The organism is Olsenella phocaeensis (assembly GCF_048189965.1).
Lineage (GTDB): Bacteria > Actinomycetota > Coriobacteriia > Coriobacteriales > Atopobiaceae > Olsenella_I > Olsenella_I phocaeensis.
Genome location: NZ_DBEZHV010000018.1, coordinates 1 through 56,774, shown reverse-complemented (window position 1 = coordinate 56,774; position 56,774 = coordinate 1). Strand labels below are relative to the sequence as shown.

The window sequence follows — 56,774 nt, the reverse complement described above, 5'->3', positions numbered from 1 at the left end:
CGGAGATGCCCGCCCCCTCCCCCAGCCCGATGGCCCTGAGGTCGGAGCCCGGATGCGCCGCGAGCGCCGACCGGGCCAGGTCGTCCGGAACGAAGCAGGCACCGACCCCCCGCGCCGCAAGCTCGACGAGGGTCTCGGAGTTCTTGGACTCCACCCGCGGCCTGGGCGGCACGCCCGAGCGCCCCAAGATCCTGCGGGAGAGGTCGCCCGGCTCGTCTCCCCTGCCCAGGAGCATGAAGGGGCAGTCCGCGAGCGCAGCCAGGCTCCCCGTGCGCTCCACCTCCCGGGCGACGGCCTCCCAGCCCCCGCCCAACAGCTGCCGGAGCAGCCCCTCCGAAACCAGCAGGACCACGCGCTCGCGCCTGAGCTCGCGCACCACGAGGCCCGGCTCGTCCGCGTCCACCGTGGCCACGACCAGGTCCACGGCCCCCTGCCGGAGCAGCTCGACGAGCTCCTGGTTCTCGGCCTCGACGAGCCTCACGTCGATGCCGGGCCTGAGCTCCTGGAAGCGCGAGACCGCCTCGGGCATGAGCATGTGGCCGCGGGTGCTCGCGATGCCCACGCCCAAAAGGCCGCGCTGGTCTCCCGCGATGTCCATGAACTCGCGCCCCATGGTGCGCCGCTCGCCCTGGAAGCGGCGGGCATACCCCAGGAACACCTCGCCGGCGTGGGTGAGCGAGAGGGGCACCCTGCGCTCCAGCAGCCTCACGCCAAGCTCCCGCTCGACGCCCGCGATGTGGGCCGAGAGCGTCTGCTGCGTGACCGAGAGGCGAGCTGCGGCGCGGGTGAAGCTCCTCTCCTCCGCCACCGCGATGAAGTAGTCCATGGTCTGGAAGTTCATGTCCCCGTCCCGTTCTGCGACCGCGCTCACGGGGCCTGCGAGCCGGTCACAACTCACAAGAAAGTTTTGTTACAGGTATCAAATATAACAGTTTGAAATACAGGTGAGAGACCCATAGGATGCGAGGGGCAGGCATCGGTGGAGGGAGCGGACGAGGATGGCAGAGGCGTTGGTCCTGGCGGCGTTCGCGCTGTCGCTTGCCGTGGGAATAGCCCTCGGCCTCTCCCTCCTCGTGCCCCTGGCCTGCGGCCTCGCGCTCTTCGTGGGCTACGGCCTCCACAGGGGGCATCGCCTGGGAGAGCTCCTGCGCGTCGCCGCGCGCGGGCCCCTCTCCATAGGAAGGGTGCTTGTGCTCTTCGTGGTCATAGGCATGCTCACCGCCTCCTGGCGCGCGGCCGGGACCATCCCCGCCGTCACCTGCCTCTCGGTCCGCCTCGTGAGCCCCTCCACCCTCCCGCTGGCGTCCTTCGTGCTCTGCGGCCTCATGTCCACCCTGACCGGCAGCTCCTTCGCCGCCTCGGCCACCGTGGGCGTGGTGTGCATGACCATCGCGACGGCCATGCGCGCGGACGTCCTCCTCGTGGGCGGGGCCATCATCAGCGGGTCCTTCCTGGGGGACCGCTGCTCGCCCATGTCGAGCACGGCCATGCTCGTCTCCACCATCACCCGCAGCAGCCTGCACGAGAACCTCGGGCGCATGCTGAGAATCTCCGTCGTGCCCGTCGTCGCCTGCGCCCTGATCTACGCCGCGCTGGGTCCCGCCGCCGGAGGCACGGGCATGGCCCCCTCGTTCAGGGGCTCCTTCGCGACGTCCTTCGACCTCTCGTGGTACGTCCTCGCGCCCATCGCGCTCGTGCTGGTCCTCTCGCTGGCAAAGCTCAGCGTCCTGCGCACCATGCTCGCGAGCCTCGCGAGCGCGCTTCTGCTCTGCGTCTTCGCCCAGCACGTCCCCCTGGGGGAGCTCCCGGGCATCCTCCTCTTCGGCTTCAGGACCTCCAACCTGGCCATCGGGCGCATGGTGAACGGAGGTGGGGTCCTCTCCATGACCGAGATCGCGTTGATCGTCGCGGTGGCCTCCAGCTACTCCGGCCTCTTCGAGGAGACGGGCCTCCTCCGGGGCATCCGCGCCTTCGTGCGCCGACTCGCGGGGCGCACCACGCCCTTCGCGGGAGTCCTCGTAACCAGCATGGTCACCGCCTGCATCGCCTGCGACCAGGTGGTCTCGCTCATGCTCACCGCCCAGCTCTGCGACGAGATAGAGGGCGACGGCAGCGCGCTGGCGCTCGACCTCTCGAGCAGCGCGGTCATCATCCCCGCGGTCATTCCCTGGACGACCTCCTGCGTGGGGCTCTGCGCCTTCGTAGGCATGCCCGTCGGCAGCGCCGCGTACGCCTTCCTCTGCATGCTCATCCCGCTCTGGACCCTCGTCGTGTCGCTCTGGCAGAAGCGGCACCCGGGCTTCGCACTCCAGCGCGGGGGCAGGGCCCTGGGCCTGGACGCGCGCGACGACGCGAGGCTGATGGGGAACGAGGCCCCCGCCAAGATGGCAGGGGCCTCGTAGAAAATGGCGATGCGAGGGCTTCGCCCACGCCTGGCGCAGGAATCTTGGACCTAGGCGATCCTGCTGGCCACCTGGGGGGCGAGCTCGGGCAGGGGCACCTGGACCTGCTCGTGGGACTCCATGTCGCGCAGCGTTGCGAAGCCACGCGCGAGCTCCTCCTCGCCCAGCACCACACAGAGGCGGGCGTGGCACTTGTCCGCCTGCTTGAACTGCGACTTGAGGGAGCGGCCCTGGTAGTCCGCCTCGCTGCGGATGCCCGCCTGGCGCAGGGCCAGCGTCGCCTCGAACACCGCGCCGCGCTGCTCGGGAGAGGCGCAGGCCACGTAGACGCAGCCCTCCTCCGGGGTCTCGAGGCTGCCGCCCTGGGCGGCGAGGGCCAGGGCGATGCGCTCGAAACCCACGGCGAAGCCGATGCCGGGCGTGGGCTTGCCGCCCTCGAGCTCGACGAGGCCGTCGTAGCGGCCGCCGCCGCCGATGGCGCCGACGCCCGCGTCGAGCGCCTCCACCTCGAAGACCGTGCGGGTGTAGTAGTCGAGGCCGCGCACCAGCGTGGGGTCCTCGACGTACGCGACGCCCGCGGCGTCGAGATAGCGCTTGACCTGCTCGTAGTGGGTGCGGCAGTCGTCGCAGAGGTTGTCCTTGGCAAGCGGAGCCGCGGCCATGACCTCGCGGCAGTGGTCGTTCTTGCAGTCGAAGCTGCGCAGGGGGTTGATCTCGGCGCGCTCCAGGCAGTCCTCGCACATCTCGTCGGCGTGGGCAAGGATGAAGTCGCGAACCATCTGGCGGTAGGCGGGACGACAGGCGGCGTCGCCCATCGAGTTGATCGAGAGGCGCAGGCGTGCGGGGTCGAAGCCCAGGCGCTTGTAGAACTCCATGAGCATGATGATGCACTCCGCGTCTGCCGCCGGGTCGGGCGCACCCAACCACTCCACGCCCACCTGGTGGAACTGGCGCAGGCGGCCCTTCTGCGGACGCTCGCCGCGAAACATCGCCTCGGCATACCAGAGCTTGGCGGGAGCCGCCCCCTGCGGGACGAGGTTGTTCTCGACCACCGAGCGCACGACGCCGGCGGTTCCCTCGGGACGCATGGCCATGCGCTGCTTGGCCTTGAGGCCCCTCTCGCTTCCGGCGGCGAGCAGGTTCTCCATGAGCGCGCCGGAGACCACGCGGAACATCTCCTTGCGCACGACGTCGGTCGACTCGCCGATGCCGTGGACGAAGGTGTCCACCTGCTCGATGGCCGGGGTCTCGATCATGTCGAAGCCATAGGCGCCAAAGAGCTCGCGCGCGACGTCCTGCATGTGCTGCCAGGCGCGCATGTAGCCGCCAAACAGGTCCTCGGTCCCCTGGATCTTCTGTGCCATGGGTCTTCCCTTCCGCTCGTGTGCAACGGCCAGTATATCCCCAAGACGGCGGCCTCCCCATGCGGTCATGCGAGAAGGATGCGCGCAATGCGGCGCCAGCGTGCGCCGAATCCGACGAAGGCGCAGGTCAGACGAGAATGCCGCGCACTCCAGAGATGGAATGCGCGGCAACGTATGGGCCAGGGCCGTAGGCGAGCCTGAATCGCAGGCAAGCCTAGGCTGCGGCCGAATCTGGAGCTGCGGGCAACGCCTGTCTGCCCGCCTACAGCCTGCCCACCAGGTCGAGGCCCGGGGTGAGGGTGGCGCTGCCGGGATGCCACTTGGCGGGGCAGACCTGGTCGCCGTGGGCGGCGACGAACTTCGCTGCCTGCAGCAGGCGCAGGAGCTCCACGGCGTTGCGGCCGATGCCGCCCGCCGTCACCTCGTACACCTGGATGCGACCCTCGGGGTCGACGATGAAGGCACCGCGCTCCGCCTGCCCGGCGTCCTCGATGAGCACGTCGAAGCTGCGCGCGAGCACGTGCGCGGGATCGGCGAGCATGGGGTAGTCCACCTTCCCGATGCGCTCGGACTCCTCGTGCCAGGCCTTGTGCACGTACTCGCTGTCGCAGGAGACGGAGTAGACCTCGCAGCCCTCCTGCTGGAAGGCGGCGTAGTTCTCCGCCAGCTCCTCGAGTTCGGTGGGGCAGACGAAGGTGAAGTCCGCGGGATAGAAGAAGAACAGCGACCACTTGCCCAGGACGTCCGCCTTGGTGATGGTCTTGACCTGGTCCTCGTGGAACGCCTTGACGCTGAAGTCGTCGATCTCCTTGCCGATGAGAGACATGGTTTCCTCCTTGTGCGCTTGCGGGACGAGGCCCTGCCTGCGCCCCTCTCTGCAGTCCCCTCGAAAGGGGTTAGCCTAGTCTAACAAAATATATGTTGTTAGGTCTATAGCAATTTTGCGAACGCCATGCGCGCATGGGGCACGCATGAGGAGAGGGGCTTCCCGTGACGCGCAGGTCATGCCTGGTTTGCGCGTGAAGGGCACAAAGTCCCAGTTAGACGGGAAATGCCGCGCAGGCCATTTGCGACCTGCGCGGCATGCTTTTGCGCCCTACTTCCCCGCTGCGCAGTCGGCCTGCCCGCCGCGCAGCATGCGCAGGCCGTGTGCGATCGGCCCGATCACCGCCGAGAGGTTCTCGCATGCGGCCTTGGGGCTCCCCGGCAGGTTGACCACCAGGCTGCCACCGCAGATCCCGCAGGCCTCGCGCGAGAGGCAGCCGTGCGGCGTGATCTCCATCGACGCGGCACGCATCGCCTCCGGGATGCCGGGGGCCATGCGCTCGCAGACAGCGACGGTCGCCTCGGGCGTGACGTCACGTGGCGAGAAGCCCGTGCCCCCCGTGGTCACGACCAGCGCGACGTCCCGGGCGACCAGGGAGCGCAGGACGTGCTCGATCTGCGCCTGCTCGTCGGGCACGACCTCGCTCGCCACGACGTCGTAGCCCGCACCCTCCAGCAGCCCCACCAGCGCCGGGCCGCTCGCGTCCTCGCGCTCCCCGCGCGAGCAGCGATCGCTCACGGTGACGACCGCCGCCTCGAAGCCCTGCCCCGGCCCCTCCGCCATCAGAGCATGCCTCCCTCGCCCAGGACCACGAAGTCGCGCTTGCCCAGCTCTATGCCGGCGGCGATGCGCGGGAGCACCAGGTCGAAGATGGTGGTCTTGCTGTACATGACGCAGCCGGGAAGGCCCATGACGGGACGTCCCGCGGCACCCGTCTGGCCTGCCACGCCGAACTCTCCGTCGTAGTAGCCCAGGAGCATCATGGCGCCCGGTAGCACGGGCGCGCCGTAGGTCACGATGCGCGCGCCGGAGCCCTTGATGGCACCGGGCGTGTTGTCGTCCGGGTCGACGCTCATGCCGCCGGTGCAGACGATGAGGTCCACGTCCGTCTCGCGCATGCGGGCGAGGGCGACAAGGAGGTTGTCCATGCCGTCGTCCACGACCTCGCGCTGCGTGGTTACGATGCCGACGCCCTTGAGCTTCTCCTCGACCACGGGGGTGAAGCGGTCCTTGATGATGCCGGCCGCCACCTCGGAGCCCGTGGTCAGGATGCCCGCCGTCTTCAGACGGTACGGCGCGACGCGCATGAGGGGCCTGCCGCCGGCCGCGGCCTCGGCCGCCTCGAGCCGCGCCTTGTCCACCACGAGGGGGATGGCGCGCGTGCCCGCGAGCACCTGCCCCGCCTGGACGGCAATGTTGCCCGGCTTGGTGGCGACCATGACCTCCTCCACCGAGTTCACGGCGACGAGCCGCTCGGAGTCCACGATGAAGGCTCCGTCGCAGGTCGCGCGCAGGTTGATCTTGCCCTCGCGGGGCTCGCCGACGGGCTCCAGGCCCTCGCCGAGGCAGAGCGCCGCCAGGCGCTGGGCCGCCTCGTCCTCGTGCAGCTTCGTCTCGTCCATCTCCCAGACGAAGATGTTGCGCTTGCCCATGGAGAGGAGCACGGGGATGTCCTCCTCCTCGACCACATGCCCCTTGCGGAAGCGGGCGCCCTTGTAGCGCTTGCGGTCCCCGTCGTCCTCCGGGATGATCTGCGTCATGTCGTGGCACAGCACGTGCCCGACGGCGTCCTCTGTCCTGATCTGCCTCATGCCAACCTCCTTGAGCCTCGTGCGCGCACCACGCTCACAGCTGCTTGGCCGCTTCCTCATCGAGCACGCGGATCGCGTCGCCCGGTCGTACCGTGCCGCCACGCACCACCACGCAGAAGATGCCGTCGGTGGGCATGACGCAGATGCCCACCAGACGACGGATCTCGCAGTCGTTGTGGCAGGTCTTGCCGATCTGGGTCACCACGAGGAGGCAGGGGCCCACCTCGAGCGCCGTCCCCACGGGGAGCTCCCTCAGGGCGAGGCCGCGCGTCAGGATGTTCTCGGCGAAGTCCCCCGCCTTGAGCTCCACCCCCCTGTCCCGCATCGTGTCCACCGACTCGTCTCCGAGCAGGCTCACCTGGCGATGCCAGTTGCCGGCGTGGGCGTCGCCCTCGATGCCCACGCCCACCCTGAGCTCGATGGCGTCGACCGTGTGCTTGCGAGTCCCCTTGCGTTCGCTGACGCAGCAGGAGACGACCTCGCCCTCCCGCGTGCCACCGGCATTACTCCCCATGCTCCCTCTCCTCTTCGGTCCGAACGAAGCGCCCGCTCTTTCCGCCGTCCTTCTCGAGGAGGCGGACGTCCGTCACCACCATGTCGCGCTGGACCGCCTTGCACATGTCATAGATCGTCAGCGCGGCCACGGAGGCGGCGGTCATGGCCTCCATCTCGACGCCGGTCTCGCCGCAGCAGCGGCAGCTCGCCTCGAGCGCGATGCCGTCCTCCTCGAGGGAGAAGGACACGTCAACCCCCGTGAGCTGGATGGGATGGCACATGGGAACCAGCTCCCAGCAGCGCTTGGCCGCCATGATGCCCGCGACCTGGGCCACGGCCAGGACGTCTCCCTTCCTGATCCCGCCCGTGCGCACGAGCTCGAGCGTCGCCGGGTTCATGAGCACCCTGCCGCCCGCCCGGGCGACGCGCTGGGTCCTCTCCTTTGCCGAGACGTCTACCATCCGCGCCCGGCCCTGCTCGTTGAAGTGGGTGAGCTCTTCCATCCTCATCCTCCGATCTCGTTCATCGCGCGCAGGCTCTCGCTCGCCTGGCCCAGCGCCGCGCTCAGGTGGTGCTCCGCGGGCTTGGCGGCGATGGCCCCGCGCAGCGCGTGCGCGAGATCCTCCCCGTGCAGCCCGCGCACGGAAATCTCCTGCCCCGAGTGCAGGCAGGGCTTTACCATGCCGTCCGCCGTGAGCCTGAGGCGCGTGCATCCGCTGCAGAACTTGTGGCTCAGCGGCCGGATGAGGCCGACCGTCCCCTTCCAGCCCGGCGCCGAGAAGACCTGCGAGACTCCGTCCTGGCCCACGGGCTCGAGCTCTCCCACGCGGTCGAGCACCACGTCCGCCGGCACGAAGCGGCCGCGCGGCCATGCGGCGCACTCCCCCATGGGCATGAGCTCGATGAAGCGCACGCTCGAGATGCCGTACGCTCCGTCGCGCGCGAGCTCCGCGAGGGGACGCACGTCCACGTCGTTGACGCCACCCATGAGGACGGCGTTGAGCTTGGTGCGCGAGAAGCCCGCGTCATGCGCGGCATCGAGGCCCGCGAGCACGTCGCGCAGCCTGCCCCCGCGCGTGATGAGCTCGTAGCGCACGGGGTCGAGGGTGTCGAGGCTCACGTTGAGGCGGCCGAGCCCCGCCTCGCGCAGGGATGCCGCCAGGGGTGCCAGGAGCGTGGCGTTGGTGGTCAGCGCCAGCTCGTCGATGCCCGGCACGGCCGCGAGCATGCGCACGAGGTCGACGACGCCGCGACGCACGAGCGGCTCCCCGCCCGTGAGCCGGACCTTGTGCACGCCGAGCTCGGCGCAGGCTGTGACGACCTCGACGATCTCTTCGAACGAGATGATCTGGTCGTGCGCGAGCATGGGCACGCCGCCTGCGGGCATGCAGTACTGGCAGCGGCAGTTGCAGAGGTCGGTGACCGAGACGCGCAGGTACTCGATGCTGCGTCCCTGGCCGTCCCTCACCGAGCCTCGCCCTCCCCGAGCGGGAGCACGTCCCTCCTGGCGACGTGGACCACGCAGCCCTCCCCCTCCTCGGGGCCCTTCCATGCGTCCTTCTCGCACTCGTAGCGCAGGAGGGCGCCGGCTGGCGTCCTCAGCATCACGATGGTCGAGAAGCTGCTGTCTATGACGCGGTCCACGATACAGGGAATGCGGTTCTCTCCCTCGCCCATGTGCAGGTTGTGGGCGCGGATCCCCACGTGCGTGACGTCGAGCCCGGAGGGGACCTCGCAGGAGAGCGTCACGCCCCAGGCCTCGCAGCGCAGGCTCCCGTCCGGCAGCACGCTGACGGGCGAGACGTTCTTGCATCCCGAGATGAGTGCCGCGGCGAGGCTGCGCGGTGCCTCGAAGAGCTCTCGCATGCCCATCTTGGGGCCCGAGCGGCCGTCGCTCACCACGCAGACGCTGTCGCACATGCGATACACCTCGTCGCGGTTGTGCGAGACGTAGACCACCCCGCCCTGGAAGCGCCTCAGCGTGTCCGCGAGCTCGAGCTCGAGCTGCCAGCGCAGGTATCCGTCGAGGGCGGAGAAGGGCTCGTCCAGGAGCAGGAGCTCAGGGTCGCTCGCGAAGATGCGGGCCATCGCGCAGCGCTGCTGCTGCCCGCCCGAGAGCTCCCGGGGACGTCGCGCGGCCAGCTCGCCCACGTGCAGGGCCTCGAGCTCGCGGCGCGCCCGCTCGCGGCGCTCCTGCCTGCTGCCCTCGCGGATCGCCGCCATGACGTTCTGCTCCACGGTCATGTTGGGGAAGAGGGCGTAGCTCTGGAAGAGGTAGCCCACGCGGCGCTGCTGGGCGGGGAGGTCGATGCCCGCCTCGGAGTCGAAGAGCACGCGGTCGTCGAGCACGATGCGTCCCTCGTCGGGCCGCATTATTCCCGCGATGCACTTGAGGGTGAGGGACTTGCCGCAGCCCGAGGCGCCCAGGAGGGCGACGACCTCGTGGGGGCGCTCGAGCTCGAAGGCCACGTCCAGCGAGAAGCCCCCCAGGCGCTTCCTGACGTCCACGACGAGGGACACTACGACCACCTCCCCACGGCTGCGGACTCGCGCTCGCGTCGCTCCATGAGGTTGACCGCCAGGAGCACCACGGCGGAGATGGCGAGGTTCACGAGCACCCAGGCGAGCGCCCCCGCGTCGTCGCCCGTGCGCCAGAGCTGGTACACGGTGGTCGACACCGTCGCCGTGGAGCCGGGCGTGTAGCCGCAGACCATCGAGGTGGCACCGTACTCCCCCAGCGCACGCGCGAAGGCGAGGACCACGCCGGCAATGATGCCCTGGCGACAGCAGGGCAGCTTGACGCGCCAGAACACCCAGGCGTCGGAGCGTCCCAGGGTGTGCGCGGCGTCGGCGAGGGTCTGGTCGAAGGACTCGAAGGCGCCGCGGGCCGTGCGGTACATGAGCGGGAAGCTCACGACGACCGAGGCGAAGATCGCCGCGTACCAGACCATGGTGAGCCTGAGCGAGAGGTTGTCCAGGAGCCAGGCACCGATGGGCCGGCGCGGCCCGAGCAGGATGAGCAGCAGATAGCCCACGACCGTCGGCGGCAGGACCAGGGGAAGGGTCAGGACGACGTCCAGCACGCCCTTGACGACCCTCGGCAGGCGGGCGACGACGTCGGCGAACCAGATTCCCAGGAAGAACACGAGGGTGGCCGAGACGGCGGCCACCCTCAGAGAGTTTATGAGCGGGTACCAGTCCATGGACCGTTACTTCTTGAGTGGCGTGAATCCCACGGCCTCGAAGGCGGCGGAGGCGTCGGGACCCTGGAGGAACTCGAGGTAGGACTTGGCGGCATCGGCGTTCTTGGAGGCCTTGAGCACGGCCGCGGGATAGATCACCCTGCCGCACATCTCCTCGGTGGCCTCGTCCACCACGGTGAGTTTCGCGGAGGTGGCGTCGGTCTTGTAGATGATGCCGCAGTCGGCGGACGCCTCCTTGACCTGGGCCGTGACCTCCTTCACGTTGCTGCCGTACGAGAGGACGCCGGCGGAGGAGAGGCTCGCCTCGTCCAGGCCGAAGTAGGTGAAGATCTTCTGGGTGTACTGGCCCACGGGCACGTCGGAGTTGCCCATGGCGAGAAGCACCCCGCCGGACGTGAGCAGGGACTTGAGGTCCTCGAAGCTCTTGATGTTCTTGGGGTTGCCCTCGGGGACGACGAGCGTGACCTTGTTCTCGAGCAGGTCGATGCGGGTCGAGTGGTCGACGAAGTCGAGCTTGTCGTCGTTGCCCTTCTCGGCGTCGATGTCCAGGGCGTTCATCTGCTTGGGTGCGGCGGAGATGAACACGTCGCAGTCCGCTCCCTCCTGGATCTGGGTCTTGAGGGTGCCCGAGGAGTCGAAGTTGTAGGTGGGCTCGGCGTTGCCCTCCTTGGCGAAGGCCTTGCCGGCCTCGGTGAGGGACTCGGTGAGTGACGCCGCCGCGAAGACGGTCAGCGCCTTGGCGGTGTCGGTCGTGGCCTGGCCGGACGTCGTGGACGTGGAGTCCGTGCTTTCCGCCGGCTTGGAGCAGGCGGTGACGCCAAGGGTTCCTGCGGCTGCTGCCGCAGCCACGAAGCCGCGCCTGGTAACGTTTGCGTTCATGTGTGCTTCCTCTCTTTCGTTAATCTCCCCTGGCGGGGCCTATAGACCTGGGTGGTCATCAGGGCCGAGCCCAAGACCTCAGTGCTCGTGCGGGCGGTGCGGCCGCAGCTCGGCGCGGCGGCGGATCATCTCTCCCGCGATGGATATGGCGATCTCCCCCGGCGTCACCGCCAGGATGTCGTCGCCGATGGGCATGCAGATCGAGTCGATCCAGGACTGCGCGATGCCATGCTTTGCCAGGACCCCCTTGGCGAAGGCGGACTTGCGCGCGCTGCCCAGGCATCCGGTGTAGGCGGGCTCCGCCGGGGCGACGCGCTCCAGGACGTCGATGTCGGCCGCGTGGCCGTGGGTCGCCACCACCACGTAGTCGCGACGGCTCACCTCGACCTGGTCGCCCAGGGAACGGAAGTCGCCGCAGAGGACGCGGTCCGCCGTGGGGAAGCGCTCGGCCACAGCGAGCTCGGGACGGTCGTCGTACACCACTGCCCTGAACCCCACGCTCGTGAGCACCGGCACCAGGGCGTGCGCGACGTGGCCCGCACCGAAGACGTAGACGATGGGGTCGGAGCCCAGCGGCTCGGCATAGCTCCTGCCCGCCTCGTCCCACGTCGGCGCCTCGAGTGACGCGCGCGGGTCGTCCGACGCGAGCTCGTCGAGCGTGAGGGCCTCGACGCGATGGCCGCCCTCCGGCCAGCTCTCGCAGTACACGCCGGGCCGTCCCTGGCCGTTGAGCTCCAGGGTGCGCCGCAGAGCATCGAGATCCCCCTGGTCCAACAGGTCGCAGGCGATGAGGGCGTCGCCGCCGCAGGCCATGCCCGTGGACTGCATGGTGAACCACTCGAGGAAGGGCTCGCCCCTGCCGGTGGCCAGCGCGAGGGCGCGGTCCAGGGCCATCTGCTCGACCCTGCCTCCGCCCACGGTACCCATGAACCCACCGTCGGCGAAGGCGGCCATGCGGGCGCCCGCGCCACGCGGCATGGACCCGCGCGTGGCGAGCACGGTGCAGAGCGCGACGGGACGCCCCGCCTCGAGCTCCTCGATGAGCCTGCAGACGAAGTCATGGTCGCGCATGGAGTCGCGGGAGTCGTTCATGGGCACTCTCCTTTCTGCGTGATGCCGGGGTCACATCTGGCGGCAGCTGCCCCCAGGAGGCCAGCGGGCGGGGTCATCCCCCCCTCGCCCTTGCTAGGCGAGGAGCTGGGGACTGAGGTGCAGGATGGCCTCCAGGACGCCACCCCCGATGGCCCGCGCCTTGTCGGACACGGTCAGGCAGTGCGCGGGGTTGCCGCGCGGGTCGATGTCGCCGGACTTCATGCCACGCGTGACGGGCACCCCCTCCTGCAGGAGGCCGCGCAGCACGCCGTCGATGGTGCAGGGCAGGGGCTCGCCCGCCACGTAGGCCGCAACGTCGCCCGCCTTGACCACGTCGCCGATCTTGAGCACGGGCTCGAAGCTGCCGTCCGCAGGAGCGCGCAGCACGCGGTCGGCCCCATGGCCCGCGATGAAGCCGGGGACGCCGGTGTTGGCGATGGGGGTGCCCTCGTAGTAGACGCGCCCGAGCTCGTGGCCGCGCTTGGTCTCGACCGCGGCATGGCAGTCGACGGGGGCCGTGAAGCCGGGACCCACGCCTATGACCACGGGTGCCATGCCCTTGTTCGTGCCCAGGTTGCGCTTGGCCAGGATGGCGTCCACCACCACGTCGGGACGGAGCTCCTCGATGACCCTGCCCTCGGGGTCGACCAGAACCGCCACCTCGCCAGCGCGCGCGATGCGCAGGGCCTCCGCGGCGTCCGCGGCCCGCCGAGCGGGCTGGTCCTCGACCCTTGCCTGCCCCAGGCGGATGGCCTCAGAGAAGGCGACGGTGCGCCGCACGGCCGTGGGGACGGCGATGTCGCACATGACGACCTCCATGCCCGCGCGACGCAGGCGCAGGGCGATGCCCGAGGCGAGGTCCCCGGCGCCCCTCATCACGACCAGCATGCGACCACTCCCCACTCGCCCTGCGGCAGGCCCCCTCGCCCGGCATCACAGGAGCTGTTCCGTCGTCCCGCCGCAGCGGCCCCTCCGCCAGGCGTCGCTGTTTCTGGGCGCCTATAACGACGCGCAGAAAAAAGGCCCCCGAGGGCGAGAAGACCGGCTGCTACGATGTTGCCAGCAGGCCACGGAAGGCCCGCCGGTCCGTGTTCGCCCCAGTATATTACTAAGGATTAGGTAGTCTAATGCTTATTGGCGATTTTCTGCGAGTGGCACCCGGAATCACCTGCGTGGTGGGCAGCGGTGGCAAGACGACCCTGCTCAGGACCCTCTCGGAGGAACTTTCGGGCGGCATGGAAGGCCTTGCGACCGCGGCCCCTGGTAGCGCGTCGGCAGGTGACTCTTGGGACAAGTGCTTAGGGTCTGCGGTGATCCTGACGACCACCACGCACTTCCTCCCCTTCGAGGGGATCGAGACCCTCGTGGACCCCAGCCACGAGGACCTGGCGCGGGCAGCTGTCACGAAAGGGGTGGTGTGCGTGGGCGGCCTGGGCAAGGGCGGCAAGCTCGGCACATCCGCGACCCTCTCGCCCGCGGAGCTCGCGCTGGCCTCGCCCTACGTGCTGGTCGAGGCGGACGGCTCCCGGCAGCTGCCGCTCAAGGCGCACGAGACCTGGGAGCCCGTGATTCCCGAGGGAAGCGCCAGGACCATATTGGTGATGGGGGCGTCAGGCTTCGGACGTCCCGTCCACGAGGTGGTGCACCGCCCCGAGCTCTACTGCGAGCGCACGGGGGCCCAGCCGGACGACCCCGCACGGCCCGAGGACCTGGCGCGCCTCCTGGACGTGGAGCGCGAGCTGGGGCTGGTCGACTTCGACGTCGTCCTCGTCAACCAGGCGGAGGACGAGGCGACGCTCGAGGACGCGCGCAGGCTCGCCTCCCACCTGAGGCTGGAGGCCCCCGTACTTGCCGGGAGCCTCCAGAAGAAGGAGCTCGTTCAGCTGCGCTAGCGGCGTGCCGGTACCGGAAGCCCTGGTCCGAGCGGGACCCCTACTCCTCCGCCTCGGAGTCGTCCTCGGGAACGATGACGTTCAGCAGGAACGAGACGACGAAGCCGGTGATGATGGGCGAGCCGGTGATGACGCTGGCGACCTCGGCGGGCAGGAAGCCCAGGATGGCAGGCACGTTGGTGAGGCCCACGGCCACTGCCAGCGAGACGCCCACGATCATGCGGTTGCGGTAGTTGAGGGGCTGCTCGGTGATGAGCTGGATGCCCGACATGGTGATCGCCGCGAAGACCGAGAGCGTGGCGCCACCCAGCACGGGGTTGGGGATGGAGGTCATGAGGCCTCCAAACTTCGGGATGAGGCCGGCCACAATGAGCGTGGTGCCCACGATGACGAAGACGCGCTTGGCGACGACCTTCGTGGTGACGATGATGCCCACGTTCTGGCTGAAGGGATCGGAGGGGAAGCCTCCGAGCAGCGCGCCCAGCATGCCACAGACGCCCGTGCCCTTGACGGCACCACCCAGCTCCTTGTCGGTCGCCTGGCGGTTGAAGCCGCCGGCCGTGGTGGACGAGACGTCGCCGATGGTCTGGACGGCCTGTACCACGTACATGAGAATCATGGCGACGATCGCGCTGGGCTCGAAGGTCAGGCCGAAGTGCAGGGGCTGCGGAAGCGCGACCCAGGCGGCGCTGGCGATGCCCGAGGTGTCGACGCCGATGAAGATGGCCCAGACCACGTAGCCCACGAGCAGCCCGAAGAGAATGCCCAGGGTCTTGAGGATGCCCCTGCCGAAGAAGTTGAACGCCAGGGTGACCACCAGGACGAGGGCCGCGACGCCCACGTAGGCCGGTGCCCCGAAGTTGGGGTTGGACGCGCCACCGCCGATGTAGTTCATGGCCGTGCCATAGAGCGAGAGGCCGATGCAGAGCACCACGGTGCCGCTGACGACGGGCGGAAAGAGCGGGCGGATCTTCTCCATGGCCATGCCGATGAAGATGGAGAGGAACGCCGCGACCAGCTGGGCGCCAAGGATGCCCGAGACGCCATAGGCCTTGCCGATGGTAAGCAGGATGGGCAGGTACGCGAAGGCGACGCCCATGGCGTTGGGAAGGCCCATGCCCACGCCGAAGGGAGAGAGCAGCTGCACGAGCGTGGTGATGCCCGCGATGAGCATGCATGCCTGGATCAGGATGACCTTGTCCGAGTCGGGAAGCCCCAGGGTCGAGGCGATGATGATGGGCGGCGTGATGTTGCCCACGATCATGGCCAGCACGTGCTGCAGCGCGTGCGGGACACTGGCCCCCCAGCTGGGCTTTCCGTCGAACTTCCTCAACTCTTTCAGATCGTCTGCTGCCATGAGTACGTCCCCCCTAAAGACTTTTTGTATGACAACAAGACGAAAAGTCTAATGGCCAATCCCTCACAAAAGCTTCAAAAGTGAGAGATTGGCCATTGCGTGCCGCTTAGGTTAGAAAACGTACCGCTCACAACGTGAAGAGTATCTGGCGGGGACGTCAGATCCTTCCGAGCTCCCTCAGGACCTTCTCCGGCGTCATGGGCCAGCTGCGCATCCAGACGCCGCAGGCGTCGTGGATGGCGTTGCCGATGGCAGGGGCCGCGCCGTTGCAGGCGATCTCGGAGATGGACTTCGCACCGAAGGGGCCGTCGGCGTCGTTGACATCCACCATGACCGCCTTGAAGTCGTCTGGCTGCTCGAAGATCATGGGCACGCCGTAGTCCGTGAGCGTGGTGCGCAGGGGACGGCCCTTCTCGTCGATGGTCATGTCCTCGTAGAGGGTGTGGCCGATGGACTTGAGCGCGGCGCCGTACATCTGGCACTGTGCGAGCTCGGGATTGATGGGCGTGCCGGCGTCCTGGAGCGCGTAGTACTTCTGCACCTTGACCTGACCCGTACGGACGTTGACCGCCACCTGCGCGAAGTGGGCGCCATAGGGGATGGCGTTGGCCGTGGTGATGAAGCTGCCGTGCGCCACCACCTGGCCGCGGCCGTCGCCGGCGCAGCAGGCGTGTGAGAGGTCCCCGTAGCTCAGGGTCGCGTCGGTCCTGGTGGAGTGCACCTCTCCCGGATACCGAAGCTCCAGGTCCGCCTCGTCCTCCCCCATCTGCAGGGCGGCCTCGGCAATGATGCCGCGGGCGAGCTTGCGGGCGGCGTCCACGGAGGCGTTGCCGCTGAAGAAGGTACCCGACGAGGCGTAGGAACCCGTGTCGAAGGCGGCGGAGTCGGTGTCGCCAGAGATGACGCTGACCAGCTCGAGGGGAAGGTGGAGTATCTCCGCCGCCACCTTGGTCGAGATGGTGTCAAGGCCGGTGCCGATGTCCGCCCCGCCGCTGTTCAGGATCACGGTGCCGTCGGTCTCGAGCTTGCAGATCGCCTCCGCGTGGTCCAGGCCGGGCAGGCCGCTGCCCTGCATGATCATCGCGAAGCCCTTGCCGATCTTCCAGTCGGGGTCGTCGGACTCCTCGCGCTTGCCCCACTCGATCATCTCGCAGCCGCGCCTGATGCACTCGTCCAGGCCGCAGGAGCCGACGGGAACCACGTTGCCCTCGCGGCCCTCGCCGAGGCCCTTCAGAATCTCGAGGCGGTAGCCCGTCTCGACGTGGTTCTTGACCGCCATGTCCTTGAAGTCGATGCCGAGCTTCTCGGCCAGCTGGGCCATGGCCATCATGATGCCGTAGCTGCCCTTGGGCGTGCCGTAGCCCTGGTAGGCACCGGGCTGGAGCTTGTTCGAGTAGTAGGTGATGAGGTCGTAGGCCATGTTGTCGACCTTGAAGAGCGGGAGCACCTTGGAGCAGGAGTTCATGGGAACCGTGAGGCAGTGGTTGCCGTAGGCGCCGGTGTTGGCGCGCACCTCCATGAAGATCGCCGTGATGCTGCCATCCTTCTTGGCGCCCATCTTCACGCGCACGCGCATGGGGTGGCGCGCGGAGGCGGCCACGAGCTCCTCGGCGCGGGTGTGGCGGTAGTAGACCGGACGATGCGTGGCGTAGGCCGCGTAGGCGCAGACGTCCTCGACGAGGATGTCCTGCTTGGAGCCATAGCCGCCGCCGACCCTGGTCTTGACCACGTGGATCTTGTTCTGGGGGAGCCCGCAGACCCACGAGACGATGCGGCGCACGTGGTAGGGAACCTGCGTGGAGGCATAGACCTGGAGGCGCCCGCCCTCCATCTTGGCGTAGCAGAGGTGCGGCTCGAGGGGGGCCTGCTGCACGTTGGTGGTGCGGTAGGTCTCGTCCACGATGGCGTCCGCCTCGGCGAAGCCACGCTCGACGTCGCCGATGCCGCCCTTGTTGGAGGCGGCGATGTTCCTGTGGATGTCGGCCCTCAGCGGGAAGGGATAGAAAACCTTGCCCTCGCGTTCGTCGCCGGCGTCCTTGTTGTACTCGTCCAGGTCCTCGGGGGCGCCGACGCCGTACTCCACGATGCCGTCGTGCACGCGCGGCGCACCCTCGGCCATGGCCTCCTCGACGGAGAAGACCGGGTCCAGGACCTGGTAGTCGACGCTGATGAGACCGCAGGCCTCCCGGGCGATCTCCTTCGTCTCGGCTATGACGGCGGCGACACGGTCGCCCACGAAGCGCACCTTGTGGTTGAAGAGCCTGGTGTCGTGCGGGGAGGGCTCGGGGTTGCCCTGCCCGGCCTGCATGTAGGTGATGTCGGGACAGTTGAAGCAGGTGATGACCGCCACGACTCCCGGCAGCGCCTCGGCGGCGCTCGCATCGATGGAGTTGATGTAGGCGGAGGCGTAGGGCGAGCGGAGCATGACCAGGTGGCAGGCGTCGGGATCGACGAAGTCCTCCACGAAGGCGCGCTCGCCCCTCACGAGCTGGGGGCCGTCCACCTTGGAGCCGGGCTTGCCCACGTAGCTGAGCTCGGGACGGTAGTCGGGGGCGATCTTCGACTCGTAGCCGCCCTTGTCGCGGAGCTCGCAGGCGAGCTTGACCGCCAGGTAGTAGTTCTCGTAGCTTGCGTCACGGATGTAGATGCCGGACAGCGCGTCCTTCACCTGCTCGCGCGTGGGGTTGGGTTCGTTCTCGAGGAGCCAGGTCAAGAGGAGGGCGGTTGCGGGAGAGTTGTAGGCGCTCTGCACCACGCCGGCATCGATGAGGGCCTGCTGGACGTAGCTCAGCTTGCCCGGTTCGCCCAGGCCGGCGGGGGTGCGCACCTCTCGCCCGTCGACCTCGCCCGCGAGCATGAGGTTTGCGTACACGGGGGTGCCGTCCACGAGCACGGTGTCAGAGCCGCAGAAGCCCTCGCCGTCGTCGCTGTCTCGCACGCAGAGGTTTCCGTTCCTTACCAGCAGCTCGCGCAGGGACAGCGTCGGATCAAGCTCGAAGCCGCGCTCGCGCCCGTCTATCTTGCACTCGATCCTCATCGCGCATCATCCCTTCCGGCGTCCTCGAGCATGCGAGCGAGGGTGACGCCCGCGAGGTAGCGCTTGTATCTCTCGCTTCCGTACATGTCGCTGGGAATCGTCGCGTCCAGCCCGTAGGCGAGCTCGACCAGCTCGTCCTCGCCGGCACCGCGCGACGCGGCGTCAGAGAGCTCGGGCGAGACGAACGCGCCCACGCCCTTGACCGTGAGCGCCACCCGTGCCGCCCCATCGTGCAGGCAGAGCGAGACGACGAGGTAGGAGAGGCTCTCCATGGTGTTGGCGTAGCGCTTCGAGGTGACCCAGCCGGGGTCGGCGGGAACGATGACGCGGCGGACGAGCCTGTGCTCCGGCTGCGTCTGCGCCCACTCGGCGACGCTCAGCCTCCTCGTCGCGCCGGACTCGTTCATGAGCTCGATGCTCGCACCCACGGCGAGCAGCGTCGCGGCGAGATACGAGTCGTCGCGCCAGGCGGCGACGTTGCCTCCCACGGTGGCCATGTTGCGCTTGGTGCGCGAGCCCATGAAGAGCAGGGCCTCCTTGAGGTAGGCGGGGACCAGCTCGCTTTGCAGGGCCTCCTGGAAGCTCGTGGTAGCGCCGATCAGGACCTCTCCGTCCCCAGCCTCGACCCCCCTCAGCTCGGCGACGCGGCTGATGGATACCAGCCTCTGGTAGTGCAGGGGCGAGCCGAGCCTGTTGAGCTCGGTCCCTCCGGCGAGGTAGCCCGCCCCGGAAGCAGCCAGCTTGGCCGCCTCCTGCGCAGAGGCCGCAATGACAAGTCTCTCGTCCATGTGATGCTCCGATGAACAGGCGCGTGCGAACGTCGCGGCACGCGCTACCTCCCAGCAAACATCGGTTCGGCACGGTCAGGGAGGACTATTCCATGCACCCTCATCGTGCGCCTAAAGCAAGGCAAAAGATAGTCGAAACCAGGCGAACGACCCAAAGAACTAGGCCTGTGACCTGCGGATACGTAATATTTTTAGAAACATAACGCCTGCCTGCGAAACCGGCGGCACGTACGTCGGTCGGCGTCTGCCTGGCCACCGCGCTCGTCTCGTCCCTCGACACGAGGGAGCCCTGGGCGACTCTCCGCCCAGGGCTCCCAAGGCTGCCACACGAGGCGACTGCGCGCCTCTCCGCTAGACCCTGGCTACGGCCTTGATCTCGACCTTGGCGCCCTTGGGCAGGGCCACGACCTGGAAGGCGGCGCGCGCGGGGTACGGTGCCTCGAAGAACTCGGCGTAGACCTCGTTCATAGGGCCAAACTCGGCGATGTCGGTGAGGAGAACCGTAGTCTCGACGACGTCGGCCATGCTGGCGCCGGCGGCCTCGAGGATGTTCTTGATGTTGGTCAGGCTCTGGCGGGTCTGGCTCTGGATGTCGTCGCCGGCGAACTCCCCGGTGGCAGGGTCGACGGGCAGCTGGCCCGAGACGTTAATCGAGACGCCCTCGGCCTGGATCGCGGCAGAGTAGGGTCCGACTGCTGCGGGAGCCTTGTCGGTGACGATGGCCTTCTTGTTCATTCCAAACTTCCTTTCTTCTCTCGTCGCGCGCACCCGAGCGCACGGCGCTGGAACCGATCTTCCGGGCGAGAGGGACACGTCATCCCCCGCCCTGGCAGGCGCTACCTGCTGACGTAGCTGCCGGGCTTCTCGCCCGTGGGCTCCCCGTCGCGCGCGACGAGGACGCCGTTGACGAAGACGTACTTTGCGCGTCCCTGGGCCTCGAAGCCCTCGTAGGGCGTGTAGTCGACGTTCTGGTACTGCGTCGCCGCCTGGATGGTCCAGCGGCAGCTGGGGTCCCAGACGCAGACGTCCGCGTCGGAGCCCTCGGCGAGCACGCCCTTGCGGGGATACATCCCAAAGACCCTGGCGGGGTTCTCGCTCATGAGGCGGCAGAAGTCCTGAGGGCCGAGGTCGTCGGCAAAGCTGGTCATGATCAGCGCGGGACGATGCTCCACGCCGGGACCGCCGTTGGGAATCCTGGTGAAGTCGCCGACGCCGCGGTCCTTCTGGCCCTTGAGGTTGAAGGCGCAGTGGTCGGTGGCGAGGGTGTCGATCTCTCCGTCGCAGACCGCCTGCCGCAGCACGGCCACGTCGTGGGGCTTGCGCAGCGGGGGGCTCATGACGTACTTGGCGCCCTCGAAGCCAGGCTCGAGGTAGCGGGTGTCGTCGAGCAGGAGGTACTGGGGGCAGCTCTCGACGGCGACGTCGACGCCGCGCGCCTTCGCGTCGCGGATGGCCTCGAGTCCCAGCGCGGTGGAGAGGTGCACGACGTTGATGCGGGTGCCCGAGAGCTCGGCGAGGTAGCACAGGCGCGAGATGGCCTCCGCCTCGCAGACGTCCGGGCGGCTCATGGGATGTCCCTCGGGACCCGTGATGCCGCGGGCGAGCATGCGGCGCTGGAGCTCGTTCACGAGGGTCCCGTTCTCGCAGTGGACGCAGAGGATGCCGTCGCGGTCCTTGATCGACTCCAGGACCTCGAGGGTCTGCGCGTCGTCCAGGCGCAGGTGGTCGTAGGCGAAGTAGGTCTTGAACGACACGATGCCCGCGTCGAACATGTCGTCGACCTCTGCCCTGGTACGCTCGTTCCAGTCCGCCATGGCCATGTGGAAGGCGTAGTTGGAGGTGCAGGTGCCGTCCGCGCGGGAGTGCCACTCCTTGAGGGCCTCCGCCAGCGTCATACCCTTGTCCTGGGTGGCGTAGTCCACGATGGTCGTGGTGCCACCGCAGGCGGCGGCGCGGGTGCCCGTCTCGAAGCTGTCCGCCGTCCAGTCCATGCCCGTCCAGCACTGCATGTGCGTGTGGGCGTCGATGAAGCCCGGGAAGACCCAGCAGCCGCTGGCGTCCACGACCTCGTCGGCGTCCGTGGCCTCGATGCTGGCAGCTATGCGCGCGACCTTGGCGCCGTCCAGCACCACGTCACCACGCACCAGACCGTCGGGCAGTACGAGCATGCCACCCTTGATCAGCTTCATGCGAACCATCTCCTTACTCGCTGCGGGCGCCCGCAGGCGTCCGCGCCAATCCGCAAACGAAGGCGCTACTCCCCCCTGACCAGGCGCTCGAGACGGGCGAGCTCGTCGGGCGTGTCCACGTCCTCGAGCTCCTCCGGGCGCTCGGCCTCCACCAGGCGGATCCGTCGGGCCAGCTCGGGATCCTTCTTCAGGAGCCCCGTCCCGCCCACGTCGCCCTCGAGGCCCCTCAGTCCCTCGAAGCAGGATGCCGGGAAGAGGACGGGGCCGCCGGCCTTTCCCTGCCAGGCCAGGCGCACGACGCGCGTGGGGTCCTCGCTGAAGGCCCTCACCAGGGAGCGGACGCTCCTCTCGCCCAGGAGGGGCTGGTCGCCCGTGACGAACATGCAGCCGTCCCAGCCGGCGTCGAGCGAGAGTCCCATGCGGACCGTGTCGCTCTGGAGCGGCAGCTCGTGCCTGATCGAGCGCACGCCGAGGCGGTCGCAGAGGTCCTGGACCTCCCGCCAGCGCGTGACGACCACGGGGTCGACCAGGTCGAGGGGCAGCGAGCGCAGCGTGCGCTCGAGGACGGGGGTGCCCGCCAGCGGGGCGACGAGCTTGTTCGAGCCGAAGCGGCTGGCCAGGCCCGAGGCCATGACCACGACGCCTATGCGGCCGCGGGAGGCGTCGTCCGAAACGTCCTTCGCGGCAGCGCCTGCCCCGAAGCCGTCGAAGCACTCGTCAAAGGAGCGCGTGCCGAAGCCGCGGCAGGCGGAGCTCCAGCGCTCGTAGCGGTCGAGGAGGTCGAGCGCCTCGGGGGTCAGGCGAGAGCCGCCACCTCCGGAGCCACCGATCGTGCGGCTCGTGAGCTTGACCCCCATCGACCTTTCCGCCACCTTGAGCATGCGGATCGCCTTGGTGTAGGCCATGCCCATGGATATGGCAGCGGAACGCAGGCTCCCCGTGGTCTGGACGGCCTGCAGCAGCCTGCAGGGCCCCGGGCCGAAGCACCGCGTTCCGTTGTCATCCAGGACGAACATGGCCTGTGAGGGTCTCATAGCCGCTCCTCCCGAGCTTGGGGGCGGGGCGACGGCACCGCAGCGCGGACCGTCGCCCCAAACCGTCGGGACCGCGACCCGGCTGGCCGCGGTCCCCGTTATGCGGATTCTACGCCTCGTACCAGCGGGCCTCGCCGCGCTCCTCGAGCGCCCTCAGCGTGGCGACGGGATCCTTGGCCTTCTGGAGGAAGATCATGGACGCCACGGCGTAGGGCTTGTAGCTGGCCTCCTTGTACAGGCCGTCGCGGTGGTAGTCGAAGACCTCGTTGGCGACCTCGCCGTGCTCGCAGGACACGCCGTTGATGTCGGCCGGCAGCGGGTGCATGTAGATGGTGTCCTTGCCGTTGGCCGTCTTCTCCATGAGCTCGGGCGTGCAGCACCAGTCCATGTGGGTGGCGTTCTGGGCGAGGAGCTCCTGCTCGAGCTTGTCGATGCCCGCGGAGTCGCCTGCGGCGTAGAGCTTGGTGCGCTCCTCCATGGCGGCGTAGGGAGCCCAGCTCTTGGGGATGACGATGTCGGCGCCCTCGAAGGCCTCGGCCATGCTGTTGGTCTTCCTGAAGCTGCAGCCGCTCTCCTCGGCGTACTTGCCGGCCTGCTCGACCAGGTCGGGCATGAGGTCGTAGCCCTCGGGGTGGGCCAGGGTGACGTCCATGCCGAAGCGGGTCAGCAGCATGATGAGGGACTGGGGGCAGCTGAGGGGCTTGCCGTAGGAGGGCGAGTAGGCCCAGGTGACGGCAACCTTCTTGCCACGGAGCTTGTCGAGGCCGCCGAACTCGTTGATGAGGTACAGCATGTCGGCGGAGGACTGCGTGGGGTGGTCGGAGTCGGACTGCAGCGAGACCAGGGTCGGACGGTGGTCCAGGATGCCGTCACGCCAGGACTGCTCGACGGACTCGGAGACCTCCTTCATGTAGGCGTCGCCCTCGCCGATGAACTTGTCGTCGCGGATGCCGATGACATCGGCCATGAAGCTGATCATCGTGGCGGTCTCGCGCACCGTCTCGCCGTGCGCCACCTGCGACTTGCTCTCGTCCAGGTCCTGCTGCTGGAGGCCGAGCAGGTTGGTGCCGGAGGCGAAGGAGAAGCGGGTGCGGGTGGAGTTGTCGCGGAAGTTCGAGACGGCCAGACCGGACTCGAAGATGCGGGTCGAGATGTTGCGCTCGCGGAGGTTGCGCAGGGCGTCTGCCACGATGTACATGGCCTTCAGCTCGTCGGTGGTCTTGTCCCAGGTGTGCAGGAAGTCGTTGTTGTACATCTTGGAGTAGTCGAGCTTGCCGAGCTTCTCCAGGTAGGCGTTGAACTTGCTGTCCATCGGTGCCCCTTCCTTGTCAGGCGTTTCCTTGCTGCGTGCAAGGCGTCCGCCACCTCTCTCGGGGAATGGCGGACGCCGGCTTGCGCGTGTGCTACTTGATGTCGTTGTTGGTGAGGCCGGCGCGGAACTCGGTCACGTCACCGGTGGCGGCGGAGCCGTCGTAGAGGTTCAGCGCGGCGGTGTAGAGGGCGGCGCAGGTCACGAGGTCCTGCTTGTAGGTGATCTCGTTGGGGGCGTGGGCCTGGGACTCGGCGCCGGGGCCGAAGCCGACGCAGGGGATGCCGTAGCGCCCCTGGATGGAGACGCAGTTGGTCGAGAAGGTCCACTTGTCGACCAGGGGACGGTGACGCTTGTCCATCGAGGGCTCGCAGCCGATGCGCTCGTCGCCGAAGAGGGCCTTGTGGGCGTCGACGAGGGCCTTGACGTGGGGAGCGGACTCCTTGTTGATCCAGGTCGGGAAGTAGCACTCGGTCTCGTAGACCTCGCCGGTCCAGGAGGGACGGTCGTACATGTACATGGAGACCTTGACGTCGTCGCCGTACTTCTTGACGGCGGGCAGGTTGCGGACCTCGTCGAGGCAGGACTCCCAGGTCTCGCCCGCGGTCATGCGACGGTCGATGGAGATGGCGCAGGAGTCAGCGACAGCGCAGCGGCTGGGGCTGGTGAAGAAGATCTGCGACACGGTGCAGGTGCCGCGGCCCAGGAAGCGGGCGTCCTCGAAGTGGTCGGGGTTGTACTTGGGGTCGAGCATCTTGACGAGGCCCTTGATGGCGGTGGACTCGTCGGCGCCGTTGTTGTTGAGGGAGCGGACGTCGGCGATGATGTCGGCCATCTTGTAGATGGCGTTGTCGCCGCGGTCGGGGGCGGAGCCGTGGCAGGAGACGCCGTGGACGTCGACTCTAATCTCCATGCGGCCGCGGTGCCCGCGGTAGATACCGCCGTCGGTGGGCTCGGTGGAGATGACGAACTCGGGCTTGATGCCGTCCTTGTTGTAGATGTACTGCCAGCACATGCCGTCGCAGTCCTCTTCCTGGACGGTGCCGACGACCATGATCTTGTAGCCCTCGGGGATGAGGTCCATGTCCTTCATCATCTTGGCGGCATAGACGGCGGAGCAGACGCCACCCTCCTGGTCGGAGCCACCGCGGCCGTAGATGAGGTCCTCGGTCTCGTAGCCCTCGTAGGGGTCGGCCTCCCAGTTGTCGCGGTTGCCGATGCCCACGGTGTCGATGTGGCCGTCCATGCAGAGGATCTTGTCGCCCTCGCCCATGAAGCCCATGACGTTGCCAAGGCCGTCGACCCTGACCTCGTCGAAGCCCAGGCGCTCCATCTCCTCCTTGATGCAGGCCACGACCTCCTTCTCCTCGCAGCTCTCGCTGGGATGAGAGATCATCGCGCGCAGGAAGCGGGTCATGTCCTCCCTATGGGACTCCGCGACTTCCTTGATCTTGTCGTAGTCGAGCTCCTTCATTCCTTACCTCCCAAGTCAAAGCCTTCAGTGCCGGTATCCGTCGCGAGCCGCCTCTTCTTGGCCCTCTCCCCTGGCCCGCAGGGAGGAGAGGACCCTCGGAACCCTACTCGGTGGCGTACGCGCCACCCCAGACGACCTCGCGATAGCGGACGGGGTCGGTGTCGCCCTCGGTCGAGAAGAGCAGGACCTTGGAGTCGCGCCCGAGCTCCAGGACGTCGCGCAGCTCGGCGTAGTCGGGGTCGCTCATGATGGTCGAGATGACGCCCATGCCCACGGCCCCGGACTCGCCGGAGGTGACGGAGGGGTCTCCCTTCGTGGGGGCGGCAAGCATGCGCATGCCCTTCGCCGCGACCCAGTCGGGGCAGGAGAGGAAGGCGTCCGCGTGGTTGCGCAGGATGTCCCAGCCGATGGTGTTGGGCTCGCCGCAGGCGAGGCCGGCCATGATGGTCTGGAGGTCGCCGCCCACGATGCGGGGGTCGCCGTCGCCGGCGAGGGCGCCCTGGTACAGGCAGTCGGCCGCACCTGCCTCCATGATCACGAACTTGGGCGGGCAGCTGGGGAAGAGGTTGGCGAAGTAGCCCACCATGGCGCTGGCGAGGGAGCCGACGCCGGCCTGGACGAATACGTGGGTGGGACGGTTGACCTCGAGCTGGCGGAGCTGCTCGGCAGCCTCGGCGGCCATGGTGCCATAGCCCTGCATGATCCAGGACGGGATCTTCTCGTAGCCCTCCCAGGCGGTGTCCTGCACGATGACGCCATGCTCGGTCTCGGCCGCCTCCTTGGCGGCCAGGCGCACGCAGTCGTCGTAGTTGAGCTCCTCGATGGTGACCTTGGCGCCCTCCTTGGCGATGTTGTCGAAGCGCGTCTTGGTCGAGCCCTTGGGCATGTGCACGACGGACCTCTGGCCGAGCTTGTTGGCAGCCCAGGCGACGCCGCGGCCGTGGTTGCCATCGGTGGCGGTGAAGAAGGTGGCCTGGCCGAAGTCCTTCTGGAGCTGGTCGGAGGTGAGGTAGTCGAAGGTCATCTCGGAGACGTCGCGCCCGGTCTCGTCGGCGATGTAGCGGGCCATCGCGAAGGAGCCGCCCAGGACCTTGAACGCGTTGAGGCCGAAGCGGTAGCTCTCGTCCTTGACGAAGAGGTCGCCCAGGCCAAGGCGCTCGGCCATGCCCGCAAGGTTGGCAAGGGGGGTCACCGAGTACTGGGGGAAGCTCCCGTGGAAGGCGCGGGCCTTGGTGACGTTGTCGAGCGACATGACCGACAGGTTCACGTCCTCGCTCTTGGGCATCCCGTTGGCAACCCACTTGATCTTTGGCTCCATGCTGCGTCCCCTCCTGGACTTCCGTGACCCCGACACTTACATACTGTGCGCTTACCAAACTTTTTGTTTGGTACCAATAAATATAGGCCCTTTTCCGCGCTTGGCAAGGGGCTTCGCAAGGAGTACGCCGCAGGCGGCAGGCCGTTCGACGAACGGCCCCTCTGGGGCTTTGAACGTCGTTGTTCTCTTTGTCATATAACGCTTCCCATGCGCCGCTCCCGGGCGGCCAGCACGTAGGCAATCGACGAAAGGCTGAGCATGAGCATGAGCATGGGGTATAGCCCCATGCTCAACGAACACGCCACCATGGCCAGGAGGAGCACGGTCACCTTCGTGGCAACCGTGAGTCCCGTTCCCCTGGCGTCACCCTCGTCCACCCTACAGGGCACCGGCACGCTCGAAGTGCCTCTTCATGAGCGCCCTTCCGACGAGGCAGCCCAGGAAGCCCACGGCCATGGTGGCGAGCATGATGGCGACGACCCACGCGGGGTTGCCGTAGTACTTGAAGAAGGTGTCGGCATAGGACTGGTCCAGGCCACGCTCCAGCATGGTCTGCGACACGTACGCCTCCATGTTGCCCAGGTAGGGAATGAGCGTGGAGAGCAGGTACAGGCCGCTGAACGCCGTCCAGGCGGCGGTTATCCACCAGGGGTTCTGACGTTGCCGCGGCGTCCGCAGGCAGACGAGGTCGAGGAGCAGCCCGCCCAAGACATAGAAGGGCAGCATGAAGAGCATGTTGCCCATGGTGCAGAAGAGCAGCGCCGCGACGGTGGTGAAGACGGTGGTCACGCCGAGGCGGTTGACGCGACGCACCATGAGCATGTACACGGGCGCCGCGAGGAACACGGCCGCCCCGCCCGAGGCGACCATCGCGAAGTCGTAGGAGAACATGGTGAGCATCGACCCCACGAACATGATGACCACCGTGAGCGCGCTCAGCAGGGCCGCGGTCACGACCTCGCGGACCCCTACCCACGATTGGGCTCGGTGGCCTTCCCCTTCTCGTCTTCCTTCTCGCTTGACATTCGAACGCTCCCAAGAAGTTAGTTATCGTTAACTTATGAATCGTAACATAGGTTGGGTGAGAGTTGCCCGAGTCGATCCGAGCCTCCCGTGCCCACACGAGACGCACGCCTCGCGAGCAAGGGAACGGAAGCCCCCCCATCGGGTATCTTTAGTTGACTGATGCCAAGCGCCCCTGGGGGCGAGAAAGGGAGGGACGACATGCTCGAGGCAGACGAGGCCAGAAGGATCGCCGGCGAGGCGCAACCGGGACGCGAGCGCGCCGAGGCGGACACGCTGTCGGGCAACGCGCTCAAGTGGGCCATGAAGAACGCCATCGGCCAGACCGACACGCGCATACGCATGTACGCGACCTACGGCCGCAGGTCCCTGACGGTGAAGTTCGCACCGGGCGAGGGAGACGGCAGGGGCAGCGGCAACTCGTTCTACAACGACCTTCTGGCGAACAGCAACATGATCGTCGCAGACGCAATGAGCGACATCATCTACGGGCGGGAGCAGACGCTCATCAGCCCCATCCAGCAGGCGCGCCTTCTGAACGAGTACAACACGCAGCTGGTGCACTTCATCCGCACGCTGCGCCGCCTGGGCTACGACGTGAAGACCGGCACCGAGGCATCAGACGACGCCGAGGGAGGAAACGCCCACCGCGACGACAGCACGATCATCGTCAGCTGGTAGACCCACCAGGACTGGCTCCGGACGTCCAAGGAGAGAGGGGCGCCGCACGGCTTCGGTTCCGTGCGGCGCCCCTCCCATTTGCGGCCAAGACGAGGGAGGCCCGCGCCAGGGGAGCTGACACGGGCCTCTTGGTGCTTGCGTGGCCTAGCCTTGCGGCATGTCCTTAGGGGGGACTAGTCCTCGACCACGAGGGACTCGAACTGGAAGGTGTCGGTGTTCACCAGGCCGCGGTTGGTGAGACGCAGGCTGGGGATGCACGCGAGCGAGAGCAGGCCCATGGTCATGAAGGGCGAGGGCATGGTGCAGCCCATGCTCTTCCAGGCCTCCTCGACCTTCTCGACGTCCGCCGCCACGTCCTCGACGTGACGGGGGCTCATGAGGCCGCAGATGGGAAGCGCGACCTGGCCCAGGATCTTGCCGTCCTCGACCGCGCACTCGCCGCCGCCGCACTCGACCAGGGTCTTGGCCGCCAGGGCCATGTCGGCGTCGTTGTCGCCGACGACCAGCAGGTTGTGGGCGTCATGGGCGACGGTCTGCGCCAGGGCGCCGTGGATGCCGAAGCCCTTGACGAAGCCGTAGGCGAAGCTGCCGGTGTCGTGGTGGCGCTCGAAGACGAAGGCCTTGAGCAGGTCGTTCTGGGAGTCGGCCACGAGCTGGCCGTCCTTGATCGGGGCCTGGGCGAGGGTGCCCTCGGTGATGGTGGAGCCAGGGGCGACGACCATGGTGCGAACGGTCGCGGTGTCACCGGAAAGCGCGTTGCCCTTGGAGTCCACCGCGGGAATCTGGAAGGTTGCCTCGCTGATGTCGACCGCGACGTGCATGGTGTCGGTCATGAACTCGGGATACTGGTAGGAGCCGGCCTCGAAGAGCGCCTTGCCGTCCTCGGCCACGACCTCGCCGTCGATGATGGTGCGCGTGACGTGGAAGTCCTTGAGGTCGTCCAGGAAGACGATGTCGGCGCACTTGCCGGGGGTGACGGAGCCCATGTCGGTCCCCATCTGGAAGTAGGTGGCAGCGTTGATGGTCACCATCTGGATCGCGGTGATGGGGTCGATGCCCTCGCGCACGGCCATGCGCAGGATGCGGTCGAGGTGGCCGTCGGAGACGAGCGTGTTGGGGTGGTTGTCGTCCGAGACCAGGTTGCAGAGGCGCGTGTCGACCTTGCCGTCAGCCACGGCGGGAGCCAGGTCGTGGAGGTTCTGCCAGGCGGAACCCTCGCGAATCTGCGCGTACATGCCCAGACGCAGCTTGGCGAGCACGTCCTCGGCGCGGATGGACTCGTGGCAGGACGAGACGCCCGACGCGATGTATGCGTTGAGCCCGCGGTCGGTCTCGCAGACGCTGTAGTGCCCCGTGACGGTCGCACCGACCTTCAGGGTCTCGTTGACCTCCTCGATGGGGTTGTCGGCACACGCGAGGATGCCGGGATAGTTCATCATCTCGCCGAGGGCGACGACGGAATCCCAGCCCATGGTCTCCTTGATGCCCGCGGCGTCGACGGAGGCACCGGTGTCCTCGAAGCCCGGGACGGCGGGGACGCAGGACGGCGTGGTGATCATGGCCTTCAGGGGCACGCTCTTGGCGACCTTGGCTACCTCGGCCACGCCCTCAAGCCCGGTGACGTTGCAGAGCTCGTGGGGATCCCAGTAGATGCCGGTGGTGCCGTGGGGCACGACCGCGCGGGCGTACTCGTCGACGCCGACCATGGAACTCTCCACGTGGATGTGGCCGTCCATGAAGCCGGGGGCGACGTACTGTCCCTGGGCGTCGATGACCTTGGTGTTCTCGCCGATGCAGTGCTCGGCGGTGTACGGGGCGATGCCCACGTAGGCCACGCGGCCCGCCGCGATGGCGATGTCGGTGTCCTCGAGGATCTCGTGCGTGGTGACGCTGACGAGCTTGGCGTGACGGATCACGAGGTCAGCGGGCTCCTGGCCCTGTGCCACCTTGATGAGGGTGCGGTTGCACTCCCAGAGGGGCATCTTGCAGAACTTGTTGAGCATGGTGCGATCCCTTCTCTTTGACCGGCTGTTGCGAGGTCGCAGCCGCGACCAGACCTACACGAAGAAGTACTTGGCCACGAACAGGAGCGCTATCACATACATTGCCACACTGACCTTCTTCTGGCGCTCCTTTCCGCCGAGCGTGTTGATAACGACGTACGAGATGAAGCCCAGGGCCATGCCCTCGACGATGCTGTAGGTGAAGGGAATGGTGAAGAGGCAGATGAAGGCGGGCATGGCCTCGGACATGTCGGAGAAGTCGATGTTGAGCAGCGACGAGATCATGAGGAAGCCGACGATGACCAGGGCAGGAGCCGTGGCGAACGAGGGGATGGCCAGGAAGATGGGCGAGAGGAGCAGGGAAATCAGGAACATGATGCCGGTGACCAGCGAGGTGAGGCCGGTCTTGCCGCCGGCGGCGATGCCGGCCGCGCACTCGACGACGGAGGTGGTGGCGGAGGTGCCGGTGACGGCTGCGGTCAGGACGCCCACGGACTGGGCGACGAGGGCGTTCTTGAAGCGCGGGAACTTGCCGTCTTCCTGGAGTACGCCGGCCTTGGAGGCGGACCCCACGAGGGCGCCGAAGGTCTCGGAGATGTTGGTGAAGAGGTAGGCGATGACCACGGTGGCGAAGCCGACGCTAAAGACCTGCGAGAAGTCCATCTTCATGAAGGTGGGAGCCATGGAAGGGACAGAGAGGCCGCGGGAGAAGTCGGGGATCAGGCTGCCGTAGCCGGCCGCGGGGTCGGGGACGTAGACGCCCGCCAGCTGGCAGACGAGGCCGAGCGCCCAGGTGATGAGGATGCCGAGAAGGATGTTGCCCTTGACGTTGTGGATCATGAGGAGCGCGGTGATGACGATGCCCACGAGGCCCAGGAGCGCGGAGATGCCGCCGGTGGCGAAGCTGCCGTCCTGCATGCTGCTGTGGAAGGGGAAGATGGTGATGAGCGTGGAGGGACTGTCCACCACGATGCCGGCGTTCTTGAGACCGATGAGGGTGATGAAGAGGCCGATGCCCGCCGTGATGGCGAACTTGAGGCTCAACGGGATGGCGTCCAGGACGACCTCACGGATGTTGGTGAGGGCGATGACCAGGAAGATGAGGCCCTCGACGAAGAACGCCGCGAGCGCGACCTCCCAGGTGTAGCCCATGCTCAGCACGACCGTATAGATCATGAAGGCGTTGAGTCCCATTCCCGGGGCGAGGATGAAGGGATAGTTGGTGGAGAGGGCCATGAGGCAGGTGCCGAAGGCGGCGGTGACTGCCGTGGCGGTGAAGACCGCGCCGGGGTCCATCCCGCCGTCACCCAGGATGGAGGGGTTGACGACGAGGATGTAGGCGATGGTGACGAAGGTGGTGATGCCTGCGATTATCTCCGTCTGGATGTTGGTTCCGTGCTCTTCCAGGTGGAAGAACGACTGAATCTTGTCCTTCATGAGCGAGCGATCCTTTCTTGGCGAGTTTGCAAGAGTGTCCCTAGAGGGCGGCCAAAGTCGCCTCCTCTCAGCCCTGACGTGGCGCGGAGCCATAACTTCTATGAGTGGAACCAGACCACGCCCTGGCGTGGTCCAAACATGGGGGGCCGTCGTGACTCTTGGTCCCCTACCTGTTTTTGCGAGGGATGGTGCCTGACTGGCGGTGCGGCGGGACGGCCGCCGCACCGCGCTGGTCGACTAGGCGGTGGTCGTCTCGTCTGCCCCCACGCGCTCGTGGCAGAACTCGACGGCCTTCTCCACCGCGTTCATGACGTCCTGGTAGCCCGTGCAGCGGCAGAGGTGGCCCGAGAGCTGCTTGCGCAGCTCGTCCCTGGTGTAGGTCTTGCCGGAGTTTGCTATCTCGACCGTGCTCATGATGAGCCCGGGAATGCAGAAGCCGCACTGGACGGCGAACTCGTCCACGAAGGCCTGCTGGACGGGGTGGAGCGTGCCGTCGGCCGCCTGGAGGCCCTCGACGGTCAGGATCTCCTTGCCCTGCGCCCAGTCGGTGAGGTAGAGGCAGGTGTCGGTGGCGACGCCGTCGATCAGGACGGTGCAGGCGCCGCACTCGCCGACCTCGCAGCCACGCTTGACGCTGGTGAGGTGCAGGCGGTTGCGCAGGGTGTCGAGCAGGGACTCGCGGGGGTCATAGCCCACCTGGACTTCCTTGCCGTTGACCTTGCACTTCAGGATTCTCATGTCCATTAGATATCTGCCCCTCCCTTGCGCGCGGCCTCTGCGAGGGAGCGCTTCGCCATCTCCTTGATGAGCTGGAGCCTGAACTCCTTGGAGGCGCGCCAGCTGTCGCGGGGGTTGGTGTCTGCCTGAGCCAGCTCGCCGATCTTCTCGACGGCCTCGGCGACGGGAAGCCCGCGCACGCCGTCCTCGGCCTTCTGTGCCCTCATGGGCGTGGGGCCCGCCCCGCCGAAGGCGAGGCGGATGTCGTCGACGGTCTTCTTGTCGGCCGAGAGCTTGACCAGGCAGCAGCAGCCCATGGTCGCAATCTCGAGCGCGCGACGCTTGCCGTATTTGAAGTAGTGACCGGTGAAGCCCTCATAGTGGTCCTTGGGAATGCGAATCTTGACGAGGACCTCGTCGCGGTCCTTGGTGGAGCGGCCGGGTCCGGCGTACCACTCCTCGATGGGGATGGTGCGCTCCCCCTTGGGACCCCTCACGTCGAGAAGGGCGCCGTAGGCATAGAGGGTCGACGCGGAGTCGGCCGAGGTGGCGGCGTTGCAGACGTTGCCACCGATGGTGCCGGACACGCGCAGCTGGGGGCCACCGGGGGTGTCACAGGCGTCGCCCAGCGTGGGGACGGTCGCCTGGATCACGGGGCTCGTGGTCACGTGGTGGAACCAGGTGATGGGGCCGATCTCAACGGTGCCGTCCTCGGCGAGGGTGACGCCGTCGAGCTCGTCGTGAAGCTCGTGGATCGAGACGAGGTGGGCGCCCGCGAACTTGCCCTCGCGCACCTTCACGAGGACGTCGGTGCCGCCGGCGACGACGATGGCCTGTGGGTCCTCCGCGAGGGCGTGGACTGCGTCGTCCACGCTGGTCGCGCAGTGGAGCGATTCGATGTCATACATTAGATGAGACCCTCCTTCTTGAATCCCTCGAAGAGGCGCTGAGGGGTCATCGGCTCCTGGTAGAACTTGACGCCGGTTGCATCCAGGATGGCGTCGCGAATCGCAGCCGCAGGCGAGATGACGGGCGTCTCTCCCACTGCCTTGTTGCCGTAGGGACCGGTGGGGTCGTCGGTCTCGACGAACTGCGCCTCGAGGTCGGGCACGTCCATCGTGGTCGGAATCTTGTAGTCGAGCAGCGTGGGGTTGAGCACGCGTGCCGTCTTGGGGTCGACCTGCACCTCCTCGTAGAGGGCGAACCCGATGGACTGGGCCATGCCGCCGTGCACCTGCTGCTCGACGAGCTTGGGGTTGATGAGGCGACCGGAGTCCTGGACGTTGATGATCTTGTTGACCGTGACCTTGCCCAGGGGCATGTCTACGGTGACGTCGGCGAAACTGCAGCCCACGGCGATCGTGTTGGTGTGCACGTTGGCGGTGGAGCGGGCGTAGAGCTGGTCGTTGTGGTCGGTGTTGTAGTAGGCCTCAAGGGCGAGCTCGGAGAGGTCCACCACCTTGTTGCCCACGCAGTCCCAGATGGCATGGTCGCGCAGGGAGAACTCGCCCTGGGCGCCCGGGAAGAGGTAGTGGGCGTAGTCGATGATCTGCTTGTGCAGCTTCTCTCCGGCCTGCTTGACGGCGGTGCCGGACACGTAGGTCTGGCGGGAGGCGTAGGCGCCTGCGTCATAGGGCGTTACGTCGGTGTCCTGGAACGAGACGATGTGGACGTCCTCGGTGTCGACGCCGAGGGCCTCGGCCGCCATCTGCGAGAAGACGGTGTCGGCACCCTGGCCAATCTCGGTGGCGCCCATCTGGAGCTGGAAGCTGCCGTCCTGGTTCAGCGTGATCGCGGCCGTCGCGGTCTCGAGCGCGAAGGGCGCGACGGCGGTCTTGTACACGAAGAAGGAGACGCCCACGCCGTGGCGGATGGGACCGGTCTCGTTGGCGTACTCGGCCTTCTTCTTGTCCCACTCGATGTACGCCTTGCCCTTCTCGACGCACTCGGGAAGGCCGCAGGTGTGGGCGGCGATGTAGTTGCTAGGGCTGAACTCGTCGTAGTAGCCCTCGTAGATGGCGTTCTTCAGACGGAAGTCGACACCGTCCCAGCCCATGTCGTGGGCGATGTCGCCCATGAGGCACTCGGCCGCCCAGTTGCCCTCGGGCACGCCATAGGCGCGCATGGCACCGGTGTGCGGGCCGTTGGTGTGGATGGTCCATGCCTCGCAGCGAATCGCGTCCTCCTGCTTGTGGTACAGCCAGCGGAAGGTGTTGACGGAGTTGAGCACCAGGGCATGGCCGTGGTGGATGTAGCCGCCGGTGTTGGACCAGGCCTTGATGGAGCGGACACGGAGGTTCATGTCGTCGTCGACGGCGGCCTCGACGTCGAAGCTCTTGGGCTGACGGCCGCTGGTGGCGTAGAAGAGCTCCTCTCGGCTGAGCTCGAGGCGGACGGGACGGCCGCCGACCTGCTTGCAAAGCCAGGCGTTGAGGGGCTCGTAGTGGATGTCCTGCTTGGTGCCGAAGCCGCCGCCGATGTAGGGCTTGATGACGCGGACGTCGCCCCAGGGGATGCCCAGGGCCTGGCCGATGACGCGGCGGCAGATGTGTGGGATCTGGGTGGACGAGACGCAGACGATCTTGCCGTTCTCCTCGTAGCAGTAGGAGGTACAGGTCTCGATGTGCACCTGGGACTGCTCGCCCGTCTCCATGTGGAGCTTGTAATGGTGGTACTTGGGGTCGCTGACGGCATCCTCGACGGAGGAGTAGCCCAACTTGGCGAGCTTCTCGTCGTCGGTCTTGGCGAGGGTGTGGGCCACGATGTTGTCGGGCTTGCCCTCCTGGACGGGATGCTCGGTGCCCTTCATCGACTCGATGGGGTCGTAGACGACGGGGTACTCCTCGTACTCGACCTTGATCTTCGCCAGGGCGCGGTCGCAGGCGACGGTGTCCTCGGCGACGACGGCAGCGATGTTGTCGCCATAGATACGCACGCGCGAGTCAAGGAGCTTGCGGTCCATGATGTCGCGCTTTTCCTTTTTGGACTCGGCGTACCAGGGGTGTCCTGCCACGGGGTACGGATGGTCGGGCACGTCAAAGCAGGTGTAGACACCCACCACTCCCGGAACCTTCTGAGCTTCGCTGATGTCGATGGACTTCACGACGCCGTTGCCGATGGTCGAATGCAGGATTCGAGCCTCCAGGCAGGGCTTCGGGCAGAGGTCGTCCGTGTACATGGCACGTCCGGTGACCTTGTCGTACGCGTCGACGCGCACCAGAGGCCTGCCGACCTCCTTCAACTTCTCCATGGTTCACCCCTTCGCTTGGTCTCCCACGCAACCGGGCGTTCCCTCCCTGCCCGGCTTCCCTCTCTCCGCGCTCCCCAGACTTCGAGGGGCGTAACTCCCTATGCTACAAAAGCCAGGTTCCGGCGCTGCCGTGTTCCTGACCAGAAGTGCCGAAGCTCGCGTTGGGATGTCGTGGGCGCAACCCTCCCCTGCGTCCGTCCCCCCTGCCTCCAAGGTGACGTTTACTGCCGCAAATCAGCCATTGTTTAGCCCTCCCCCACCTCGTTAGCAACTTCCATGCTATCAGTGCCTGCGCCTTACGCTTTTTCTCGGCTGCCGCATACGGTACGAAAGGCGCGGCAAATGGCAAAAAGTTTGTTTGCCTACCTATTTTTTTCGTTATGTTTTTTTATATATAACGCCTCGCTTGCATGACCATGTCCTTTGCAATTGTTTAGATGGATAAGAGAGAAGCTTAGAAAGGGGCGGTGGCACCCCGCAAGGTACCACCGCCTCGGCAGCGCGGATCGCGAACGGCCGAAGGGCTAGAGCGTGGACCTCACAGCCTCGATCTCGGCCTCGGTGAGGAAGCTTCCCCCGGAGATGAGCTTGACGTAGTCCCCGATCTTGTCCTGGACGTCGGCGGGAACCTTGTCGGAGAACTTGCCCAGCGAGATGCCCCCGTTTGACATGTCTGCGGAGATGGTCCTGCCGGAGCCGAACTCGCCCTTCTCGATCTCGTCCATGGCCTGGTCGATCTTCCAGTCGATGACGGTGGAGGTGATGACCGTGGCCTGGCCCTCCCCCGCGATGTCGATGGGCTGGGCGATGTCGAAGTGGGTGTCGGCCCCCGCCTCCTCCAGCGCCTGGCGGGCACCATTGTCGACCGCCGAGGCGTCGCCCCACATGACGTCGACGTCGTTGGCAGCGATCCAGTTCTCGGTCAGGCGCGCGCCCAGGGAGGCGTCGGTGAAGCCGGCCTCGAAGTTGTAGTGGCCCTCGACGCCAGGGGTGACCTTCTGGGCAGCCGCGAGGTAGGCCGCGTACTTGGTGAGGGTCGTGGGCAGCTTGGCGCCGCCGATGAAGCCGATGCTCTTCGTCTTGGTCATGAGGCCTGCCACCACGCCGGCAAGCGCCCCCGACTGGCTGAGGTCGGTGAGCACCGTCTCGAGGTTGTCGAGGGTCTGGTAGTCGGCCAGGTCGACGGCTGGGTCGGTGTTGGTGATGAGGAAGTGGACCTTGGGGTGCGACTCCGCCGCCTCCGCCACGACCTCGGCCCAGACCGATGCGAACTCGTTGCCGGCGCCCACGATGAGGTCGACGTCCTGGTCGACGTAGCTCTGCGCGGCATCCGCCGCGTCGGCGTCCGCCACGCTCTCCTTGGGCTCGAGCATCTCCCACTTGGGGTGGGACTCGATGGCGCGCTTCAGGGACTCGTAGTGGCCCTGGCCCCAGCCGCCGTCGTTCTTTGGGCTGCTGATGACCATCGCCACGCGCTTGGGCTGGCCATCTTCGCCCGTTCCGGGATCGGCGCTGCCGCCGGAGCCGCATCCCGCGAGCAGCCCTGCGGCGAGAGCTGCGGACCCAGCCCCAAGGGCCAGGGCCTCGCGCCTGCTCGGCATTGCCTTGCGAAGTCCAAGAATGCCACTCATTGACTAGCTTCCCTTCTCCTCAAAGACCAACCGGTTCTTGCATTCGTCTCTCGTCCGACGCCTGGCGAGAGCCACCGCCGACCTCAGTCCCAGTAGCCCCGGTGGACGTCCGCGGCCTCCTGTTCGAGTTCCTCGAAGGGTCCGACGACCTCGATGTCCTTCTGACCCGCCGCAAACACCTGCCGGCAGGGCAGGTCGAAGGTGGGATTCTGCTCGTTCGCGCCCGTGAGACGCAGCAGCGACCGCTCGGTCATCGCGTAGACGACCCTGCCCACGCCCGCCCAGTAGATGGCGCCGGAGCACATGGCGCAGGGCTCTGCCGAGGTGTAGAGCGAGCAGTCCGCGAGATAGGGCTTGTCGAACATCTGCGAGGCGCGGTCGACCAGCTGGGTCTCGGCGTGCCCGGTGCAGCGGTGTGTGTCGATCTCGATGTTCTCCTGCTCGAGCAGCACCTCCCCGTCCGGGGAGACCAGGATCGCCCCGAAGGGGGTGTTGCCGTGCTCGCGCGACCGGCGCGAGACCTCGATGCACCTCCTCAGCAGTGCGACGTCCTCCTCGTGGGTGAAGTCCTTCCTTGCCATGCGACCTCCCGTCCGCGCGACGGGCATCCCCGCCGCCTGAAAAGTGCGGCGCCGGGGTGCCCGCTGGACATCCCGGCGCCGCTTTGGGGCGTCTTGGCGCCTGTGCGCCTTGACCTAGAGGGTGGAGGCGATGGCCTCGACCTCTGCGTCGGTCACGAAGGAGTCGCTCTTGATCTGCTCGGCGAGCTCCTTGATCTTGGCCTGGACGTCCTCAGGGACCTTGTCCGAGAACTTGCCCAGCGAGATGCCGCCGTTGGACATGTCGGCGGTGATGACCTTGCCGTCGCCGAACTCGCCCTTCTCGATCTCGTCCATGGCCTGGTCGATCTTCCAGTCGGTGACGGTGGAGGTCACGACGGTGGGCTGGTCGGCACCGGCGATGTCGATGGGCTGGGCGATGTCGAAGTGGGTGTCGGCACCGGCAGACTCGAGGGCCTGGCGCGAGCCGTTGTCGACTGCGGAAGCGTCGCCCCACATGACGTCGACGTTGTTGGTGCTGATCCAGTTCTCGGTCAGCTTGGTGCCCAGGGAGGCGTCGGTGAAGCCGGCCTCGAAGTTGTACTGGCCCTTGATCTCGGGGTTGATCTTCTGGGCGGCGGCCAGGTAGGCGGCGTACTTGGCCTCGGTGGAGGGGAGCTTCATGCCACCGATGAAGCCGATGCTGTTGGTCTTGGTCATGAGGCCGGCGACGACGCCCGCGAGGGCGCCGGTCTGCTTGAAGTTGGGCAGCACCGTCTCCACCTTGGCGAGGGACTTGTAGTCGGCCATCTCGGAGGTGGGGTTGGTGTTGGTGATGAGGAAGTGGACCTTGTCGTTGCCCTCCGCGTCGGCGACGACCTCGGCCCAGTCGGAGGCGAACTGGTTTCCGTTGCCGATGATGAGGTCGACGCCCTGGTCGACGTAGCTCTGGGCGGCGGTGGCGGCATCGGCGTCGGGCGTGTTCTCCTTGGGCTCGAGCATCTCCCACTTGGGGTGGGACTCGATGGCGCGCTTCAGGGACTCGTAGTGGCCCTGGTCCCAGCCGCCGTCGGTGATGGTGCCGGACATGATCATGGCGACCTTGTAACTGCCCTCGGAGGAATCCCCGCCCGCTGCCTTGTCGTCGCTGCCGCTTCCGCCGCTGCAGCCGGCGAGGGCGACCGTGGCCGCGGATCCGAGGCCCAGCGCGATGGCCTGACGCCTGTTAAGCATGAAGTTGAACTTGGACTCGCTCATGGTAGTTCCCTTTCTAAGAAGACATTCCTGCCACTGACACATGCGAAGAACTTCCAACCTCGTGTCTCTGTGCTGTGCCCACTCCCTTCGACTCGATGGCCAAAAGGCCCAGAGTTTATATCCCATTCTTGCACGCTGAACGGTGCTTTTGTAAATCGCGCTGCCCAGCGGGCGTTGCCCGGGCGGCAGCGGACTAACGCGACTCGCGGTAGTAGGGCTGGCCGTTCGCCTTGGGCCCGGCGTGCCTGGAACCGAAGAAGATCAGGGCGATGATCGTGAAGATGTACGGGATCATCTTGAAGAACATGACGGGCGCGGCGTTGAACTGGGCCTGCAGGGCGACGTTGAGCCCGTCGAAGAAGCCGAAGAGCAGGCTCGCGGCCATGATGCCCACGGCGCTCCAACGACCAAAGATGACCGTCGCCAGCGCGATGAAGCCGCGGCCCATGACGATGCCGTCGATGTAGATCGGGGTCATGCAGACCGAGAGGAACGCCCCGCCCATGCCAGCCAGCGCGCCGCAGGCGACGCAGGCCACGAACTTGATGCGGATGACGTTGATGCCCAGGGTCTCTGCAGCCTGGGGGTTCTCGCCCACCGAGCGGAACGAGAGGCCGCCACGGAAGCTCTTGAAGAAGTAGGTCACGAGGGGCACCAGGATGAAGGCGAGATAGGCAAGGAGCTGCTGACCGAAGACCGGCCCACCTATGTAGGGTATCGCGCTCAGCCCCGGGATCTGGATCCTCTCCATGATGACGCCGGTGGCGTTGGCGGAGTTGGATCCGACGAACATGTTGTAGCCGAAGAGCGCCAGGGCGGGCGCAAGGATGTTGATGGCCATGCCCACGACCACCTGGTCGACGCAGAGCGTGACGGTGCAGAAGGCGTAGATCATGTTGATGGCGATGCCGGCGACGATGGCGGCGCAGACGCCGAGCCAGAGGTTGCCCGTCATCTTGCCCACGGCGAAGGCGACGAAGGCGCCCACGGCCATGATGCCCTCGAGGCCGATGTTGACCAAGCCGGCGCGCTCGGAGAAGAGCTCGCCCAGGGCGGCCAGGAGGATGGGCACGGCACTCAGGGTCGTGGCGTTGAGGATCGTGGGCAGTGAGGTCATGAAGAAGTCCATTACGCCGTCACCTCCGCTTTCTTGTCGGTGGCGACCTCAGGCTCGTTCGCGCCCTGCTTGGGTCCACGGGAGCTGAAGAACGCAATGATCTTGGGGAGCTTGACGATGGCCATGCCGGCGACGGCGAAGATGATTATCAGGCCGCGGATGATGTCGACGATGGCGGTGGGGACGCCGATGACGCTCTGCATCATGGTGCCGCCCGTGTTGAGGATGCCGAAGAGGATGGCGACCAGCATGGCAGCTATGGGGTTGAGCTGCGAGATGAGGGCGATGGCCACGCCGTCGAAGCCGAAGCCCGCACCGAAGCCCGCCGCCAGGCGGTAGGGGGTCTTGCCCAGGAGCTCGACGGCGCCGCCCATTCCGGCGATGGCGCCCGAGATGACGAAGGCGAGAAGGACGAGCCTGTTCACCGGGAAGCCGCTCACGCGCGAGGCGATGGGGTTCATGCCCACGGCGCGAATCTTGAAGCCGAAGGAGGTGCGGAAGATCAGGTACCACAGGAAGAGGCCCAGGAGGACGGCAAGGATGACGCCCACGTGCATGCCGCCGATGCCGGGCAGGCGCGCGGCGTTGGGCATGGCGAGGGTCTTGGGAAGGCCGTTATCCGAGAGGAGGTTCTTGAAGACGTACTCCATGAAGTACATGGCGACGTAGTTGAGCATGATCGTGGTGATCATCTCGTTGAGGCCGCGCGTGATCTTCATGATGCCGGGAAGCAGGCCCCAGAGGCCGCCCACGACGATGCCGGCGGTGAGGCCGCAGAGCATGCCGACGGGGCCGTCGAGGCCAAGGCCCAGGACGACGGTGGCGGCGGCGCAGCCACCCATGATGAACTGGCCCTCTCCGCCGAGGTTGAAGACGCCGCACTTGTAGGCGAACACGGCGCAGAGGCCGGTGAAGATCAGCGGGCAGGAGCGCTCCAGGGTCTTGGCGACCTTGGAGAGGGAGCCCAGGGAGCCCTGGAGCATGGCGGCGTAACCCTGAACGGGGCTCTTGCCGAGGCACGCGATGATGATGGCTCCCACGATGAGCGCGAGGAGGACCGAGACGACGGGGGTGAGCGTCGTCAGCAGCTTCTCGCGGCTGTTGTCAGAGCTAGAGCTCTTTGCCATTGTTCCTCCCTCCTACTTTCCTGCCATGGCGAGCGAGATCTCCTTGATGGGGGGATTCGCGCCGGGGTACGTTCCCATGATCTGGCCCTCGAAGAGGACGACGATGCGGTCCGAGAGCTTCAGGACCTCGTCGAAGTCAGCCGAGATGAGCAGCACCGAGCAGCCGGCGTCGCGCTGCGCCACGATCTGGTCGTGGACGAAGCCGGTGGCGCCGATGTCCAGGCCGCGCGTGGGATAGACGGCCACGAGGAGCTTGGGGTGGCTGTCGAGCTCGCGCGCGAGGATGACCTTCTGCTGGTTGCCGCCCGAGAGGCTGCGGGCCGTCTGGCTGACGGAGGTGCAGCGGATGTCGTTCTCCTCGCGCAGCTGCTCGGCGAACTCCTGGATGGCGTCCATCTTGAGCCAGGCGCCGTGCCCCGCGGAGAAGCGCTCGGTGTTGGTCTGCTTGAGGACCAGGTTCTCGGCGATCGTCATGTCGCCGACGAGGCCCATCTTGTTGCGGTCCTCGGGGATGTTGCCGAAGCCGGCGTCGATGAAGGCCTGGGGCGAGAAGAGCGCGATGCTCGAGCCGTCGGGGCCGACGACCTCGCCGGACTCGGGGGCGATGAGGCCGGTCACGACCTCGGCGAGGGCACCCTGCCCGTTGCCGTCGATGCCCGCGACGCCCAGGATCTCTCCCTTGTGGAGGGTGAGGGTGACGTCCTTCAGGCCGCCGTGCTTGACCTCGGGATGGTAGGACACGTTGGTGAGCGTGAGCATGGGCTGGTCGGTCGCGTCCACCTTCTGGTAGGTGCTCTCGGTGAACTTCTGGCCGATCATGAGGTCGGCGAGCTCCTGCTCGGTGGTCTTGGAGACCTCGACCGTGTCGATGCACTCGCCGCGGCGCAGGACCGTAACGCGGTCGGAGATGTGCATGACCTCGCGCATCTTGTGCGAGATGAAGATGATCGACTTACCCTCGTCGGTCAGGGAGTTCATAATGTCGAAGAGGCCCTGGACCTCGAGGTCGGTGAGGACGGCGGTGGGCTCGTCGAGGATGAGCAGGTCGGCTCCGCGGAAGAGGACCTTCAGGATCTCGACGCGCTGCTGCATGCCGATGGACATGTCGCCCACGCGCTGGTCGAGGTCGACCTCCAGGCCGTAGCGCTGCATGAGCCCCTCGATGGTCTTGCGGTCGTCGGCCTTCTGGAGCAGGGGCGTGTTGTGGCGCTTGTCGCCCAGGATGATGTTCTCGAGGCCGCTCATGTCCTCCACCAGCATGAAGTGCTGGTGCACCATGCCGATGCCGTGCGCGACGGCATCGCGCGGGGAGTCGATGTGGACCTCCTCGCCCCTCATGTAGATCTTGCCCGCAGACGGCGTGTACAGGCCTATCAGGCAGTTCATGAGCGTCGACTTGCCCGCTCCGTTCTCGCCCAACAGGGTGTGCACCTCGCCCTCTTGTATGGAGAGGGTGACGTTGCGGTTCGCGTAGAACGAGCCGAAGCGCTTGTCGACGCCCTCCATCCTCAAGAGCTCTCCCATGTCACGACCACCTCTTTCGCAGCTCTTCCGGTCTCACGTTTCGGGGTGTTGCATTGCCCAGGAGCCCCCGGCACGGCGGCAGGAGGCCCCTGAATATCCTAGGGATCGGCCTACCCGCGCGGCCTCCTCTCGTAGGGCGTGCCGACGAGCGGCAGCTTGGTCTGGAGCCTGCCGCTGACGCGACGATACGCGTTCTGCACCGCAGGCGCGGTGGGGATGGTCGCGATCTCCCCGATGCCCTTGCCGCCGTAGGCCACGGGCAGGAGCTCGTCCTTCTCCACGTAGATGGCGTGGATGTCGGGAATCTGGCTGGCACGCAGGAGGCCAAGGGTCCCGTAGCGCGCGGTGGGCACGCAGTCCTTGAGCGGGAAGTCCTCGGTGAGGGCATAGCCCATGCCCATGAGCACGCCACCCTCGATCTGGCCCTGGATGGCGATGGGGTTGACAACCTTGCCGGAGTCGTGCGCGGCGTAGATCTGGGAGACCTTGCCCTTCTTGTCCAGGATCACCAGGTGCGTGGCAAAGCCGTAGCACACGTGGCTCTTGGGGTTGGGCTTGTCCGCCCCCAGCTTGTCGGTGGGCTCGAAGTAGACGTAGCTGAACTCGCAGCCCTCGAGCGCCGCCAGCGCGGAAGCGGGGTCATTGGCGTGGCGTCCGCCGCCGGCCTTGAGCTCGCAGGCATGGACGTCGTAGCTCCTGCCGTCCTCGTACTCGACCTTGACGCCGTCACCCCTGGCGCGAACGGGTCCCTGGGGCACGCCCTCCCCCGCCTCGTACGCGAGCATCGCGTCGCGGAGCAGGAAGGCGGCACCGCGCACGGACTCGCCGGTGATGACGGTCTGGCGCGAGCCGGAGGTGGTACCGGAGTCGGGCGCCGCCTCGGTGGAGCACTCGCCGTTGCGGATGAGGGCGCGCGGCAGGCCGCTGGCCTCCGCCACGTCCTGGAGGAAGACGGTGTTGCAGCCCTGGCCGATGTCGGAGGTCGCGGAATAGACCATCGCCTTGCCGCCATCGACCACGATCTTGCAGCGCCCGGCGTCAGGCAGGCCCACGCCCACGCCCGCGTTCTTCATGGCGCAGGCGAGGCCGCAGTGGTCGGCGTTGGCGTCATAGGCGTCCTTCACCGCCAGGAGGGTCTCCTTGAGCGCGGTGGAGCAGTCGGCGATCTGGCCGTTGGGCAGGACCTCGCCGGGCTCGATCGCGTTCTTGTAGCGCATCTCCCAAGGAGAGATGCCCACCTCGTCGGCAAGCACGTCGATGAGGCACTCGAGGGCGAACTGGCTCTGGCACACGCCGAAGCCGCGGAAGGCGCCCGCGGGCGGGTTGTTGGTGTAGTAGCCGTACCCACGTATGTCGGTGTTCTGGTACTTGTAGGGACCGACCGAATGGGTGCAGGCGCGCTCGAGGACGGGGCCGCAGAGGCTCGCGTAGGCACCGGTGTCGAAGTTGATCTCGCAGTCCAGAGCGGTGAGGTTGCCCTCCTCGTCGCAACCCAGGGTGAAGGTGCCCTGCATGGCGTGGCGCTTGGGATGGAAGTCGATGGACTCCTTGCGCGTGAAGCGGCACTTCACCGTGCGCCCGAAGTGCAGGGCGGCGAGGGCGGCGAGGTGCTGGGCGCTCACGTCCTCCTTGCCGCCGAAGCCGCCGCCGACCAGCATGGTCTGGACGACGACGCGCTCGGGCGTCTCGTCCCAGCCAAACATGTGGGCGACTTCCTTGCGCGTGTCGTAGGCGCCCTGGTCGGTGCTCTGGACCTTGACGCCGTCCTTGTAGGGGAAGGCCACGGCGCACTCGGGCTCCAGGAAGGCATGCTCGGTGAAGGGCGTCTCGAAGGTCTTGGTCACCACGTGGGCGGACTTGGCGAGCGCCTCCTTGGCGTTGCCGCGGGTCACGTGGCGGCTCTGGCAGACGTTGTCGTGGAGCTCGACGACGTTGCCGAAGGCAAGGAAGCTGTCGTGGATGATGGGGGCACCCTCGGCCTTCGCCTCCTCGATGTTGCGGACGGGCGCGAGCTCCTCGTAGGTCACCTTGACGAGCCTCTTGGCCTTTGCCAGGGTCTTCTCGTCCTCGGCAACCACCAGGCAGATGGCATCTCCCACGAAGCGGGTGACGTCGCCCTCGGCGATCATCACGTCCCAGTCCTGGATGAGGTGGCCCACCTGGTTGACGGGCACGTCCTTGGCGGTGAGCACGCCCAGGACGCCAGGCAGGGCCTCGGCCTTGGAGCTGTCTATGGAGAGCACGCGGGCACGCGGGTACTTCGAGCGCACCGCCGAGGCGTAGGCCATGTCGGGGTAGTCGGTCTCGTTGAGGTCGTCGGGATACACGCCGTAGCCCAGGACCTTGCGGCGCACGTCCACGCGGAAGGCGCGCTTGCCCACGCCGTAGTCGTCGCCTCTCTCGAGCTCGGGGTCGATCTGCCTCTCTCCCCTGAGGATCTGGGCGGCGAGCAGGATGCCCTCGATGATCTTCTTGTAGCCGGTGCAGCGGCAGACGTTGCCCTTTATCGCGACCTTGACGTCGTCCTCGGTGGGATTGGGGTTGGCCCTCAGGAGGGCTGCCCCGCTCATCACCATGCCGGGGATGCAGAAGCCGCACTGCACGGCCCCCACGGCGCCGAAGGCATAGACGAAGGCCTCCTTCTCCTCCTCGCCAAGGCCCTCCACGGTGAGGATCTGCTTGCCCTGGGCAAGCTTGGTGGTGATGACACAGCCCTTGGTGGCAATCCCGTCGATGACGACGGTGCAGGTGCCGCAGGCGCCCTCGGAGCAGCCGTCCTTCACGGAGGTGAGGTGGAGCTCGTCGCGCAGGAAGCGCAGGAGCGATACGTTCTCGTCCGTCGAGATCTCTTCGCCGTTGACGGAGAAGCTGTACTTTCCCATGTCCCCTCCCCTCTAGAAGCCCTTGGCCAGGATGCCGTTGGCGTCACGGATGACGCCGCGCGGGCACTTGGTCGCGCACATGCCACAGGCGATGCAGAGCTCGACGTCCGTCACCGCCAGGTTGTCCGTCACGTGGATGGCATCCGCCGGGCAGGCTCGCTCGCAGGCGCCGCAGGCGATGCAGCTCGAGTCGCAGAGCTTGCGTGCGACCGAGCCCGGGTCCGGATTGGAGCAGAGCGGCAGGATTGTCGCCTCGCGGGGGACTATCTCGATGATCCCCTGCGGGCAGGCCCTCGCACAGAGGCCGCAGCCTATGCAGGCCTCGCGCCTCACCTGCGCGGTGTTGTTCTCGTTGAGGCCGATCGCGTCGACCTTGCAGGCGGCGACGCACGCGCCGCAGCCGACGCAGCCGTAGTTGCAGTACCTGCTGGCTCCCCCCCAGCAATGTACGACGGCTACCTTGTCCCTTCTCTTGGCCATATTGAGCCTATCCCCCCGGAATGAGCGCCGGGAGGTGGCACGCCGAAGCGCGCCACCTCCGGCCCTCGGTTTGTGTTTGAGGCTGTGGCACAGCGCCTCGCGAGGCTAGCCGATCATGAGGTAGGCATAGTCGCTTTGCACGGCAGCGATGGTGGCGCGCACCGACTCGGGCAGTCCGCAGTCCTTGTCATTCGCATCGTATACCTTGGTGCCTCCGTCAAGCCTGACGAGCATGCCGCCGTCGACGGGAAGGAAGCCCTCGTTGGTGCTGTTGTCGAAGTCCTCCTTGCTCCAGAAGAGGGTGAGCTTGTCCTTGTAGGGACGGCCGCCCTGGTAGGGGCAGAAGACGGCGCAGTTGCCGCACTCGTTGCACATGCCGTCGACGTGCACGATCTGGCGCTGGCGCATGCCGGGCACGCGAATCGCGACGTTGGCGCGGTTGGGGCAGACCTCGACGCAGGTCTCGCAGACGGTGGCGCAGCCCAGGCAGCGGGTCCTGTCGCAGCCCTTGACGTCCAGACAGAGGTCGCCGCGCTTGGCGAGCGGGGCGTCGTAGTCGGCCTTGACGTTGGACTCGACCTTGCCGTTGAAGTCCGCGCCCGAGATGGCGACGGTCACCATGGCGGCGTCCGCAATGCCCTCGACCACGGTGGCAGGCCCGCGGCGGGCGTCACCGATGGCATAGACGTGGGGCAGGTTGGTCTTGTAGCTGGCGTCGACCACGGGGCGTCCCTTGCGGTCGACCTCGATGCCGGAGGCCTCGAAGAGCGTGCCCTCGACGTTCTCACCCACCGCGGCGATGACGGTGGTGGCGGGAATGGTCGTGGTCTTGCCGGTGGAGACGGGCGAGCGGCGGCCAGACTCGTCGGGAGCGCCAAGCTCCATGACCTCGCAGGTCAGGACGCCGTCGGCAAGCGTGTCGGGCGAGAGGAGCTCCATGAACTCGACCCCGTCCTCGAGCGCGAGCGCGAGCTCCTCCTCGTCGGCGGGCATGTAGCGGCGGGTGCGGCGGTAGACCAGGCGGACGTTCTCGACGCCCTTGATGCGCTTGGCGGCACGTGCCACGTCCATGGCGGTGTTACCGGCACCGATGACCACGACGTCGCTGCCGAGCTCGAGGGAGTCGGGGTCACCCTTGGCGGCCACGAGGAAGTCGATGGCGTCCATCTCGGCGCCGGACTTGAGGGTGGCGCGACCAGGCGCCCAGGCGCCGATGGCGATGACGACGTCGGTGTAGCCCTGCTTCAGGAGCTCGTCGACCGACTTGACCTCGACGCCGCACTCGAATTTGGCGCCGTAGGCGCTGCAGAGCTCGATGTCGCGGTCGATAGCCTCGCCCGAGATGCGGAACTCGGGGATGGCATGACGGACGATGCCGCCCAGCTTCTGGGTGCGCTCGATCACGGTCACGTCGACGCCGGCGCGGGAGAGGAAGGACGCGGCGGAGAGGCCGGCAGGACCTCCGCCGATGACGGCGACCTTCTTGCCCTTGACCTCGGCCCTGCGGGCGAGCGTGGGCAGGACCTTCTCGCTTGCCGCCTCGGCGGCCTTGAGCTTTGCCTCGCGGATGTGGACGTGCTCCTCGTAGTAGTTGCGCATGCAGCCGTCGCCGCAGTGGTGCGGGCAGATGGTGCCGGTCACGAAGGGCAGGGCGTTGCGCTCGAGGATGACGTTGAGGGCGTCCTCGTAGCGGCCCTCGTCCACGGCCATGAGGTAGCCGGGGATGTCCTGGTGGATGGGGCAGTCGTGGCGGCAGGGCGCCGTGAAGCAGTCCATGAGGGGAAGCTTCGCCGCGACGTGGCGCTCGGGCAGGGGCTTGATGGGCTTGCGGTAGGCGTCACCCCTCACGGCCTCGCCCACCATGCCGCGGACGGCCTTGGCGTCAACGCCGTCGAAGGCCTTGGCCTCGACGGACTCGAGGACGCGCACGATCTGGCCGAAGCGCTGGTAGCCACCGGGCTTGAGGATGGTGGTCGCCACGGTGACGGGCCAGATGCCAGCCGAGACGAGTCCGGCCACGTTGTTGGCGTCGGCACCGCCGGAGTACGAGATGCGCAGCTTGCCGTCGAACTGCTCGGACAGCCGGGCGGCCAGGGTGAGGGAGAGCGGGTACAGCGAGCGGCCCGACATGTACATCTCCTCGCTGGGCAGCTCGTTGCGGGTCACGTCGACGGGGAAGGTGTTGGTCAGCTTGACGCCGAACTCCAGGCCCCTCTCCTTGCCCAGCGCGATGAGGCGCTCGAGCATGGGGACGGCGTCCTCCCACTGGAGGTCCTCCAGGAAGTGGTGGTCGTCGAAGGCGACGTAGTCGAAGCCCAGGGAGTCCAGGGTGGTGCGGGCGTACTCGTAGCCCAGGAGCGTGGGGTTGCACTTTACGAAGGTGTTGAGGCCCTTCTCGCACATGAGGTAGGTGGCGATGCGCTCGATCTCTGCGGGAGGGCAGCCGTGCAGCGTGGACTCGGTGATGGAGCGCGAGACCTGCGGGGTGATGGAGTCGACGAAGGCCTCGTCCACGTGCTCGAAGCGGTCGAGGTTCGCCTTCGCCCAGGCGATGGCCTCGGTGAAGGCCGGCGTGGCGGAGGCGTCCTTCATGTCGTTGATGTACTTGTCGACCTTGGGGCTCTTGATGCCCTCGAGGTCGTAGCCCACTGACATGTTGAACACGAAGCCGTCGGCAGATCCCAGGTCAAGCTCGCGGGAGAGCAGCTTGCAGGCGACCCACGCCTTGACGTACTCGTCGAAGGCCTGGGGGACGGTCAGCTCGGTGGACCACTCGCAGTTGTAGCCCTCGTCACCTGCCAGGATGCAGGGCTTGTTGACGCAGGCCGAGAGTTCCTCGCCGTCCATGACCTGGACGGTCTTGAGCTCGAAGAAGCGGGCACCGGTCACGTAGCTCGCGACGATGTTCTGGGCGAGCTGGGAGTTGGGGCCAGCCGCAGGGCCGACGGGCGTCTCGATGCTCTCGCCGAAGATGTGGCGGGTGCCCTTCCCGTCACCCTTGGCGAAGCGGGTAATGCCGAAGATGCTGCCCTGCGTGTGGTACTCGTCCAGGATCCAGCCCATGAGGGCGTCGAACGGAATGGGGCGCATGATGTCGCTCATATTGGTCCTCTCCTAAAAACCAAAGGCGGATTATGTCCCCCGCATTTATTGCGTCCGCGGGCGACGCAAGTGCATGCGACTTAGTACTCGCGGCCGTTGAGCTCCCCCCAGAGCTGCTTGGAGGCGGCGAGGATGCGGGCGTTGATGGCCTCCTCGTCCAGGTCGACGAACTCGCGGTCCTTGTAGAGGACGCGACCGTTGATGATGGTCGTGCGGCAGGCCTTGCCCTCGAAGCCGAAGAGGATGTGGCCGTCGATGTTCTCGTCCGAGAAGGGCGTGAAGGGCTTGTAGTCGAAGATCGCGATGTCGGCCGCGGCGCCGGGGGCCAGGATGCCGAGGGGCTTGCCCTGGGGCTTGGCCGAGAAGTACTTCTCGGCGATGGTGCGGTTGTTCTTGAACAGCATGGCCATGTCCTCGCCCCAGGCGACGTTGGGCATGCAGCTGTTGTGGCGCTGGATCATGATGAAGGTCTTCAGGCTCTCCAGCACGTCATGGGTGTAGGCGTCGGTGCCCATGCCCACGGTGATGCCGCGCTTGAAGAACTCGAGCACGGGGGCGCAGCCCACGGCGTTGTTCATGTTGGAGCCGGGGTTGTTCACGATCATGGTCTTGGTCTCGGCGATCACGTCCATGTCGGCGGGCGTGATGTGGATGCAGTGGCCCAGCATGGTCTTCTCGCCCAGGAGGCCGTGGTCGAGGAGGCGGTGCACGGCGGTGCAGCCGTGGTTGCCCAGGCTGTCATAGACGTCGTTCATTCCCTCGCAGACGTGGATGTGGAAGCCGGTGAGGCCGTCGTTGGCCTCGACCATCTTGTCGAGGGTCTTGTCCGAGAGCGTGAACAGGGCATGCCCGCCGAACATGGCGGCGATCATGTCGGAGTCCTGCCCGGCGGCCCAGCGCGCGAACTCGGCGTTCTCGGCGATGGCCTGGTCGCACTTCTCCTCGCCGTCGCGGTCGGAGGTCTCGTAGCAGAGGCAGGCGCGCATGCCTGTCTCCTCCGCGACGTCCTTGATCGCGAAGAGCGACCCGGGAATCTCGAGGAAGCTGGCGTGGTGGTCGAAGATGGTGGTCACGCCGTCGCGGATGCAGTCCAGGATGGTCGCGTACGCGGAGGCGCGGGTGCCCTCCATGTTGAGGTTGCGATCGATCTTCCACCACTGCTGCTCGAGGTTCTCGAGGAAGTTGGTTGGGTTGCAGCCCTTGATGGCCAGGCCGCGGGCGAGGCCGGAATAGATGTGGGTGTGGGCGTTGATGAGTCCCGGCATGATCACCGCGCCACGCGCGTCGAGGAACTCTGCGTCGGGGTACTTGCCCTCGAGCGCGGACCTGTCGCCGACCTCCACGATCTTGGTGCCGTCGACGACGACCGCGCCGTCCTCGAAGTACGGATGCGCCTCGTCACGAGTGATGACCCTACCATTTGCTACGAGCAGCATGAGACCCCTCCCCCTGCTGAGCGCCGCAGATCAGCTACGGCCGGATACTTGTGAGGCGTGGTCCTCTCTTACCACGTCTATATCTGAAAAAATGATAGGTGGAAAAAAGAAAAGTAAGAATCAGTGATGTCGTAGGCGGTCGATATACCACCATCGGCGCGTTGTATTTTTAAATAAATAACGTTTTGCGCATGCGAGAGTGACGTCGCACGACGCGATGTGGCCCTATGCAGGCAGGGACCTCCTCGCCCCGGCTGGGACCCCTCCCCGAAAATTCCTAACAATTTGTAAGCTCCATCTATTGAGCACGGCGTGATTCGATATACCATTCGGCTGCCAGACCCGCTCGCGACGCAGGTCGCCAAAGGTCGGCTCTCATAACTCTTTGACAGGCATCCCTGCGACCTCGCAGGGTCGGCGCCCAGCTCGCGGGCGACGTCAACGGGAGGTTCCCATGCGTGCACAGGACATCGAGTTCTGCCGCTCCCTCGCACATGGCATCGCGGCCCAGTTCGGACCGGGCTGCGAGGTGGTCATCCACGACCTCTCGGCCGACAACCCCTCGAGCACCATCGTCGCCATCGAGAACGGCCATGTGTCGGGCCGTGCGGTGGGAGACGGCCCCTCGCATGTCGTGCTCGAGGCACTGCACGACCGCCGCAACCCCGTCGAGGACCGGCTCGCCTACCTCACCAAGACCGAGGACGGCAAGATCCTGAAGTCGTCCACCATCTTCCTGCGCGGCGAGGACGGCGAGGTGGACGGCATCTTTGCCATCAACTACGACATCACCATGCTCCTTGCCGCACGTCACGAGCTGGAGTCGCTCACCGCCGTCGCCGCGCAGGGTGCGGCAGACCCCGAGCCCATCCCCCAGAGCGTGACCGAGCTCCTGGACGAGCTCATCGAGCAGAGCGTGCGGGTCGTGGGCAAGCCCGTCACCCTCATGACCAAGGAGGACAAGGTCAAGGCAATCGGCTTCCTCAACGACTCCGGCGCCTTCCTGGTCACCAAGTCGGGCCAGAAGGTCTGCAACTACTTCGGCATCTCGAAGTACACCCTGTACAGCTACATGGACGAGGCCAAGGCCCAGGCGCAGGGGTAGCCCGGGCTCGAGGCGATCGCCTTCCGGGAGGTGGGCCGCATGGCTCGGGACGTCATGGTTGGAGAAGACAAGGGAGACTTGCTGGCGCAGGTCGCCGGCGCTGGCGCTTATGCGGATGCCAACGCCAGCGCGGACAAGGACACGGACCGCGGCACGAACGACGTGGTCGGGCTCACCCAGGCGCTCGTGAGGATCGACAGCAGCGACCCTGGCGCCTTCGAGGGCGAAGTCGAGGGCTTCGTACGCGGCTGGCTCGAAAGTCGCATCGGACGGGCGCGCGAGCTTGCCGGCAAGGGCGGGCGCGAGGCACTGGGCCACGTCTTCCTCGAAGAGCTCGAGGCGCTTCCCGGCCGGCCCTGCCTGAGGGCCGTGATTCCCGCCGCGGGTGAGCATGATGCCACGGGCACGGAGGTGACGGGGCTCTCGCCTGACGACGAGGCCACGACCGAAGGCCTGCCGGGGCTCGTCTACTGCTGTCACCAGGACACCGTCGTCCTGGGGGATGGCTGGGACGACGAGGCCCCCGCCCTGGGGGCGAGGGTACTTGACGGGCGGCTCTATGGCCGCGGCTCCTGTGACATGAAGGGCGGCCTTGCCTGCGCGATGCTTGCCTTTGGGAGCGCCCTCGACGAGGTCGCGCTGAGGGGACGCCTCCCCCGCCGCCGCATGACGCTGCTCTGCACGGTTGATGAGGAGGACTTCATGCGCGGCATCGAGGCCGCAATCGCCGCCGGATGGGTGGGTGGTACCGACTGGGTGCTGGACACGGAGCCCACGGGCGGCAAGGCGCGCATGGCACACAAGGGCCGTAGCTGGTTCGAGCTCGAGCTGCGCGGTGTCACCGCACACGCAAGCACGCCCTGGCGCGGGGCGGACGCCGTCGCCGCTGCCGCCGAGGCGGTCGTGCGCATACGCTCGGCCGTGGCGGCACTGGAGAGGCATCCCGACCTCGGCGCTTCCACCGTGACCTTCGGACAGATAGAGGGTGGCTACCGGCCCTACGTGGTACCCGACGACTGCCATGTGTGGATTGACATGCGGCTCGTACCTCCTGCGGGCACCGACTCTGCCAGTGGCATCGTGACGGACGCCCTTCGTGCGGCCGAGAGGGCCGTGCCAGGCTGTGTCGGCAGCTACGAGGTGACCGGGGACCGCCCTCCCATCGAGGCAAACCCCCAGTCCGGACTGCTCGCGCTCCTGCAGGAGGCTTCCGCCGAGGTCACGGGGGCCAAGGCGGGCATCGACGTGTTCACCGGCTACACCGATGGCGCCGTCGTGGCGGGAACCTGCGGGAACCGCGACTGCGTCTCTTACGGGCCGGGCGAGCTCGAGATGGCGCACAAGCCCAACGAGTACGTACCGTTGGCGGACCTCGAGCGCGTGCGCGCGGTGCTCTGCGAGCTTGCCAGGCGGGCGCTCTGGTAGCTGCGCGCCTGCGTCGACGAATCCCGCCGCCGCAGGCGCGAAGTGGGTGGCCGTGGTGCCGTCACGTGATCGAAGTGGGTGGCTGAGTTGCCACCGCAGGCCCGAAGTGGGTGCTTCTCTCGCCTGAGAGCCGCATGCAACCACCCACTTCGACCCTCTCGCGCGCCGACGCCGATGTGGGTGGGCGATATGCCGCCGCAAGCCCGAAGTGGGTGGTTCTCTCGCCTTTTCCCGCGTTCCAACCACCCACTTCGAATGTCTTGCGCACCGGGGACGATGTGGGTCCCGTTGCCTTGCAAAACGACGCTAGAAGTGCCTCCTGCGCACGTCGGCGAGAAGCGCGTGCAATTCGCGCTGACGAGCCCTCGTCGAGTCCCCGCACGGCCTATGCCGAAGCCCCAACTGCGTCTCGAGGCCCCACACCAAATCGTCGAAGCGTGCGAGCGAGGCAACCTGGCCGTAGGTTATCGAGTTGACACGCAGTCCCATGGAACGCAGCGCGTTGGCTCGTGCCTGCGTGTTGTCATACTCCTCCCTGCCCCCGTGGTGCTCGAAGCTATCGAACTCCAGGCACAACCCCTGATGCTCGAAGAGCAGGTCGACGTAGACGCGTGAGCGCTGCGCCAGCCCGCGCAGGTGCTCGTCTGGCAGCTCGATGCGTCGATTGACGACAAACGGTGGGAAGCCCCTCCCGCCCAGGCGCTTGGGCATTCCCAACTCCATGGCAAGGAGCGTCTCCATGGGCGACGCCGACCCGTCCATCACCCAGCGCAGCGCCGAGCGAGCCTTCGCGACGCCCCGCACCCCAGCGCAACGGTCAAGATAGCCGGCGATGCGAGCGACGCTCGTCAGGGGAGGCCGGCTTCCCGCGAGCGTCCTGCCGTCGGGCCCAAAGGCGTAGGTGCCACAGAGTTCGAACCCAAGCTCGACCACTTCCCCTAGAACGTCAAGCGACTCCGCCATCTGTAGAAAGCAAAGCTCCGGCGAGGCGACGAGGACGTCCGGAGAAAGCGCTACGAACGACCCCTCCGTCAGGCTTCTTTTGCAGAGGTGCATGCGCACGTCCGCACAGGGGTGACGCCCGTTGGACGAAGGCACGAGAATGTCGAGCTTTTGCCCGAGCGCGGCATGAAGTGGGTTGCGACCCCTGAGCGCCACTATTGCCCGTCTCACCTCGCGCGCCGACGCAGTCGCGTCTGCCAGGCTCACGTCACAGGCGATGGGCAGACCACCCCCGTCGTGGCGCCTCGTGAGCCAATACGCCCGGGAGCTGTTATGAGAAATGAACGTAAACATGTCGCGAAGGGTACCGTTCGAAACTCGCGCCAAACCCACTCTTGGCTGGCAGGCAGCTGCCGGAGAGTTCGTGCAGCTGCAAGACCCGCAGGTACATGAGGGTGAGAAGGGCGCAAGGTCAGCGTTGCGGCCGCCCGACGAGCCCAAATGGCCTCAATAATCCACAAGGCGTCCTCAATTCGGCCGTTAACTTGCATGAAGCTGCCAAATCGGATTCAAAATAGGCAATCTGCGCCCCGTGCAATCCGAAGGCGGTACGTTCGATTCACCCGCCACTTATCACGCGCCGCGAGATGAGCGAAGTGGGTGGCTGAGTTGCCGCCTCGGGTCCGAAGTGAGTGGTTCTCTCACCTTTTCCCGCGTTCCAACCACCCATTTCGACCCTCTCGCGCGCCAAGCGTATGCCATTGGACACCGGACGGGCAACACGCCCCCCGCTTCGTGCAACTTGGCTGCACCAACCATCCACCTCGCCGTCCATCCCATATGCTCGAGATGCGGCAAGACCAGGACGACACGGAGGGGCGATGAACGTCAGACACATCGAGCGAGAGGGGCAGGACGAAATCGACGTTCTGGTGACGAGCGCACCAGGAGACCAGGACGCCGCCCAGCTGGTAGGCAGGCTCCAATCATTCGGACAGATGGTCGTGGGGTTCGAACCGGGTTCGATTGTTCGCAGGCCGATTCCGCTCGACGAGCTGTTGCTCATCGAGGTACGAGCCGACCTGGTCCTCGTTCGCACCACCGACGGCTCCGAGCTCGAAAGCCCCCTCAGGCTTTACGAGCTGGAGGAGGCCTTGCGGGGAAGCCCCGTCATCCGCGCGTCCAAGCAGGTGCTGGTCAACTTCGACAAGGTCGTCTCGATCAGGCCCGAGCTCAACCGCCGTCTCCTGCTTCGCCTGAAGGGTGGTACGAACGTCCTGGTGACGCGCACCTATGTACCGAACATAAAGAGGCTCCTAGGAAGCAATCCGCGTCGCAGCTAGCGAAGGGTCCAAAGAAAGGCAGGGGAACAATGGGCGAGAAGACACGTCACCATCACAAAGATGTCGGAATCTATGACGAGGAGTCCAAGCGGGGAATCTGGCACATGGCTCTCAGGGGGCTGGCGGCGGGCAGCATGGTGTCCGTGCTGATGCTGCTTGCGGCGTGCGGGACCGAAGCCATCGCGGGGCGTTGGAACCAAGGGTTGAGCTGGTGCGCCTCTGCCATCGCCGCAGGCTTGGCCGGCGGCATCCTGCAACAGCTGTGGTTTGGCTACTCCGTGCTCACCAAGCCCAGCTATCCCGTGCGCGTCGCGGGCTTCGGGCTCAGCTATTACCTCGTGCTGGCGGCGTGCTCCTTCCTTGGCGGGTGGTTCCCGACAGAGAACGCCGGCGCATGGGCGAGCTTCACGTTCCTCTACCTGGTCCTGCTCACGGCCATCACCGTAGGCTTCACGATCGCCTTCCGCGTCCAAGGGGCGTCATACACCCAACGTCTCGAGGCATACCGCAAGCACAACTCCCGGGAGTAGACACTGCGACCTGTCACGAGAAGCGCGAAGTGGGTGGCTGGATTACCGTCGCGAATGCGAAGTGGGTGACTTGACTGCCACCGCAGGTGCGATGTGGGTGGTCCTCTCACCTGAGAGCCGCGCGCAACCACCCACTTCGGCCCTCTCGCGCGCCGAGGTCGACATGTGTGGTTGGAACGCCGCCGCAGAGCAAGATCCAAGCGAGAACAGCGTGCCGGCACAAGCCCGAGGAGGGGCCGAGCTACCGCTGCGACAAGTGCGGCTGGGTGCCAGAGGACCAGCCCAAGCCGCCCAAGTTCTGCCCTGAGTGCGGCGACGTGTTTGACGAGAACGACAAGGGGCAGGCGCTCCCCGCGCAGGCCTTGGTCCGGGGCCCGGGCCTGCGCGGGCCAACGGTCAGACGGTCTAGCCGGAAAAGACCGCATTTCTCGCAGAATGCTGTCTTTCCACCCTGCCAACAGGCCATTTGCCAAAAATGCCCGCATTCCGTGAGAAATGCGGGCAAGGGGGTGACGGGGGTGTGCGGACCAAATGTTGGACCGACGCTGGACGGCCCAACTCGGGAGGTTCGCATGCACGACAGGAAAACGGTCGCCCTCGCCCTCGAGGCAGTCTCGCCGGGGTTCGGCCTGAGCCAGGCCGCGGAGCTCTCCGGCGCGCGTCCGAGCGCCGTGCGGGGGTGGGCCCACGGCCACCTCCCGCACGGCGCCCTGGGGGGCCGGGCGGGCGGCGCTGCGCTACGGTCGTCGGCGG

At 66.8% G+C, this 56,774-nt stretch carries 48 protein-coding genes (1 of these 48 running past the window's edge); 8 read left to right on the top strand and 40 right to left on the bottom strand.

Annotated elements, in window-relative coordinates; genetic code table 11:
- Positions 1–841: the 5' portion of a LysR family transcriptional regulator gene (locus ACMPH2_RS08640; RefSeq protein WP_062529558.1), read on the bottom strand. The gene continues 95 nt to the left of window position 1, outside the view; 841 of the gene's 936 nt are visible here — the first part of the coding sequence; its start codon is at positions 839–841; its stop codon lies beyond the left edge, outside the window.
- A 157-nt stretch (positions 842–998) separates the two neighbouring features.
- Here ACMPH2_RS08640 and ACMPH2_RS08635 point away from each other — a divergent pair, with 157 nt between their 5' ends.
- On the top strand, positions 999–2,402 hold the full coding sequence (locus ACMPH2_RS08635; protein ID WP_417119220.1) for a Na+/H+ antiporter NhaC family protein: 1,404 nt from the start codon (positions 999–1,001) through the stop codon (positions 2,400–2,402).
- A 50-nt stretch (positions 2,403–2,452) separates the two neighbouring features.
- Here ACMPH2_RS08635 and hisS read toward each other — a convergent pair whose 3' ends face one another.
- The 12 genes from hisS to yqeB form a co-directional block, all read right to left on the bottom strand.
- Positions 2,453–3,766 (bottom strand): histidine--tRNA ligase, encoded by a 1,314-nt coding sequence (gene hisS / locus ACMPH2_RS08630; RefSeq protein ID WP_417119219.1) that lies wholly within the window; start codon positions 3,764–3,766, stop codon positions 2,453–2,455.
- A 262-nt stretch (positions 3,767–4,028) separates the two neighbouring features.
- A complete protein-coding gene (ahpC, locus tag ACMPH2_RS08625; protein WP_009277958.1) occupies positions 4,029–4,592 on the bottom strand; it encodes an alkyl hydroperoxide reductase subunit C in 564 nt (187 codons plus the stop codon).
- Between the two features lie 270 nt (positions 4,593–4,862).
- Positions 4,863–5,375, bottom strand: coding sequence for a MogA/MoaB family molybdenum cofactor biosynthesis protein (locus tag ACMPH2_RS08620; protein WP_062529553.1), 513 nt, complete (start codon positions 5,373–5,375; stop codon positions 4,863–4,865).
- Positions 5,375–6,403 carry a molybdopterin-binding protein gene (locus tag ACMPH2_RS08615; protein WP_417119218.1) on the bottom strand — a complete coding sequence of 343 codons (1,029 nt, stop codon included), beginning with the start codon at positions 6,401–6,403 and terminating at the stop codon, positions 5,375–5,377. Before ACMPH2_RS08615 ends, ACMPH2_RS08620 begins: the two co-directional genes overlap by 1 nt.
- A gap of 34 nt (positions 6,404–6,437) precedes the next feature.
- A complete protein-coding gene (locus ACMPH2_RS08610) occupies positions 6,438–6,917 on the bottom strand; it encodes an MOSC domain-containing protein (RefSeq protein WP_417119217.1) in 480 nt (159 codons plus the stop codon).
- Positions 6,907–7,401, bottom strand: coding sequence for a cyclic pyranopterin monophosphate synthase MoaC (gene moaC, locus ACMPH2_RS08605; RefSeq protein WP_417119216.1), 495 nt, complete (start codon positions 7,399–7,401; stop codon positions 6,907–6,909). Before moaC ends, ACMPH2_RS08610 begins: the two co-directional genes overlap by 11 nt.
- Positions 7,402–7,403: 2 nt before the next feature.
- Positions 7,404–8,366 (bottom strand): GTP 3',8-cyclase MoaA, encoded by a 963-nt coding sequence (moaA, locus tag ACMPH2_RS08600; RefSeq protein ID WP_417119215.1) that lies wholly within the window; start codon positions 8,364–8,366, stop codon positions 7,404–7,406.
- Complete coding sequence (locus tag ACMPH2_RS08595; RefSeq protein ID WP_417119214.1) at positions 8,363–9,418, bottom strand: sulfate/molybdate ABC transporter ATP-binding protein; 1,056 nt, start codon at positions 9,416–9,418, stop codon at positions 8,363–8,365. The genes moaA and ACMPH2_RS08595 overlap by 4 nt, the downstream gene beginning before the upstream one ends.
- The gene (modB, locus tag ACMPH2_RS08590) at positions 9,418–10,101 is read right to left on the bottom strand and encodes a molybdate ABC transporter permease subunit (protein ID WP_417119213.1); all 684 of its coding nucleotides are present in this window, start codon (positions 10,099–10,101) and stop codon (positions 9,418–9,420) included. The genes ACMPH2_RS08595 and modB overlap by 1 nt, the downstream gene beginning before the upstream one ends.
- 6 nt (positions 10,102–10,107) lie before the next feature.
- Positions 10,108–10,980 (bottom strand): molybdate ABC transporter substrate-binding protein, encoded by an 873-nt coding sequence (gene modA, locus ACMPH2_RS08585; protein ID WP_062529539.1) that lies wholly within the window; start codon positions 10,978–10,980, stop codon positions 10,108–10,110.
- Between the two features lie 78 nt (positions 10,981–11,058).
- Positions 11,059–12,072, bottom strand: coding sequence for an XdhC family protein (locus tag ACMPH2_RS08580; RefSeq protein ID WP_417119212.1), 1,014 nt, complete (start codon positions 12,070–12,072; stop codon positions 11,059–11,061).
- A 93-nt stretch (positions 12,073–12,165) separates the two neighbouring features.
- Complete coding sequence (yqeB, locus tag ACMPH2_RS08575) at positions 12,166–12,960, bottom strand: selenium-dependent molybdenum cofactor biosynthesis protein YqeB (RefSeq protein WP_417119211.1); 795 nt, start codon at positions 12,958–12,960, stop codon at positions 12,166–12,168.
- A 263-nt stretch (positions 12,961–13,223) separates the two neighbouring features.
- On the opposite strand from yqeB, the gene yqeC reads away from it, so the two are divergent.
- The gene (yqeC, locus tag ACMPH2_RS08570; protein ID WP_314638825.1) at positions 13,224–13,964 is read left to right on the top strand and encodes a selenium cofactor biosynthesis protein YqeC; all 741 of its coding nucleotides are present in this window, start codon (positions 13,224–13,226) and stop codon (positions 13,962–13,964) included.
- A gap of 40 nt (positions 13,965–14,004) precedes the next feature.
- Here the strand turns inward: yqeC and ACMPH2_RS08565 are convergent, their stop codons facing one another.
- From ACMPH2_RS08565 to ACMPH2_RS08515, 11 genes are all read right to left on the bottom strand, one after another.
- Positions 14,005–15,321 (bottom strand): uracil-xanthine permease family protein, encoded by a 1,317-nt coding sequence (locus tag ACMPH2_RS08565; RefSeq protein ID WP_314638824.1) that lies wholly within the window; start codon positions 15,319–15,321, stop codon positions 14,005–14,007.
- 157 nt (positions 15,322–15,478) lie between these two features.
- Positions 15,479–18,358, bottom strand: a complete 2,880-nt coding sequence (locus ACMPH2_RS08560) for a molybdopterin-dependent oxidoreductase Mo/Fe-S-binding subunit (RefSeq protein ID WP_417119210.1) — start codon at positions 18,356–18,358, stop codon at positions 15,479–15,481.
- Positions 18,355–19,146 (bottom strand): FAD binding domain-containing protein, encoded by a 792-nt coding sequence (locus ACMPH2_RS08555; protein ID WP_072499794.1) that lies wholly within the window; start codon positions 19,144–19,146, stop codon positions 18,355–18,357. Before ACMPH2_RS08555 ends, ACMPH2_RS08560 begins: the two co-directional genes overlap by 4 nt.
- A gap of 351 nt (positions 19,147–19,497) precedes the next feature.
- Complete coding sequence (locus tag ACMPH2_RS08550) at positions 19,498–19,881, bottom strand: Rid family detoxifying hydrolase (RefSeq protein WP_072499793.1); 384 nt, start codon at positions 19,879–19,881, stop codon at positions 19,498–19,500.
- 101 nt (positions 19,882–19,982) lie between these two features.
- Positions 19,983–21,335: a dihydropyrimidinase gene (hydA, locus tag ACMPH2_RS08545; RefSeq protein WP_417119209.1), complete on the bottom strand. Its 1,353-nt coding sequence runs from the start codon at positions 21,333–21,335 to the stop codon at positions 19,983–19,985.
- A 65-nt stretch (positions 21,336–21,400) separates the two neighbouring features.
- On the bottom strand, positions 21,401–22,369 hold the full coding sequence (locus ACMPH2_RS08540) for an NTP transferase domain-containing protein (protein WP_417119208.1): 969 nt from the start codon (positions 22,367–22,369) through the stop codon (positions 21,401–21,403).
- A 109-nt stretch (positions 22,370–22,478) separates the two neighbouring features.
- Positions 22,479–23,681 (bottom strand): knotted carbamoyltransferase YgeW, encoded by a 1,203-nt coding sequence (ygeW, locus tag ACMPH2_RS08535; RefSeq protein ID WP_062529522.1) that lies wholly within the window; start codon positions 23,679–23,681, stop codon positions 22,479–22,481.
- Positions 23,682–23,772: 91 nt separating this feature from the next.
- Positions 23,773–25,152, bottom strand: coding sequence for a YgeY family selenium metabolism-linked hydrolase (locus ACMPH2_RS08530; protein ID WP_009277977.1), 1,380 nt, complete (start codon positions 25,150–25,152; stop codon positions 23,773–23,775).
- 103 nt (positions 25,153–25,255) lie between these two features.
- The gene (dpaL, locus tag ACMPH2_RS08525; protein WP_417119207.1) at positions 25,256–26,470 is read right to left on the bottom strand and encodes a diaminopropionate ammonia-lyase; all 1,215 of its coding nucleotides are present in this window, start codon (positions 26,468–26,470) and stop codon (positions 25,256–25,258) included.
- Positions 26,471–26,661: 191 nt separating this feature from the next.
- Positions 26,662–26,865, bottom strand: a complete 204-nt coding sequence (locus ACMPH2_RS08520) for a hypothetical protein (protein ID WP_417119206.1) — start codon at positions 26,863–26,865, stop codon at positions 26,662–26,664.
- A complete protein-coding gene (locus ACMPH2_RS08515; RefSeq protein WP_417119205.1) occupies positions 26,849–27,424 on the bottom strand; it encodes an MptD family putative ECF transporter S component in 576 nt (191 codons plus the stop codon). Before ACMPH2_RS08515 ends, ACMPH2_RS08520 begins: the two co-directional genes overlap by 17 nt.
- A 270-nt stretch (positions 27,425–27,694) precedes the next feature.
- Between ACMPH2_RS08515 and ACMPH2_RS08510 the strand changes: the two genes are divergently transcribed.
- A complete protein-coding gene (locus tag ACMPH2_RS08510) occupies positions 27,695–28,174 on the top strand; it encodes a hypothetical protein (RefSeq protein ID WP_314638810.1) in 480 nt (159 codons plus the stop codon).
- A 173-nt stretch (positions 28,175–28,347) separates the two neighbouring features.
- On the opposite strand, the gene ade is transcribed toward ACMPH2_RS08510, so the two are convergent.
- The 15 genes from ade to ssnA all read right to left on the bottom strand — a co-directional run bounded on the left by ade (position 28,348) and on the right by ssnA (position 50,676).
- On the bottom strand, positions 28,348–30,177 hold the full coding sequence (gene ade / locus ACMPH2_RS08505) for an adenine deaminase (RefSeq protein ID WP_417119204.1): 1,830 nt from the start codon (positions 30,175–30,177) through the stop codon (positions 28,348–28,350).
- A gap of 54 nt (positions 30,178–30,231) precedes the next feature.
- Positions 30,232–31,614, bottom strand: a complete 1,383-nt coding sequence (locus ACMPH2_RS08500; protein WP_009277985.1) for an NCS2 family permease — start codon at positions 31,612–31,614, stop codon at positions 30,232–30,234.
- Between the two features lie 237 nt (positions 31,615–31,851).
- The gene (gene xdhC, locus ACMPH2_RS08495; protein ID WP_009277986.1) at positions 31,852–32,358 is read right to left on the bottom strand and encodes a xanthine dehydrogenase subunit XdhC; all 507 of its coding nucleotides are present in this window, start codon (positions 32,356–32,358) and stop codon (positions 31,852–31,854) included.
- Positions 32,358–33,239 carry a xanthine dehydrogenase subunit XdhB gene (gene xdhB, locus ACMPH2_RS08490; protein WP_417119203.1) on the bottom strand — a complete coding sequence of 294 codons (882 nt, stop codon included), beginning with the start codon at positions 33,237–33,239 and terminating at the stop codon, positions 32,358–32,360. The genes xdhC and xdhB overlap by 1 nt, the downstream gene beginning before the upstream one ends.
- Positions 33,239–35,581 carry a xanthine dehydrogenase subunit XdhA gene (xdhA, locus tag ACMPH2_RS08485; protein WP_417119202.1) on the bottom strand — a complete coding sequence of 781 codons (2,343 nt, stop codon included), beginning with the start codon at positions 35,579–35,581 and terminating at the stop codon, positions 33,239–33,241. The genes xdhB and xdhA overlap by 1 nt, the downstream gene beginning before the upstream one ends.
- Before the next feature lie 524 nt (positions 35,582–36,105).
- Positions 36,106–37,212, bottom strand: a complete 1,107-nt coding sequence (locus ACMPH2_RS08480) for a BMP family lipoprotein (RefSeq protein ID WP_417119201.1) — start codon at positions 37,210–37,212, stop codon at positions 36,106–36,108.
- Between the two features lie 83 nt (positions 37,213–37,295).
- Positions 37,296–37,793: a nucleoside deaminase gene (locus ACMPH2_RS08475; RefSeq protein WP_303133115.1), complete on the bottom strand. Its 498-nt coding sequence runs from the start codon at positions 37,791–37,793 to the stop codon at positions 37,296–37,298.
- 114 nt (positions 37,794–37,907) lie between these two features.
- Positions 37,908–39,008, bottom strand: a complete 1,101-nt coding sequence (locus ACMPH2_RS08470) for a BMP family lipoprotein (protein ID WP_072499785.1) — start codon at positions 39,006–39,008, stop codon at positions 37,908–37,910.
- Positions 39,009–39,201: 193 nt separating this feature from the next.
- Positions 39,202–40,137 carry an ABC transporter permease gene (locus ACMPH2_RS08465; protein ID WP_009277992.1) on the bottom strand — a complete coding sequence of 312 codons (936 nt, stop codon included), beginning with the start codon at positions 40,135–40,137 and terminating at the stop codon, positions 39,202–39,204.
- Positions 40,137–41,252, bottom strand: a complete 1,116-nt coding sequence (locus ACMPH2_RS08460) for an ABC transporter permease (RefSeq protein WP_072499784.1) — start codon at positions 41,250–41,252, stop codon at positions 40,137–40,139. The genes ACMPH2_RS08465 and ACMPH2_RS08460 overlap by 1 nt, the downstream gene beginning before the upstream one ends.
- A gap of 12 nt (positions 41,253–41,264) precedes the next feature.
- Positions 41,265–42,776 carry an ABC transporter ATP-binding protein gene (locus ACMPH2_RS08455; RefSeq protein ID WP_072499783.1) on the bottom strand — a complete coding sequence of 504 codons (1,512 nt, stop codon included), beginning with the start codon at positions 42,774–42,776 and terminating at the stop codon, positions 41,265–41,267.
- 110 nt (positions 42,777–42,886) lie between these two features.
- The gene (xdh, locus tag ACMPH2_RS08450) at positions 42,887–45,658 is read right to left on the bottom strand and encodes a selenium-dependent xanthine dehydrogenase (RefSeq protein WP_303133108.1); all 2,772 of its coding nucleotides are present in this window, start codon (positions 45,656–45,658) and stop codon (positions 42,887–42,889) included.
- A 12-nt stretch (positions 45,659–45,670) separates the two neighbouring features.
- On the bottom strand, positions 45,671–46,138 hold the full coding sequence (locus tag ACMPH2_RS08445) for a 4Fe-4S binding protein (protein ID WP_072499781.1): 468 nt from the start codon (positions 46,136–46,138) through the stop codon (positions 45,671–45,673).
- Positions 46,139–46,243: 105 nt separating this feature from the next.
- The gene (ygfK, locus tag ACMPH2_RS08440) at positions 46,244–49,240 is read right to left on the bottom strand and encodes a putative selenate reductase subunit YgfK (protein WP_303133106.1); all 2,997 of its coding nucleotides are present in this window, start codon (positions 49,238–49,240) and stop codon (positions 46,244–46,246) included.
- 80 nt (positions 49,241–49,320) lie between these two features.
- Positions 49,321–50,676: a putative aminohydrolase SsnA gene (gene ssnA, locus ACMPH2_RS08435; RefSeq protein WP_303133104.1), complete on the bottom strand. Its 1,356-nt coding sequence runs from the start codon at positions 50,674–50,676 to the stop codon at positions 49,321–49,323.
- A gap of 454 nt (positions 50,677–51,130) precedes the next feature.
- Between ssnA and ACMPH2_RS08430 the strand changes: the two genes are divergently transcribed.
- Positions 51,131–51,781, top strand: a complete 651-nt coding sequence (locus ACMPH2_RS08430) for a helix-turn-helix transcriptional regulator (protein WP_303133102.1) — start codon at positions 51,131–51,133, stop codon at positions 51,779–51,781.
- A 39-nt stretch (positions 51,782–51,820) separates the two neighbouring features.
- On the top strand, positions 51,821–53,206 hold the full coding sequence (locus tag ACMPH2_RS08425) for a M20 family metallopeptidase (protein ID WP_417119200.1): 1,386 nt from the start codon (positions 51,821–51,823) through the stop codon (positions 53,204–53,206).
- A 306-nt stretch (positions 53,207–53,512) separates the two neighbouring features.
- Here ACMPH2_RS08425 and ACMPH2_RS08420 read toward each other — a convergent pair whose 3' ends face one another.
- Positions 53,513–54,502 (bottom strand): hypothetical protein, encoded by a 990-nt coding sequence (locus ACMPH2_RS08420; protein ID WP_417119199.1) that lies wholly within the window; start codon positions 54,500–54,502, stop codon positions 53,513–53,515.
- A gap of 527 nt (positions 54,503–55,029) precedes the next feature.
- On the opposite strand from ACMPH2_RS08420, the gene ACMPH2_RS08415 reads away from it, so the two are divergent.
- From ACMPH2_RS08415 to ACMPH2_RS08405, 3 genes are all read left to right on the top strand, one after another.
- Positions 55,030–55,491: a LytTR family DNA-binding domain-containing protein gene (locus ACMPH2_RS08415; RefSeq protein WP_417119198.1), complete on the top strand. Its 462-nt coding sequence runs from the start codon at positions 55,030–55,032 to the stop codon at positions 55,489–55,491.
- 29 nt (positions 55,492–55,520) lie between these two features.
- Positions 55,521–56,021 carry a hypothetical protein gene (locus ACMPH2_RS08410; RefSeq protein WP_417119197.1) on the top strand — a complete coding sequence of 167 codons (501 nt, stop codon included), beginning with the start codon at positions 55,521–55,523 and terminating at the stop codon, positions 56,019–56,021.
- 572 nt (positions 56,022–56,593) lie between these two features.
- Positions 56,594–56,774, top strand: a 181-nt coding sequence (locus tag ACMPH2_RS08405; protein ID WP_417119196.1) for a hypothetical protein, incomplete at its 3' end; no start/stop codon positions are given.

Bases quoted from the DNA above. Each gene is read 5' to 3' on its own strand.
- ACMPH2_RS08620 (WP_062529553.1), bottom strand. From the start codon at position 5,375: ATGGCGGAGGGGCCGGGGCAGGGCTTCGAGGCGGCGGTCGTCACCGTG.
- xdhB (WP_417119203.1), bottom strand. From the start codon at position 33,239: ATGTATGACATCGAATCGCTCCACTGCGCGACCAGCGTGGACGACGCA.
- ACMPH2_RS08475 (WP_303133115.1), bottom strand. From the start codon at position 37,793: ATGGCAAGGAAGGACTTCACCCACGAGGAGGACGTCGCACTGCTGAGG.
- ACMPH2_RS08470 (WP_072499785.1), bottom strand. From the start codon at position 39,008: ATGAGCGAGTCCAAGTTCAACTTCATGCTTAACAGGCGTCAGGCCATC.
- ACMPH2_RS08550 (WP_072499793.1), bottom strand. From the start codon at position 19,881: ATGAACAAGAAGGCCATCGTCACCGACAAGGCTCCCGCAGCAGTCGGA.
- hisS (WP_417119219.1), bottom strand. From the start codon at position 3,766: ATGGCACAGAAGATCCAGGGGACCGAGGACCTGTTTGGCGGCTACATG.
- ACMPH2_RS08615 (WP_417119218.1), bottom strand. From the start codon at position 6,403: ATGAGGCAGATCAGGACAGAGGACGCCGTCGGGCACGTGCTGTGCCAC.
- modA (WP_062529539.1), bottom strand. From the start codon at position 10,980: ATGAACGCAAACGTTACCAGGCGCGGCTTCGTGGCTGCGGCAGCAGCC.
- ygeW (WP_062529522.1), bottom strand. From the start codon at position 23,681: ATGGACAGCAAGTTCAACGCCTACCTGGAGAAGCTCGGCAAGCTCGAC.
- ahpC (WP_009277958.1), bottom strand. From the start codon at position 4,592: ATGTCTCTCATCGGCAAGGAGATCGACGACTTCAGCGTCAAGGCGTTC.
- ACMPH2_RS08420 (WP_417119199.1), bottom strand. From the start codon at position 54,502: ATGTTTACGTTCATTTCTCATAACAGCTCCCGGGCGTATTGGCTCACG.
- ACMPH2_RS08455 (WP_072499783.1), bottom strand. From the start codon at position 42,776: ATGGGAGAGCTCTTGAGGATGGAGGGCGTCGACAAGCGCTTCGGCTCG.
- ACMPH2_RS08460 (WP_072499784.1), bottom strand. From the start codon at position 41,252: ATGGCAAAGAGCTCTAGCTCTGACAACAGCCGCGAGAAGCTGCTGACG.
- xdhC (WP_009277986.1), bottom strand. From the start codon at position 32,358: ATGGACATGAGAATCCTGAAGTGCAAGGTCAACGGCAAGGAAGTCCAG.
- ACMPH2_RS08560 (WP_417119210.1), bottom strand. From the start codon at position 18,358: ATGAGGATCGAGTGCAAGATAGACGGGCGCGAGCGCGGCTTCGAGCTT.
- ACMPH2_RS08540 (WP_417119208.1), bottom strand. From the start codon at position 22,369: ATGAGACCCTCACAGGCCATGTTCGTCCTGGATGACAACGGAACGCGG.
- ACMPH2_RS08480 (WP_417119201.1), bottom strand. From the start codon at position 37,212: ATGAGTGGCATTCTTGGACTTCGCAAGGCAATGCCGAGCAGGCGCGAG.
- hydA (WP_417119209.1), bottom strand. From the start codon at position 21,335: ATGAAGCTGATCAAGGGTGGCATGCTCGTACTGCCCGACGGTCTGGTG.
- ACMPH2_RS08530 (WP_009277977.1), bottom strand. From the start codon at position 25,152: ATGAAGGAGCTCGACTACGACAAGATCAAGGAAGTCGCGGAGTCCCAT.
- xdhA (WP_417119202.1), bottom strand. From the start codon at position 35,581: ATGGAGAAGTTGAAGGAGGTCGGCAGGCCTCTGGTGCGCGTCGACGCG.
- xdh (WP_303133108.1), bottom strand. From the start codon at position 45,658: ATGGGAAAGTACAGCTTCTCCGTCAACGGCGAAGAGATCTCGACGGAC.
- ssnA (WP_303133104.1), bottom strand. From the start codon at position 50,676: ATGCTGCTCGTAGCAAATGGTAGGGTCATCACTCGTGACGAGGCGCAT.
- ade (WP_417119204.1), bottom strand. From the start codon at position 30,177: ATGCTCAACAAGTTCTGCAAGATGCCCCTCTGGGAGTGCAACCGCACC.
- ACMPH2_RS08445 (WP_072499781.1), bottom strand. From the start codon at position 46,138: ATGGCCAAGAGAAGGGACAAGGTAGCCGTCGTACATTGCTGGGGGGGA.
- moaC (WP_417119216.1), bottom strand. From the start codon at position 7,401: ATGGAAGAGCTCACCCACTTCAACGAGCAGGGCCGGGCGCGGATGGTA.
- ACMPH2_RS08410 (WP_417119197.1), top strand. From the start codon at position 55,521: ATGGGCGAGAAGACACGTCACCATCACAAAGATGTCGGAATCTATGAC.
- ACMPH2_RS08465 (WP_009277992.1), bottom strand. From the start codon at position 40,137: ATGGACTTCTTCATGACCTCACTGCCCACGATCCTCAACGCCACGACC.
- ACMPH2_RS08565 (WP_314638824.1), bottom strand. From the start codon at position 15,321: ATGGCAGCAGACGATCTGAAAGAGTTGAGGAAGTTCGACGGAAAGCCC.
- ACMPH2_RS08430 (WP_303133102.1), top strand. From the start codon at position 51,131: ATGCGTGCACAGGACATCGAGTTCTGCCGCTCCCTCGCACATGGCATC.
- ACMPH2_RS08610 (WP_417119217.1), bottom strand. From the start codon at position 6,917: ATGGGGAGTAATGCCGGTGGCACGCGGGAGGGCGAGGTCGTCTCCTGC.
- ACMPH2_RS08510 (WP_314638810.1), top strand. From the start codon at position 27,695: ATGCTCGAGGCAGACGAGGCCAGAAGGATCGCCGGCGAGGCGCAACCG.
- ygfK (WP_303133106.1), bottom strand. From the start codon at position 49,240: ATGAGCGACATCATGCGCCCCATTCCGTTCGACGCCCTCATGGGCTGG.
- ACMPH2_RS08425 (WP_417119200.1), top strand. From the start codon at position 51,821: ATGGCTCGGGACGTCATGGTTGGAGAAGACAAGGGAGACTTGCTGGCG.
- ACMPH2_RS08635 (WP_417119220.1), top strand. From the start codon at position 999: ATGGCAGAGGCGTTGGTCCTGGCGGCGTTCGCGCTGTCGCTTGCCGTG.
- yqeB (WP_417119211.1), bottom strand. From the start codon at position 12,960: ATGCTGGTCGTGATGAGGGGCGCCGGGGACCTCGCCTCGGGCATCGCC.
- ACMPH2_RS08415 (WP_417119198.1), top strand. From the start codon at position 55,030: ATGAACGTCAGACACATCGAGCGAGAGGGGCAGGACGAAATCGACGTT.
- ACMPH2_RS08500 (WP_009277985.1), bottom strand. From the start codon at position 31,614: ATGAAGGACAAGATTCAGTCGTTCTTCCACCTGGAAGAGCACGGAACC.
- dpaL (WP_417119207.1), bottom strand. From the start codon at position 26,470: ATGGAGCCAAAGATCAAGTGGGTTGCCAACGGGATGCCCAAGAGCGAG.
- ACMPH2_RS08580 (WP_417119212.1), bottom strand. From the start codon at position 12,072: ATGAACGACTCCCGCGACTCCATGCGCGACCATGACTTCGTCTGCAGG.
- ACMPH2_RS08555 (WP_072499794.1), bottom strand. From the start codon at position 19,146: ATGGACGAGAGACTTGTCATTGCGGCCTCTGCGCAGGAGGCGGCCAAG.
- modB (WP_417119213.1), bottom strand. From the start codon at position 10,101: ATGGACTGGTACCCGCTCATAAACTCTCTGAGGGTGGCCGCCGTCTCG.